The sequence below is a fragment of the Fusobacterium sp. genome, from assembly GCF_019012925.1.
Lineage (GTDB): Bacteria > Fusobacteriota > Fusobacteriia > Fusobacteriales > Fusobacteriaceae > Fusobacterium_A.
This window is the reverse complement of record NZ_JAGIRL010000053.1, coordinates 1-56,189: the sequence shown is the minus strand read 5'-3', so window position 1 is coordinate 56,189 and position 56,189 is coordinate 1. Positions and strand designations below refer to the sequence as shown.

Genomic DNA, 56,189 nt, shown 5'->3' with positions numbered 1-56,189 from the left:
GATCCCGCTTATCTCCACCATGCCTAGATAGCTCAGTTGGCTAGAGCATACGGTTCATACCCGTACGGTCGATGGTTCGAATCCATTTCTAGGCACCAGCTGTTTATTACACTCTTTCGGATGAAGGAGTGTTTTTTTATTCTCACTCCCTTCCCTTCAAATTTTGAATCATAATAGCTATAAATATCAAAAGACACCCTATTCCTACTTGTTTTGTCATTTTTTCATTTAAGTAATATATAGCAAATATAGATCCAAAAGCAGATTGTAAAGTTAAAATCAATGCTGTTCTCGTTGAAGATATATATTTTTGAACTATATTCTGTATAGCAAAAGGAATCACTGTACTCACTATAACTAAATAACCCAAAGTCCATTTTATATCTGGCAGAATAGATAGATTATATCCCTCTGTCACCCCAGTTAAAACTATAAAGAGAATAGCAGTTACTATGAATTGAAGAATTGTTAATGCTATAGGATCTGAGTCACCACTATATTTCTCTATCGCTACCATATGAGTTGCAAAAAAGAAAGAGCAACACACAGCTACTAAATCCCAAATGTTAAAGTCCACACCTTTTTCAATTGTTAAAAAACCCAGTCCAACAGTAGCTATTACTGCACTGCCTATTGTATATCTATCCAATTTTTTCTTATTTATTATCCAAGATAGAAAGGGAACAATAAGTACATATGAAGCAATTATAAAGGAAAACTTTGAAGCTGTTGTAAATCTTATACTAATTATCATAAAATAAAAAGCTAAAAACATAAAAATTCCTATTATTATCCCTCTTTTAAGATCTACTTTTTTCATATTTTTTATTTTTCCAAAATATAACAAACTCAAAAGTATAGCTGAAAAACTGAATCTAAACATCATTAAGGAGTACGGTTTTACTACTCCCAAAGTATCTTTTATCACTGCAAATGTTGTTCCCCACACCAATGCTACTACCACTAAAATTATTGAAGCTACCATTCCATTTCTTTTATTTTTTCCCATTTTTCTACCCCTAACAATATTTTATTTTAACCTCTCTCTATTATACTCTTCCAACTTAGTTTTATCAATCTTCTTCAAAAAAATAAAAAAGGAAAATCCTAAGCATATATCTTAAAATTTTCCTTTTTCTAAATTATGCTAATGAGTAAAAACAGTCTAAATACTCTTTTATTAGCTCTTTCTTTTCATCTCTAGGAACATAGATTGCAAAGATCTCTTTTTCATCCTCTCCATAGAATTTTATAGAACAACTTTTTCTACCAAACATAATATCTTCCACTAAGAATATCTCTTTTATCTTATCAACACTTAAATGTCCACCTATTGATGAATCATTGTCATGAAAATTTAGGAATCCATGAGCATAGAACCCTTTTGGAAATTTATCCTTTATCTCTAAAACAAAGTTAGGAGTTACTACTAGTAAGAAAACCTTATCCCAACCTCTTAAAATTTCAAATAACTCTTCTCTCTTTTCTACTGGATACTTTCTAACACTTGGTGAGTTTCTATAAATATCAACTAGAGATACATTTAACTCCTGTGCTATCTTTCCTAATGAAATTTTCTCATCCTTTGCTAATAACTCTGCTATTTTCTCTCTCATTATCTTTCTCCTTTTATTTATGATTATCTATGAGTTTTTTTATCTCCAGTAATCTGTGTTGCCACTCCATTTTTTAGTAGATATGCCTGTCCAAATCCCTTTACATATCTTCCATCAACTACATTTAATTTTACTAGATGGAAGTCCTCCATTTTTCTTACTATTTTAAATGTCTCTCCAACACTTTTTTCAAATAGATCCATTATCTCTTCAAATCTCTCATCTCTTGGTAAGAATTCTGCTGTTACATTGAATCTTGCTCTCTTACGTGCAATTACTGAAAGAGCTTCTTTCTCCTCTTGTAAAAACATAATCTCAAATTTTTGCTCATTCTCTGTTAAATTTGTATAGTGATCTCCTATTTCACTAATATATATATAGTGTTCTCCATCTATCTTTAGATGTGGTGCATATGTAACATCCACCTCTCCATCTTTTGATACTGTTCCTAATATTACAGATTTAAAGCTATTTACAAACTCTTCTGTTTCTTTTATTATCTCTGTTGAATCAAATTTTATTTCTCTCATCATATTTTTCACTTCTCCATTTATTTGTATTACTAAATTATTGACATTGAAATTATATTATACTTTACTAAAAAAGTCAAGTTTTATTTTAAAAAAAGAGAAAACCTTACTCCCTTTCTCAAGGTAATGGTTTTCTCCTTCAATCTCAATTATTCTCCTATTTTTTTAGGTTTTATCCATTCAGAACTTTTTCCCATATTGTAGTTCTTTATAAATTCCTCTTTAAACTCTGTAAATCTATCCTCTAAAATCGCTTTTCTTGCATCTTTCATTAATTTTAATAGGAAATATAGGTTATGGTATGTTGCAAGTCTCTGCCCTAAAATCTCCTCTGCTTTAAATAGGTGTCTTATGTATCCTCTCTTGTAGTTTCTACATACATAACAGTCACAATCCTCATCTAAAGGTCTATCATCTTCAGAGTACATAGCATTTTTTATTACCAATCTTCCATATTTTGTAAATACTGTACCATGTCTTCCTATTCTAGTTGGCTGTACACAATCCATCATATCTATTCCTGACTCTACAGCCTCTAACATATCAAGTGGCTCTCCTACTCCCATCAAGTATCTAGGCTTATCCTCTGGACACTTCTCTACAATGTAATCCAATATTCTATACATATCCTCTCTTGGTTCTCCTACAGCTAAACCACCAATAGCATATCCTGAAAAATGTTCATCCATTTCACTTAATTCATTTAAGCTCTTATCTCTTAAATCCTCATATATTCCCCCTTGAACAATTGCAAATAGCCCTTGCTCATCTGGTCTTCTATGAGCTTCTATACATCTTTTTGCCCATCTTGTAGTTCTTTCAATAGAGGGTATTATATACTCTCTTGAAGATAGTCCTGGTGGGCACTCATCAAATAGCATAACTATATCTGATCCTAAGTTATTTTGAATATTTATTGATTTTTCAGGAGTAAGAAAGTGTTTAGATCCATCTAGATGTGAACTAAATTTTACTCCCTCTTCTGTTATTTTTCTCAAAGCACCTAAACTAAATACTTGGAATCCTCCACTGTCAGTTAATATTGGTTTATTCCAATTCATAAATTTATGTAATCCTCCAAATTTAGCTACAAGCTCATCACTTGGTCTCAAATACAAATGATAAGTATTTCCAAGAATTATCTGTGATCCTATTGCTTCTAGCTCCTCTGGTGTCATAGCTTTTACTGTCGCTTGTGTTCCAACAGGCATAAATACAGGTGTCTCTATTTCACCATGAGGTGTAGTTATCTTCCCTGCTCTAGCCTTTCCTACTTTTTTTTGTAACTCATAAGTTACAGGTAATTTTTTTGTCATATTTTCTCCTATCTACTTCTACATTCTATCAACTGAGATTACATCTTTTATCTTTAAAAGATTACTCAATAAATATTTATACTCACTCTTATTTGATATCTCTATTGTTATTTGGAAATTCATATACTTTTCTCCATTTTTATGGATCTCATTACTATTTATTGTAACTAAATGTATCTTATGATTTGCTATTAGAGTTATTATATTCATTAAAATATTAGTTTTATCATAAACTAATACATTGAATGTAAACTTATACTTATTATCTTTTTGCTCTACTATTCTACTATCCCATTGAACATCTATCTCTCTTGTTGGATCTTGAGCAACCATATTTTGAAAGTTTTTACAATCTCTTCTATGTACAGTTATACCTGTCAATTTTGTAACATAACCACCGATCTCATCTCCGGGAAGCGGGGTACAACATCTAGCAAATCTTATTAAAGTATTATTAACTCCATCTATTACTATTCCATAATCATTTTTACTTGATGAAGTTTTCTCTTTTTTCTTCTCCATCAACTCATCAATATCTATATTCTCTATCTGTCTATCTTTTTCTAATTTCTTTCTCAACTTATCAATAATAATATCAATTTTACTTCTTCTCTCACCTACGTGATAATAGAATTCATCTAATGAATATATATTATTTTTTTCCATATGTTTTTTGATTATTGGATCTTCTTCCATCTCTTTTAATGATATACCTAATTTTCCTAACTCTCTCTCTAAATTTTCTCTACCATTTTTTATCGTTTGATCCCTTACCAAATCTTTTAACACTTTTTTTATCTTACTCTTAGCTCCATGGGTAACTACTATATCCAACCAATCTTTGCTTGGTCCTTTTGAGTTTTTAGAGGTTATAATCTCTACTCTATCTCCATTTTGTAGTTTATAATCCAATGTTACTATCTTACCATTTACCTTAGCTCCCACACATTTACAACCTATCTGAGTATGAACTGCAAATGCAAAATCTAATGGTGTAGCTCCATGAGGTAGTTCTGTTATATCCCCTTTTGGTGAAAATACAAAAACTGTCTCATTCATTATATCTTTAGTTACACTATCTATAAACTCCTGAGCTGTTTCAGCCTCATTTTGCAACTCTAAGATATTTCTTAGCCAACCATACACCTGATCACTCTTAGTAACCTTTGTATGCTCTTTATAGCTCCAGTGAGCTGCTATACCCTCTTCTGCTACCTTATCCATCTCTTCTGTTCTAATCTGTATCTCTATAAATTTTCCTTGTGGTCCAACTATTGTTGTGTGTATAGATTGATAGTTATTAGATTTTGGAACTGCTATATAATCTTTAAAACGTCCTGGAACAGGCTTAAAATGACTGTGTATAACCCCCAACGTGTTATAACATTCCCCCTCTGTATCCACTATTATTCTTACTCCCATCAAGTCATATATATCATCAAACTCTTTGTGCTTCTCATACATTTTTTTATATATACTATAAAAATGTTTAAATCTTCCCTTTACACTCCCTTTTATTCCAGTCTCATGTAATAAGGTTACTATTTTCTCAATAAACTCCTGTATATACTCTTCTCTCTCTTTTTTCTTAGAGTCGATTAATGACTTTATATTCATATATTCAGTTGGTTTCAAATATCTCAGAGCTAGGTCCTCTAATTCCCATTTTATCTTCGCTATTCCAAGTCTATGAGCTAGTGGAGCATATATATCCAAAGTTTCTTGAGATATAGATATCTGTTTCTCTGGCTTCATATACTTCATAGTTCTCATATTGTGTAATCTATCAGCTAATTTTATTATTATAACTCTCAGATTTTGAGCCATAGCCAAAATCATCTTTCTTATATTCTCATCTTGCTTCTTTGTACCATTGGGAAGAGTTTTTAATTTAGTTACTCCATCTACTAAAGTGGCTACTGTATCACCAAAATTATATTTGATATCTGCCAATGTTATTAGAGTATCTTCAACTATATCATGCAATATTCCTGCTACTATTGTATCTGTATCCATCTTCATATCAATTAAAATCTTAGTAACTTCAACAGGGTGCATTATATAATCTTCTCCAGATTTTCTATACTGTCCCTCATGGCTCTCCTCAGCAAAGAAAAAAGCAAGCTTTATCTTTTCTACATCTACTTTTAAATCGTTCTTCTCTATCTCTTTCAGAATCTCTTCCCAATAATTCATAAGCGTCCTCTTTTCATATAAAATTTATAAAAAAATCTAAAATAACCCCAAAATAATTAAGAGTTATTTTAGACCTTTTACCTATTATCTCATCATAATATTAATATTTCATTAATGTTAAAACAGGATAATCTTTTAATTTCTCTCTTCCTTTAAGTTCTTCCAACTCAATTAGAAAAGCAAGTCCTGCAACAACTCCTCCTAACTCCTCTACCAATTTAACAGCAGCTTCCATAGTTCCTCCTGTAGCTAATAAATCATCTACGATCAGTACTCTTTGTCCCTTTTGTATTGCATCTTTATGCATGCATAAAGTATTTGAACCATATTCTAAATCATATGAATACTCAATAACCTCTCTTGGTAATTTCTTAGGTTTTCTTACTGGTACAAATCCAATTCCCATAGCGTATGATACTGGACAACCAAATATAAACCCTCTAGCTTCTGGTCCAACTATTAAATCTACTTTTTGTTCCTTAGCAAATTTTACAATCTCATCAGTAGCAAATTTAAATGCTTCTCCATTGTTCATAAGAGGTGTTATATCTCTAAATATTATTCCTTCCTTTGGAAAATTCTCTACTTTTGCAACATATTCTTTTAAATTCATTCGCTTCACTCCAATTCTTTTAATTTAATTTACCCTCTAAATTCTTATAGTTCTCTTGAAATATATCTTTATTTCCAAGTAACTTAAGGGTATCTTTCGATTTTTTCTTATCTCCCATTTTCAAATATATCATAGATAACTGTGTTAAAACTTCGTCATCATTTCCATTTTTTACCAAGTACTCCAACAGTATCTTCTCACTCTCTTTTGGCATCTTAAAGTTTTCATTCAATACTCTAGAGTACCCAAGTATAAACTCTTTATCTTTATTTAAATATGGATAAATATTTTTTAGAAAATAAAATAACTCTCTTTTCTCATCTGCTTTTTTTAAAACATCAATATAGACGAGGGCAACTTCAGTATCATAACTCTCTAAAGAGAGATCTTTTAAGAGATTATAACTTTTTCTATAATCCCCCTCTCTGTATGCTATTAACCCTTTTATTTTTTTATAATAATCATCTCTTGGATTATAGCTAGAACCCATCATATTGATACTTTTAGCATATTTTCCATCTTCAAAATATAAAGTTACTAAATTTTTTATCAATCCTTCATCTTTAGGTTGTAATTTAAGGGCTTTTAACCAATACTCTTCAGCTTTCTGATAGTTTCCAAACTTATAATAAGTATATCCCATCTCTTTTAGAAGAATAGCATTGTTAGGATTGATCTTATAAGATTTTTGATACTCTTCCATTCCCTTCTGGTACTTTCCCTGTTGAGAGTAATTTACTCCTTTCAACAAAGAGTATTCAGCTTCTTTACTCTTTTTCAAACTACTACAACTGATAAAAGCTACTGATATTAACAATAAAAATAAAATATTAGTCAAGTTTCTCTTCAATTTCTGTGATCTCCTTTTTAGGAGGAAGTATCACCCCTCCTGATATTATTAATTTTACTGCATCATCTATCTTAATATCCAATATTTTTACATCTTTTTGTGGAACTATTATAAACATTCCAGAAGTAGGATTTGGTGATGTAGGTATAAAAATATTATATAGTTTCTCTTCACTTTGAACAGCTTCGCTTACTATGTAATTATCCTCTGAAGTTAAAAAACCTATGCTGTATATACCCTTTCTAGGATACTCTATCATTACAACTTTTTCATATGTTTTTTCTCTATCTGACATAGTAATATCAATAATTTGGCTAATTGTTGTATATACCTGTTTTATTAGTGGTATTTTTATAAATACCTCTTTTAAACTCTCTATTATTTTAGCAAAAAACATAATTTTTAATATAAATCCAACTAAACATGTACCTAAAATCATAGTGATCAATGATATTAAATACACTAACATTTGGAAATAATAATCCATATTTCTATCTTCTACAACTCTTTGAAGTAGCCCCTTTATAATTATTGTTACAAAGGAGTGCCCCAAAAGATTCATCATTATTCCAACTATCCAGTTAAAAATATATACAGTTAAAATAATTGGTAATAAAGCTATTAACCCTGCATAAAAATATGATTTTATTTTTTTAATCATCAGTTTTTTCTCCTGCATTTACCTCTATTAAAACTTTAGCTACTCTCATCTTCTCAACTTCCAAGACTTTTAGCTTCACACCTGAAATAGTGATCTCATCATTTACAACAGCTACTCTTCCCAATTCTGTTATGATTAAACCACCTAAGCTCTCATAGTCCTCTGATTCAGGTAATTTTATATTCAACTCTTTGTCCAGAGTCTCAATATCCAACATTCCATCAACTTCATAAGTATTCTCATCTATTTTGTGAATAAATTCGTCCTCTTCGTGGTCAAATTCATCACGAATCTCTCCAGTGATCTCCTCTATTAAGTCCTCTATTGTTACCAATCCAACTATTCCACCATACTCATCTAGAATAAGTGCTATATGGACCTTCATCTTTCTAAAATCTTGTAATATCTCTGTTATTGATTTTGTTTCAGGAACAAAATAACCAGGTCTTACAAAATTCTTAATAGGGACATTTGTCTCACCTTTTTTTACTATACTCAATACATCTTTTACATAGAAAACACCGATTATATTATCAATTGTCTCCTCATAAACTGGTATTCTAGAAAATCCATTCTCAATTATCTCATCCCATACTTCATCTAGAGTTTCATCCCCTTCAAAAGCTAACATTGAAGTTCTAGGAGTCATTACCTCTTTAGCAGTTGTTTCACTAAAACCTACTATGGAATGGATCATCTCCTTTTCCTCTTCCTCGATTATTCCTTCAGCTTCTCCTACATTCACAAGAGATTTTATATCTTCAGCTGTTACCATAATAGCTTGATCTTTTAAATCTATTCCCAACAATCTTGCTAGGAATTTTGAAATAAACATCAAAATCTTTATTATAGGTTTTAAAACTAAAGCTAATAAGTATATGATCCTTATAACTACACCTGCTATTTGAACTGAGTAATTCTTTGCTATAATCTTAGGAGTTATCTCTCCAAAAATTAATAGTATTACTGTCATTCCCACTGTTGCTATAGCAACTGAGGAACTAGATGTCCCTCCCATTATATTTATAGTTACAACAGTAGCTATTGAAGATGCTAGTATATTAACCACGTTATTTCCAACGAGAAGCCCTGTAAGCATCTCATTTGGATTTTTTAACCACTTTTTTAAAAGTTCAATTTTTTTTCCCTCTTTACTCTCTTCAAATTTCTCTAAATTAGTACTCCTGAAAGATGTAAGTGCCGTTTCTGATGCTGAAAAAAATCCAGACAATAGGATCAATACAATTAACAGTACTATATTTTGGTATGTGTCCAACTTTTTTTTACACTCTCCTTATTTACATTAAATTTAATAACTACTCTATTACGAATAATTTATCTCCTTTTTTTACTATCTGCCCATCTTCTACTAAAATTTTAACAACTTTACATTTTTTAGATGCTTTTACCTCATTCATCAATTTCATAGCTTCTATGATACAAAGTGTTTCTCCACTTGCCACTGTATCCCCCTCTTCAATAAAAGCTGGATTACCAGGAGCTGATGATCTATAAAAAGTCCCCACCATTGGTGCTGTGATAAACTCTTTCTCTTGAGTATCTACTACCTCTTCCTCTTCTGCTTCCTCTACCACAGCTGTATTTTGTTGAACTATTGCTGTCTGTACTGGACGAGTTTCAACTTGTACTAGTTTCTCTTTTTTCAAAACTAATTTTACCCCTTCACTCTCCAAAGCAATCTCATTCAAATTGTACTTATCTATATTATCAGCCAACTCTTTTATCGTTTTAACATCTATCTTCATCTTTTCCTCCAAAACTTTCTAGTTACTTCCTATTATTCTTAGATCTTTTACACCATCTACTTCAGATATCTTTTCCAACATACCCTCTATCTTTCTCAGTGTATTTTCAGTAGTCTGTATTGATATTGTTGATTTAGCTATTCCATCCACTGCTATATTTTGCACAATTGTCAATACATTCATATCTTCATCTGCTATGATATTTAGTATACTTGCTAGTATTCCTGGTTTATCTACTAAAGACATATGTATACTGAATACCTTCTCTTTTCCACTCTCAAAGAAAGGTTTTATATAATCTTTATACTTATAATAAGTACTTCTACTAATTCCAACCTTCTTTATTGCTTCATACTTTGATATCTTTGTATTTTGCACTAAATCATTTACCTTTATTACACTTTGAATAGAGTTTGGAAGTATTCTTTTATCTACAATATAATACTCTCTCTTTTCGTTTTTCTCCATCTTTTCTCCTTTTTTTTTTTTATATATGGTTAATTTTTTTAAAAACTCTTAAAGTATTCTGGAATAACATAGCAACTGTCATTGGTCCTACTCCTCCAGGTACAGGTGTTATATGTGAACATTTCTCACTAGCACTTACAAAATCTACATCTCCACATAGACCTTCCTCTGTTCTATTTATTCCAACATCAATTACAACAGCCCCATCTTTTAACATATCACCAGTTAAAAACTTTGCTTTTCCTATTGCTATTATAACAATATCAGCTTGTTTTGTCTTCTCTTGAAGATCTTTAGTTTTACTATTGCAGATAGTTACAGTAGCTCCTCTATTTATTAATAGACTAGCCATTGGTTTTCCTACTATGTTACTTCTTCCTATCATCACTACATCTTTTCCCTCCAAAGAGATTGAGTAGTTATCTAGGATCTCCATTATCCCTGCTGGAGTACAAGAGATTATAGCATCTTCATCATTTAGCATTAGAAGTCCTAAATTTTCAGGTTTGAATCCATCTACATCCTTTTCTAAAGCAATCTTATCTATAATCTTTTTCTCATCTATATGTTTAGGTAGAGGAAGTTGTACTAAGATACCATTTACCCTCTCATCTTTATTTAGATTTTCTATTACCTCTAATAACTCAGCTTCACTGATATCATCAGATAAAAAATGAGCAAAGCTTTCAAATCCTAGCTCTTTACAACCCTTTATCTTTGAGTTTACATATATTTTTGAAGCTGGATTATCTCCTACCAATACTATTGCTAAACCTGGAACTCTATTTGTAGCTTCCTTCAACTTGATTACATCTTCTCTAATTTTGTCCTTTATTTTTGTAGCTAACTCTTTTCCATCTAACTTTATCATTCTTCTACCTTTCTATTTCAAAATGTTGCCTATTTTTAGCATTCCACCATTTATAATATCGGCTCCACTTAATAACTTCTTATTCTCTGGTTTTACCTGTGTTAAAATAACACTTCCATTTCCAACTTTTACTACAAATCCCTTTCCTTTTTTGATGTCTACAACCTCTCCACACACTCCATTTTCATATGTTTCAAAGTTCTCCTTCACCTCATAAATTTTAAAGATTTTCTCTTCACAAGTTGTAAATGCTGTTGGGAAAGGATTCATTCCTCTTACAAAATTGAATATCTCTCTTTCACTTCTAGACCAATCTATTCTACAATCCTCTTTTGAGAAAGGTCTTACAAAAGTTGCCTCTGAATGATTTTGCACTGTTCTTGGTGCTTCCTCTTTCTCTATCAATTTAACTGCCTCAAGTAGTCCTTTAGCTCCAAGATCTTTCAATCTATCATGTAGAGTTAAGAAAGTATCTTCATCTGTTATCTCAGTTTTTACTGTAAGTATAACATCACCTGCATCTAGCTCCTCAGCTATATACATGATACTCACTCCACTCTCTTTCTCCCCATGTATAATTGCTGCATTAATTGGAGCAGCTCCTCTGTATTTAGGTAATAATGAAGAGTGTACATTTATAACTCCATATTTTGGCATATCAATTATCTCTTTTGGTAATATTTTACCATAAGCCACAACTACAATTAAATCTGGATTTAACTCTCTTATCAAGTCCTGAGTCTCTTTACTCTTTAATGTTGTTGGTTGAAATACAGGGATATTGTGCTCTAATGCATACTCTTTAACTGGAGTAAACTTGATCTTTTTCCCTCTCATATTTGGCTTATCTACTTTTGTAAATGCTCCTACTATATCATACTCAGAATTTAGTATCTCAAAAGATGGGACTGCAAATTCTGGTGTTCCCATAAATAATATTCTCATCTATTTTTCCTTTCTATCCTTACTTATCTTCTCTACTAATTCAATGAAAGACTCTATATCTTTAAACTCTTTATATACTGAAACAAATCTAACATAGGCTACTTCATCTATTTTTAATAGCTTTTCCATAACCAGCTCTCCTAGTTCACTGCTAGTTATCTCATTTTTTAAAGAGTTTTGAATAGATTTCTCTATCTCCAACACAAATGTTTCAATCTCTTCTCTACTTATATTTCTCTTAATCGTAGCTCTTGTCAAGCCTTTTAATAGTTTTTCTCTATCAAATTTCTCTCTTCTTTTATCTTTTTTTACGATATATATGGGGATCTCCTCTATTTTCTCATAAGTTGTAAATCTTTTTTCACAATTTATGCATTCACGACGTCTTTTTATTGAGAATCCCTCCATAAATGCACGACTATCTATTACTTTAGTATCCTCTGATCCACAAAATGGACATCTCATATCTCATCAACTCTCTTTTTTGTCAATATAATCTATTACCTCACTTGCTGTTTTACAATTAAGAAGTCCCTCTCTAAAACTCTCTTCTCTTATTAGACGTGAAATCCTTGCCAATACTTTTAAATAGATTTGACTATCTTTATTTGGTGATGCAAAAACAAAGAAAATATTTACTTTTTCATTATCCATTGATTTAAAATCAATCTTATCTCTACTCATTCCAAAGGCGATTGTCAATTTCTCTGCTACCTCAGTTTTAGCATGGGGAATAGCTACTCCCTTTCCTATTCCTGTACTTCCTAATTTTTCTCTCTCCACAAGAGCTTTGTATACAGTATTCCCTTTTGTTAATATGTTTGGTGAATTTTCAATTAATTTTGAAAGTTCTAATAATACTTCATCTTTAGTTTTAGCTTTTAGATTCAGAGAAATCAAATTTTCTGACATATAATCAGTTATTTTTATTATATTAGTCATTCTCTATCCCTCCATAATATAATTTTTTAATTTAATATCTATTCCTAAATGAAAATTTAAGTATCTTTCAAAAAGAAAAACAACCTTTTTAATATCTTCTAAAGTTTCTATCTCTTCATCTATATCTTTTGCTCTGTTATTTATAAATTTTTCTACCAAGCTCTTTTCACTCTTAGAAACTTTATATATATACTTCTCATTTTCAGTTATAAACTTTGATCTTTCAAAAGAAAAATTATAACCCTCTCCACTACTTATATTGAGTCCCTCATCTCTGATTATATAATGGAGAAAATATCCTATTAAAATATAATTTTTCTTCTCATTTTCATTATTATTTAAAAACTCCAAACTTCTCAAAAATATTTTATATAATGACTTTTTTCTATTGTTTTCAACTAAGATAGCATTGAGCAAAGCAACAAAATATAAGGATATCTCAAGCCTATTTAAATTACTTTTGATATTACTGTAGGATTCTATTCCGTTGAAAGATGAAACTGTATAGTTTTCTCCCTTTTTATAAAAGGTAAAATTGGAAAGAGAGAGAAGATCTATTGAATTCAACTCTCTTTTTTTACTCTTTCTAATTCCTTTCAGTAGAAAAACTATTTTCCCAAAATTTTCTGTAAAAACTGTCACATATCTATCAGCTTCACCAAAATCTCTTTTATTTATTACTAGCCCTCTATCTGTTATGAATTTTATCATATGTCAGTTAGCTCCTTAATATCCACTTTAGGATTGATAACATAACTTTTTACTTTAAGGTTTACTATATTTATATCCTTATCATAAACTCTGTAAACTGTTGGCAACAGATAGTTTTTAAACTCTTTTAACTTGTCAATTTCCACTCTAGTACCATTTTTCAGTGGTATCTCTTTTATCTTTTTAGCATAGTATTTCTCTCTAAACTCTCTGTCACTCTTTTCCTTTTCAAAGATAAAATTGATTACTTCCAATACTTCACTATCATTTTCCGTTAATTTTTCCTCAACTCTTTGATCAAAAAGTGGAAGATACACTATTTTTTGATCCTTATTATAGATATATACCTCACCTCTATTTAATTCTGGAGCTATTACATCTTTTCTTATAAAATCTGGAAATATATATGTTAATTTATAATCACTACTTTTAGATTCACCATTTAAATTTACAACTTCATTAACCTCTGTTATTAAACTTTTTATCTCACTTATATCTTTTCCATAAGTTATGAAATTAAAAGCTATACATAGGATTATTACTAACTTTTTCATTTTTTATTCCCCTTTGCTTCTACTGGAATCAAAATCAAAACTTCAGCTAAATTTATAACATCTACTTCACTTTCAAGTTTTATGCTCTTTAAGATCTCTGTTCCACTCTCTATGACCTCACTAATCTTTCCTAAATATATCCCCTTAGGATAGATCTCGCTGATACCAGAAGTATATACCTTCTCTCCAACCTCTATATTCTCTTGAAATGTATTAGCTTCAAAGTATAGAGTTCCATCTCCCTCATTGCTTCCTCTCACTATTCCTAGAGCACCTGATTCAGTGAGAGAGCTAACTGTATAGTTTTCTCCTGTTATCATATCAACAATTGAATAATCATCATAGACTTTACCTATCTTTCCTATTAAATTCTCTCCAGCTAAAACTATGTAATTTTTCTTAATTCCATCTTTTTTTCCTAAGTTTATATAGAATCTTTCATATAGGTTACTTGGATTTCTAAAGTTTACCTTTGCTACTTTTATATTTAACTTCTTCTCCTCTTTCATCTTAAGAATCTCTCTCAATCTCTCATTCTCTTGATCAAGTTCCTTGTTGTAAGCTACCACTATATCATACTTTACCTGTTCATTTTTTAAGTTCCTATTCTCCTCTAATATAGATTTATAACTTACTACTGCCTCTGAAGTTTCTTTAAAAAAGTTTCCAATCTGATACACTCTTCTCTGAATAGGAAAAACAATGTGACTTACAATATCCACACCAAAATTAACAGCTTTACTAAAGAGAACAAATATCAAAATAAGAATAAATAAGATAATTCCCATTCTTTTTTTTATTGACCATTTTTTATCTCTTTTTTTTCTTAACATTTTATGCCATTTCCTTTAATATCTCTACTACTAAATTAGCAGTTTTTACCATATCCTCTATCTCAATATACTCCTCTTTTGTATGAACTTTTGTCATTCCAATTCCTATAGTTAGAGCCTTGTATCCTTTTTCATTATAGATATTTGAGTCACTTCCTCCACCAGTAGGCTTAGTTACACACTCAACCTCTACTTGAGCACAAGCTTTTTTAAATATATTCAATATCTCCTCTGAATCCTCTAATTTATATCCTGAGTATCCCTTTGTCACTCCGTTCTCAAACTCAGCTCCAAACTCCTTACACATCTCTTTAAATACTCTATCTGTTTCAGCTAATAAGTTATCTAATTTCTCTCCTGAAAAACTTCTAGCCTCATACTGTAATGTTACCTCTGGCATAACTATATTAACAGCTTCTCCGCCTCTTACAACACCTATATTTGAAGTTGTTTCAGAATCTATTCTACCTAATTTTATCTTTGTTATAGCATGAGCTGCTACTGTTAAAGCATTTATTCCATTTTCTGGTGCTATTCCTGCATGAGCTGGTTTCCCAATTATCTTCATTTTTCCTTTTGCAGAGAATGGTGTCTGTATAATTCCAATACCAGGTTTTCCACTAGAATCTAAGACAAATGTATAATCTGGACTATATTTTTCTATATCAAAATTCTTAGCTCCTAATAATCCTATCTCCTCAGCTATTGAAAATACTACTACTATCTCAGGATGATCAAGATTATTCTCCTTTATAGTTTTGATAGCCTCTATTATATTAGATATTCCCGCTTTGTCATCTCCACCTAATATTGTTGTTCCATCACTCTTAATAATTCCATTTTCAATTATTGGATTTACCTTATCACAAGGTAATACTGTATCCATATGTGCACTCAACAGTATTCTCTTTTTACCTGGATTTCTTAAAACTCCAATAATATTTCCAGCATTTCCTCCCTCTTTTTCTCCAGCACCATCTTCAATTACTTCCATTCCTAAATCTTGTAACTGTTTTTTTACATAGTCAGCCATCTCTCTCTCTTTTAATGAAGGAGAAGATATTCTTGCCATCTCTATAAAATTATTAATCATTCTTTCTCTATTTATCACAATGAAGCCTCCTAACTAAAATTTACACTCTTCTATTAATTATAATATATTTATAGTGGTTTTGTAAAGTACTACTGGTATAAAAAAATAGACAATCTCATTATTTTTATCTTTAAAAGTTAGACAGTAAAAAAAAGAGTAATCAAATGAAAATTCATTTAATTACTCCCAAAATATCTAATTTACTAGATTACCAAGTTTACTAAACAAAGTACACCTATAAATATTAGTGGTAGATTTAATTTCTTAAAATCACCAGTTACTAAGTGAATAAGAATATAACTTAAAAATCCTAAACTTAATCCTATACTGATACTATAAGTTAATGGCATCATAACTATTATAATAAAGCAAGGGAATAGAGTTTTTAGATCTTTAAAATCTAAATCTACTATCTGTTTAAACATATACACTCCAACTATGATAAGTGCTGAAGCTGTTGCATATCCAGGTACTACAGCTACTACTGGAGAGAAAAATAGAGCAAGTAGGAATAAAATTCCTGTCACAAGAGAAGCAAGTCCTGTTTTAGCTCCTACTGCCACTCCTGCTGCTGACTCCACGAATGTTGTTACTGTACTTGTTCCTAATACAGATCCAATTATTGTTGAAAATACATCTGTATATAACATTCTTCCAAATCCCTTAATTTTTCCATCTTTATCTACAATTCCAGCCTGTCTAGAACAAGAGATTAAAGTTCCTAAAGTATCGAATAAGTCAACAAACATAAATGAGAATATTGGTCCAATTAAAGATAGTTTAAAAGCACCTACTATATCTAATTTTCCAGCTATTGGAGCTATACTTGGTGGAAGAGATACAATGCTCTCTGGTACTGCAATATCACCAGTGATAAATCCTAATACTGTAGATGTAACTATTCCTATTAACATTCCACCTTTTACCTGTTTTATCTCAAGAACAACAGCCACAAGCAATCCTACAATTCCTATTACAGTAGTTGTTTTCATTGTTCCCAATCCAACTATAGTAGCTGGATTAGCTGCTACTAAACCAAGATTTATAAGTCCAATAAATGTTATAAATAGACCTATTCCTCCACCTACTGCTATTTTTAATGGAACAGGTATTGCATATGCAATCTTCTCTCTAATTCCACCTAAAGATAAAGCAAAGAAAAACACTCCTGACATAAATACTATTCCAAGAGCTGTCTGCCAAGGTACTCCCTTACCTAAAACCAATGTAAATGTAAAGAAAGCATTAAGTCCCATTCCTGGAGCTAAAGCAAATGGAGCATTTGCCCATACACCTGATATTATAGTTGCCAATGCAGATGTCAAACAAGTTACTGTTATTAAAGCTCCCTTGTCCATTCCAGTCATACCTAATATAGAAGGGTTTACAAAGATTATGTAAGACATTGCTAAGAATGTTGTTAGCCCTCCTATTACCTCTTGCTTAACTGTACTTCCTCTCTCAGAGATTTTGTACAATCTTTCCAAAGTTTCTGTGTTTTGCATTTCTTCCTCCTATATATTATTTTATTTAGATAACCTAGCTCTATACTCCTTAGGTAAAGGTAGTTTTATCTCTATATCATACTTATCTATCTTTAGATAGTATGAGAATAGATACATCTTTTTCTCTTTTCCCTTTCCATACCTTGTGTCACCTAGTATATAGTGTCCCATAGCTGATAGTTGAACTCTCAATTGATGAGTTCTTCCACTTCCTAATCTTCCCTCTAAAAGAGTACAGTTATCTCCATAATCCAATACTTTAAAGTAACTTATACTCTCCTTAGCTCCATCCTCTTTTTTATCCAGTTCAATAACTCTATCATCTATCTTTTTCAAATAACTCTTTATAATAAAATCTCTCTTTTTTACTATCCCATCTACCAAAATATAGTATTTTTTATCTACTCTTCTCTCCCTTATCTCTTCGGCTAACTCTCTTGTTACAACCAAGCTCTTAGCACCGATTACAAGTCCTGAAGTAGCTTTATCTATTCTATTTACAAAATTAAAATTTGGATTTTTTAAATACTCTTTTATTATCTCAGATACCCCATAGTCATGCCCACTTCCTTTATGCATAACTACATTGCTATCCTTATTGTAAATAAGTACTCTCTCATCCTCATACACAATAGACTCTTTTATCTTATCAATATCTGAGTTTTTTAGATTCATACTTTTTAATTTACTCTCTTTTTCTTCAACCTTGACCTCAAAAAATAATTTTACCACATCATTTTCCTGTAGTCTATAATTTTCTTTAGACTTTTTTCCATTAACCTTTATCTTCCCTACTCTTATAGCTTTGAAAATCTCAGTTAATGCCATATCAGGTAGTTTTTTTCTCAAAAATTTATCCAATCTTACATCTGAATACTCTTTGTCAATTATATATTCCATATCTCTCCTAATCTCTATTTATCCTAATACTTTGAACTATTCCAAGCATTATAAAACTTATAAGAAGTGATGTTCCACCATAACTCATCAACAGTAGAGGTTTTCCTGTTACTGGCATTATTCCCATTGTCATTCCTACATTTATAACAAAGTGAAAGAAGAAAATACTTCCAATTCCGTAACACACCAATTTACCAAAACTATCCTTGGTAGTATCCGCTATATATAGAATCTGCATAATTAAGATTACATACAAAACAAATAGGACTACTCCTCCTAAAAAACCTCTCTCTTCTAAAAATACAGAAACTATGAAATCTGTATGAGCCTCTGGTAAAAATCTCAACTTACTTTGAGTACTATTTAAAAAACCTTTTCCATATAATTCTCCAGACCCTATTGCAATCATTGATTGAGTTACATTCCAACCACTTCCTAACAGATCACTCTCTGGATTTAAAAATGTCAAAACCCTCTGTCTTTGATAATCTTTTAATAGAAAGAAATATGAGAACGGAACAAAAATTCCTCCACTCACTGCTAAAAAAATAATAGTTTTCCACTCTAAATTATACATAAACATTATAACTCCACAAGTCATAACTATTATAAGTGTCGTTCCTAAATCAGGTTGCTTCAATATCAATAACAGTATGGGAGCAATATGTAATCCCGCTATTATAATACCTCTAAATCCGATAAATTTCTCTCTGAAATTAGTAGTTAAAAAAGCCGATAAGGTTATTACAATTAAAACCTTACCTACCTCTCCAGGCTGAATACTTATAGGTCCTAAGCTTATCCAGCGTTGTGCTCCCAACCTACTAACTCCAAATATAAGTACAGAAGCTAGTAAGATTATATTCAATACATATAAAAGCTTATAGTATTTAAAGTATTTTCTATAATCAATAAAGGAAACTACAAAATAAGCAACAACACCTATTACTCCCCAGATAGTCTCTTTGATATAAAAACTCTCACCTTTAGAAATAGTAGCACTATATATAGTTGAAACACTTATTGCTACTATAATCAATGCATTTACTAAAAGATAATTATTCATTTTTTTTAATTTTTTTAAAAAAAGTTTTATCTCTCTACTGCTTTTCATCGACTACCTCTTACTTTCCTGTATGCCCAAATCCTCCAGCACCTCGTTCTGTTTCATCAAGTACATCTACTATTTCAAACTCCATCTGTGCCACTTTATTTAAAACTAACTGTCCTATTCTCTCTTGAGGTTGAATTACATACTCATCTTTACTTAAATTGATCAATATAACTCCAATATCTCCTCTATAGTCACTATCAATTGTTCCTATTGCATTTGCCATACTTATACCATGTTTTAAAGCTAGTCCACTTCTTGGTCTAACTTGAACTTCATACCCCTCTGGTATAGCCATTTTTATTCCTGTTGGAATCAATACTCTCTCCAACGATCCCAATGTAATTGGCTCTTTTATATTTGCTCTTACATCCATTCCAGCTGATCCCGAAGTCTCATACTTAGGTAATTGTACTCCCTCTTCAATCAATACCTTAACTGCTACTTTTTCCATTCTTTTCTCCTATACATTTCCTAAAATTGTCCAAGAGTAATATCTCTCATCAAATATTATCTCTGCTGTCTTTTTAATATCTTCCAAAGTTATCTTTTCAATAGACTCTATTATCTTATCTATCTCTATTACCTCACCATAAAGAAGATATGAGTTTGCCATTCTATTCATTTTACCCTTACTTCCCTCAAGGCTAAAAGTCAACATACTCAAAAACTGATTCTTAGATTTTTGTAACTCATATGGAGTTATTCCATTCTCTCTTATATCTTCAAATTCAGCTCTTATTATATCTATTACATCTCTATAACTCTCATTAGTTGTCCCTGCATACACAGTGAAAACTCCACCCTCTAAAAAGGCACTTGAATAAGTATAAACAGAATAAGCTAATCCTCTCTCCTCTCTTATTTTTTGGAAAAGTCTAGAACTCATATTTCCACCCAATACACTTGAAATTATTGCTGCTGGGTATTTTGCCTCATCTACCAAGCTAACTCCTTTGGTATTAAAGCATAGATGAACTTGGTTAGTATCTCTAACTATTTTATTTTCACCCTTATTTATTGTAAAGTTATTATCCAATTCTCTTTCAGTTTCTAAATTCTCAATTTTTCCAAATCCTGATTCAAGTTGTTTGAATATCTCTTCACAGTCCATCTTTCCTGCAACTGATATTACTAAGTTTGAGGCTCTATACTGCTCTTTAAAATATTTTAAAAATTTCTCTCTATCTATTCCTTTCAAACTCTCTATTGTTCCTAATACACTATTTGATTGTACACCTGTTAAGGCAAATTTTATGTTCTCATCATGTATTATCTCTTCTGGAATATCCTCATACATTCTTATCTCTTCTATAATTACATTTCTCTCTTTTTCAAGATTTTCCTCTGTAAAAGTAGAGTTTAAAAACATATCAGAAAGTATTTCAATTCCTTTATTTATCTTATTTGAAAGCATCTGAATATAGTAACAAGTCATATCTCTACTTGTATAGGCATTTATCATTCCACCCTCATTATCTATCTCTTCAGATATCTCCTTTGCACTTCTATTTGTTGTACCCTTAAACATCATATGTTCAATATAATGAGAAACTCCACTCTCATCTAAATACTCATCTCTTGATCCAGTTTTTACAAATACCCCTAAGCTTATAGTGTTTATGCTCTCGATATTCTCCATCAAAACTGGAATACCATTACTTAACTTTTTTACTTGTATACTCATAACACACTCCATACTTTTAATATTCAGCTTTATTCAGTAGATATATACCTACTCCTAAAAATATTATATTGGGGATCCATCCACCAATAAAAGGATTTAAAAATCCATTTGCACTGAGAGCTTCAAAAGAGGCTTGTACCACATAGTATCCATAACCCAATAGTACACAGACACCCAAGCTAACTGCAGAAGTTCCACGAACATATCTTCCTCCTAACGCAAGTCCCAAGAATGAGATTACAAAACTTGCAAAAGGAAATGAGTATCTGTTCCCTAACTCTACTAATAACTCTCTTGTGTCTCCTCCTATACTCTTCATCTCTCTTATTGTCTTTTTTAACTCTTTTATACTTAAAGTTCTTGGTTCTACACTTAAAGTTATAAAATGTTCAGGATTATCATTGTATTTATCATCTCTAAAATACTTAACAACTTTTGATTTTTTCCCTTCATCTCCATAGTAAATAGTAGCATCTTTCAATGTCCATACACTCTTACTAAAATTATATCTTCCCTCATGTGCAGTTACTATTCTTTCAATCTTATTAAACTCTTTATTCAGATCCACTATCTCAATATTTTCAGCAAAACCTGTCACTCTATTAACTTTTTGCATAAGATAGATATAGTTTGAATTCTCCCCTCTCAAAAAAGCGTTCCTCTTCTCAACCGGAGCTACTCTCTCCTCTACCTCTCCTCTTCTCAAATCTCTATTTATTTTTAAAGAAGTGGGATATAGAGTATCGTTTACATAGAATACCACTCCTGATATAATTGCAGATATAACTATTGGAAACAATATTATTCTCTTAAATTTTATTCCAGAAGTTTTCAAAGAGATAATCTCCAAATTTGAGGCCATTGTACTTATAGTCATCATACTACCCAGCAAAACTGCCAGTGGAGCTACATCTATAAATATTCTTGGGAGCAGAGTCACTATATAATAACCTGCATCACTTACACTAAATCTTCCATCACTTAAATATTTTACTACTCTAAATAGTTGGCTAACTATGAATATTCCCATAAATGCCATCAAACTCAAGAAAAAGGCTTTAATAAAATTTTTGCTAATGTATCTATCCAATATCTTCATTATATCACCTCTGCCTTTTTCTTATACATTAAGAATGTTACCAAAAATAGGATAAGATTAGGAGTCCACACTCCTACAAAAGCTGGAATTATTCCCTTACCTGCCATTACCATTCCTATATTTAAACAAGTGATATATGAGAAAATAACTATCAGACTCAAAGCAAAATTTGCACCTTTTCCACTTCTATGGTGACCAATAGCTAAAAACACTCCCAATAATGATAGCATTATTGTTGAAAATGGTACTGCTAATTTCTTATTTATCTCAACACTGTATGGAATTTTTTCCTCTGAATTTTTCCCACGCATCTCTTTTAACAGTGAAAATACTCCCATAGCCTCAATATTATCTACCTTTATCTCCATCTCACTAAAATATGCTGCTAATGGAACTTTTTTCTCATCAAATTTACCTCTTAATGTCTCCTTACCCTTGTCATTAAAATTGTAAAAAGTTGAATTTTTTAATACCATTGCTGAATCTTTCCAATAAGCTTGTTCTCCCACTATAATAGTTGGAAAAGCTTTATCCTCAGCCTTTTGAAATATCAAAACTCCCTTAGCTTGTTTATCTTTTCCCTCTATTCTATCTATATATAGATTATACTCATCTACCTCATCTATAAAGGTTCTCTCTTTAAGTTGAAAAACTGGGTTTTCATAGGCTATTTTTGTAGTAAGATATTGTAATTTTGCCACAGATCTAGGAATAATACTCTCCTGTAAGAAGAATATGAAGATAGTTACACCTACAGAGGCAATAAATATCGGTTTTACAATCTTTTTCAAAGATAAACCAATAGCACTCATAGCTGTTGCCTCACTTGTTCTTGTAAATTTTGAAAAAGTAAGCATTATCCCCAAAAACATTCCCATAGGTATAGTTTGAGCTAATATTGGTGGTAAATAAAAAGATAATATTCTCAAGACATCCAAAATAGAGATTCCTTTTACTATTATGTTCTCCATCATTGCAACAATTATATCTATCAAAAATATAAAAGTAAATAGAGATATTCCAAAAATTACAGGTATTTTAATCTCATTTAAAATGTACCTATCTATTATTTTCATACTTTTCTCCTATAATATTTTATTTATGTATCTATCTATTAGTTTATCATTTTTTAAATTATCAAGTTTCTTTTTAAATACTTTTGGAATATGATTCTCTATAAGGGGTGACATCTTTAAAAATACCTCAACTGATTTACTATTTTTTCCATAAGATTTTATTTCAGGAAAAAGATCAGTTGAAAAATTAAAAATAAATATTATAACAAATCCTAGTATAACACCTTTTACAGCTCCTATTATACCACCTAAGATTCTAATTATAAATCCTCTAGAAATTCCCTCCATAATCTTTCTTAAAATATGAATAAATATTCCTACTACTATGTATACAGCCCAAAACATAATTATGTATATTAAGAAATAGTTTCTTTCATTGGCTGGTAACTTTAAAAAATCTATCAATATTGGAGTTAAATACTTTGCTAGTACAAAATTTATAATCAAGCCAAAAGCTGATAAAAATTCAACAAACAAACCATTTTTTAATCCATCTAATATTGCTAAAACTAAAACTACTAATATTACAATATCTAAATACATAGCGACTCTCCTTAGTTGTTAATTATTCTTACCCATAAAGCCTTTAAATATAAAGTTTCAGGTACATGTAATATCCACGGATGATCTTCAGGTTGATAATTTATCCCTATCACTTGTAAAAGTTTTCCATTTTTTGAAGCAGCCATTCTTGTTACCTCTAAAAGATCTTGCAAAGATATGTGGTAAGCACAAGTTATGACTCCCAATATACCTCCATCTTCCAATAGTTTGAAACTATCGTCACATAGATCAAAGAAGAAGTCTCTACCTCTATGAATATCCGCTTTTCTTTTTATAAGTGAAGGTGGATCTAAAGTTATTACATCATATTTCTCTCCTCTACCTACAAGAGTTTTTAATAAAAGAAAAGCATCTCCCTCCATAGTTGTAAAATTCCCTTGAAATTCATTTAAATTATAGTTCTCTTTACACAACTCCAAAGCATGTGGTTCCTTATCTATTGCCACTACTTTTTTACAATTCTCTTTTAAAGCAGCCATTGAAAATCCACCACTACTTGAGAAAACATCTAAAAATCTAGTCTCTTTATTTAAATATTTTCTAATGAATTTTCTAGAATCTCTCTGGTCTAAGAAAAATCCTGTTTTTTGTCCATCAATTATATCTATTCCATACTTAAGACCATTATCTTCCATAATAACTCTTTCTGGAATCTCTCCAAATATAATTCCTGTTTTTTGCTCTACTCCCTCATGTGTTCTATTTTCTACATCACTTCTCTCATAGATCCCTTTTGGTTTCATCACTTTTTTTATTGCATTTATTATCTCTTGTCTAAATTTTTCAACACCAGAGTTTCTAAATTGAACTGCCACGTATTTATCAAATTTATCTATTATCAGACCTGGTATTCCATCTCCTTCAGAGAAAAAAGCTCTTACACAGTTTGTCTCACCATACAGATGCTCCCTCTTTTTATAAGCAGTTCTTATCTTATTCAATATAAAATCTTTATCTATCTTTTCATCTTTTGTTGTCAATACTCTCACATATGCAGATGTTGAATCTGTTACATAACCTCTTCCTACAAAAGTCATATCTTCAGTGCATACATCAACTATATCTCCGTTTTCTATCTTTCCAATACTACTTTTTACCTCATCTTTAAACACATTTGGATAAAAATTTTGTATCTTCTTCTCTTTTCCCTTTTCTAAAATTATCTTCGCCATTGTCTCTCCTTATCTAGTTATTAAATATGGTTTACCATTCTCTTTATACACTCTATATACTCTTCTTCCTATTCCAGTCAATATATCCCAAGAGCATTTATGTTCCACATTTATCTCTTCGATTATATCATCTCTTACTACTATTACCTCTGTCCCCAATTTCACTTTATCTTTTATATTTTCAGGTATTTTTACCATACTCATATCCATACATATCTCTCCAATTAATGGACACTTTTCTCCCTCTATAATTACATAGCTCTTATTTGAGAACTCTTTTTTTATTCCATCTGCATACCCCATTCCAATAGTTGCAAATGTCTCTCCCTTATTCAATGTGTATTTTCTACCATAAGATATGAATGAATCCTCTTCAACTGTTCTCAATGATAGAATCTTAGTTTTGACAGTAAATACTCTCTTCAAATCTAAAACTCTATAATTAGCTATCATTCCATACATACTTATTCCATCTCTTACAAGGTTTCCAGCATATTGCTCATTGAATCTCAATATTCCACCACTATTCAAAATATGTAGATATTTAACTCTATCTTCATATCTCTTAAACACACCAAATTTCTCAATTTGAGCTCTCGTATAGCTATCGGCGTCCCCATTAAATCCATCAGCATCAGAAAGATGTGAATAGATACCCATTATATTTAAGTTATTTTTTAAACAGTACTCGACAACTTCAATACCTTCATCTACTAAAAAACCTAATCTTCCCATTCCTGTATCAATTTTTATATGGATACCAACATTTAGATTATGTTTTTTTATAAACTCTATCTGTTCCCAGTTTCCAACAGTTATCTGGATATCATTTTCAGTAGCAACTAAAATCTCATCTTCCAAAACCACTCCTAAAATTAAGATCTCATCCTTTATTCCAGCTTCTCTTAATTCTAGAGCTTCCTCCAAACAAGCTACTGCAAATATTTTAACTCCATTTTTAGATAGATATTTTACAACTTCCTTTGCTCCAAATCCATAACTATTAGCTTTGACTACTGCCATTATCTCTTTAGGGTAGACCCTCTCCCTTATCTTGTTTATATTAAAAAGTAAATTGTCCATCTCTATTTCTAACCATGCTCTCATTTGTTCCCTCTCTTCTGCAATACTCTCACTAATAATAAACAGAGTTTTCCAATGGTATAAAACCATTGGAAAACTTTAAAATTACCTTGTACCATTTTATTATAACTCAAATTTTAAAATTAAACTAATATTTTTTCCTCGGTCTCTTTTTTATCTTCAGCTTGAAGTTTTTTCTCTATTCCACCATTTCCTCTATCTTTTCTATTTTTATCTAATAGATATACTATTGGAGTAGCTATAAACACTGAACTGTATGTTCCAGCTAAAATTCCAATCAATAGAGTAACTATAAATGTTCTTAAAGAATCCCCTCCAAATACTAATATTGCAATAATTGCAAATAAAGTTGTAACTGAAGTATTTATAGATCTTACCATTACCTGATTTATACTTTTATCTAGTATCTCTTCAAAAGTAAGTTTTTTCTTAGTTTTACGTTTTATATTCTCTCTTATTCTATCAAATACTACTATAGTATCGTTGATTGAATACCCTAAAATAGTTAGAACTGCTGCTATAAATGGTGTATCTACCTCATAACCTAGTAGAGATATCACTCCAATAGCTATAATTAAGTCGTGAATCAAAGCAATTATTGCTCCCAATGAGAATACGAACTCAAATCTAACTGTAATATAAGCCACTATCAATACTGATCCTATTAATAGTGAATATATTGCTGAAGTTTTTAGTTCCTTCCCTATACTAGCTCCAACTTTTTCCACTTTATCAATATTGTACTTTCCAATTGTACCTAAACTTTCTAATAAAGTCTCTTTCTGATCTTCAGATAGTTCCTGTGTTCTTATTATTACTGTATTCCCTTCTGAAACCTGTACTTTTCTACTATTTCCTGCTAGTTGTGGAACACTTTTAGCCACCTTATCTAAAACACTATTTACCTCATTTAATGAAACTGTTTTATCATATTTTATCTGAGTTAAACTTCCTCCAGAGAAATCTATTCCATAGTTTAATCCCTTTGTAAAAATAACTCCTAGGGAAAGTACTACAAGTACTACAGATAATCCTAGAAATTTCTTAGTATTTTTTACAATTCCTATTTGCATATGTCTCTCCCCTCCACTCCAAATAATTCAGGCTTTTTCAAATTAAATACATTTACAAAAGTCAATAAAAGAATTTTTGTTATTGTTATTGCAGTAAACATAGATGCAAGTGTACCTATTGTCAATGTTACAGCAAATCCTTTTACTGGTCCTGTTCCAAATGTAAATAAAATCGTTGTAATTATAAGTGTTGTTAGGTTTGAGTCAAATATTGCTACAAATCCCTTGCTAAATCCTGTATTTATACCATTTATTACAGTATTTCCTAATCTTAACTCCTCTTTTATTCTTTCAAAGATAATTACATTGGCGTCAACTGCCATTCCCGCTGAAAGAATAAGTCCTGCTATACCAGGTAGTGTCAATGTAGCATCTATGAAATTTAATGCTCCAAAAGTTGTTAAACCAAAAATTACTAGTGCTATATCTGCTACAATTCCAGGCAATCTATAGAATACTATCATAAATATTCCAATCAATCCCATTGCAAACATTGCAGCTTTTTTACTCTGTGCTATGGATTCATCTCCTAGAGAAGCTCCTACTGTTCTTGTCTCTACTATCTCTGCTTTTACTGGAAGTGCACCTGCATTCAATAGTGTTGCTGTAGCTTTTGCCTCTTCTACTGTATAGTTTCCTGTAATTACTCCACTTCCACTTGGAATTTCAGAGTTAATCATAGGTGCTGTTTGTATTGTTCCATCAAGTGTTATTGCCAATTGTTTTCCAATATTATTTCTTGTTATCTCAGCAAATTTTATAGCTCCATCTTGATTCATCTCAAATTGTATCTGTGGTCTTCCTAAGTTATCATAAGAAACATCAGCCTTTTTTAGTGCTCCACCAGTTAATAGAGTCTCTCCTAACGTTCCATCTGGATTCATTATTCTAAACTCCAATAGAGCTGTTTTTCCTATCATTTTTATAGCATCTTCTGTATTGCTAATTCCTGGTAACTCAACTATTACCTTTGTATCTCCAGCTTTTTGAACCACTGATTCAGCTACTCCCAAACCATTGATTCTTCTGTCCAATACCTCTATCAGTCTATCCATTGCCTCTGAGTCTATAGTGACTCCCTCTTCTGGTACTGCCTCTAAGACAACGTATACTCCACCTTTTAAGTCTAGTCCTAATTTTGTTGGCTTAGCAAAGCTTAACCAGATAGCTCCACAGACTACCATTATTACAAGAAGTAATCTCATCATTAATTTTGAACTCATCTTCTCCTCCAAATTCTATTTTTTTCTATCTAGGAAACTTTGAAGTATGATTGCTGCTGCCACTTTATCAACTACTTTTCTTTTTTCTAAGGCTCCTTTTTTATTAGTCTCATTTAAAAGTCTGTCTGCTGAAACAGTAGTTAGCCTCTCATCAACTTCAAATATCTCCAATCCATCAATATTCTTATTGAGTTTTTCTATGAATTCCCTTACTTTTTCAGCTTGTCTCTTCTCTGTACCGTCCAAGCTTTTTGGTATACCTACTACAAGTGATTTTGTATTCTCCTGTACTAGTATCTCCTCTATCCTTTTTACTGCCTTTACTTTTCTTCTGTCAATAACTTCAAGGGGAGTGGCTAATATCCCCATTATATCAGATTTAGCCACACCTATTCTCACATCACCAACATCTAAGGCAACATATTTTTTATACATTTTTACCCCTTATAATAAAGTTTTTAGAGTTTCTCTTACTTTTGCCACTGCCTCATCTATTTTACTAGCATCTTTTCCACCAGCTTGAGCAAAATCAGGTCTTCCTCCACCATTTCCACCAGCTATTTGAGCTGCTTCTTTAACTAGGTTTCCAGCTTTTGCTTTTCCAATTAAATCTTTAGTTACTCCTACAGCAAAAACTGCTTTATCTTCACCAGAAGCTAGTACAACTACACAACTTCCTAATTTCTCTTTTAATGAATCTACCATCTGTCTTAACTCTTCAGCTGTTTTATCTTTAAAAGTTTTAATTACAACTTTTACTCCATTGATCTCTTCAGCAGCATCATTTAATGATCCAGCTTCAAAATTAGTTATTTTTGCTTTTAATGTTTCAATCTCTTTTGTATTTTCTCTTAAAGTTTCAGCCATTTTTTCAACTCTCTCAGCTACGTTTGCTTCGTCAGCCTTTACAGTTTTAGCTATCTCTTTTAATGTTTTCTCTAATTTTTTAACTAGTTCATAAGCTCCAAGTCCTGTAACTGCCTCTATTCTTCTTACTCCTGCAGCTATTCCACTCTCAGATTCTATTTTGAATAATCCTATCTTAGCTATGTTGTCTATATGAGTTCCACCACAAAGTTCTATTGAGAAGTCCTCTACTTTTACTACTCTTACAACATTTCCATACTTGTCACCAAATAGAGCCATTGCTCCCTCTTTTTTAGCTTCATCCATACTCATATCTTTAATAGTTACTGCTAAAGATTCAGCTATTTTTTCATTTACAAGGTTTTCAACTTTCTCTAACTCTTCAGCTGTCATTGCTTCATAATGGTTGAAGTCAAATCTTAATCTTTCACTATTTACAAATGATCCAGCTTGTTGTACGTGAGTTCCTAATACCTCTCTTAATGCTTTGTGTAATAGGTGAGTTGCAGTATGGTTTTTAGCAGTTGATACTCTGCTTAATTTATCTACTTCTAATAGATACTCCTCTCCCTCTTTTGCTTCACCTTTTACTATCTCAACAGTATGTGTAAATATTCCTTTTTGTTTTTGAACATCTACAACTTTTCCTTCAAATCCATTTCCTGATATTGTTCCATTGTCTGAAGCTTGTCCTCCTGACTCTCCATAGAAAGGTGTTACATCAAAGATCATTTGAGTTTTTCCATCTTTTGAAACTCTTATGCTTAATAATTTAGCTGTTTCTCTCAATGTTTCATATCCTACGAATTTAGTTGCTCCATACTTGTCATAAAACTCCTCTATAAAGCTATCTTGTCCTTTTTCCATAATAACTTCTCTAGCTGATCTTGCTTTTTCTTTTTGCTCTTCCATCTTAGCTTCAAACTCTTCTCTTGAAACTTCTACAGCATTCTCTTCACAGATCTCTTCAGTTAATTCATAAGGGAATCCATAAGTATCATATAGTTTGAAAGTTATATCTCCAGAAAGTTTTTTTCCACCCTCTGCTTTAAGTTTCTCTATCTCTTGGCTTACTAATTGTATTCCTTGATCAAGAGTACGAGAGAATTTCTCCTCTTCGATTTTTACAACTTTTTTAATATGCTCTAAGTTCTCTTTTAAATCTGGATAAGCTTCTGACATCATCTCTACAACTTTATCTACCATTTTATATAGGAATAACTCTGATTGTCCTAATAATCTTCCGTGTCTTACAGCTCTTCTTAGGATTCTTCTCAATACATAACCTCTTCCTTCGTTTGAAGGTATTACTCCATCATTTATTAAGAAAGTAACAGCTCTTGAGTGATCAGTTATAACTTTTAATGAGAAGTTAGTCTCTTTATCCTCTCCATATTTTCTACCTGTTAATCTTCCAGCCTCTTCAACTAATGGGAATAATAAATCTGTTTCAAAGTTATTTGATTTTCCTTGAACCATAGCAGTTACTCTCTCTAATCCTGCACCTGTATCTATATTTTTCTTAGGTAGTGGCTCAAGACTTCCATCTTCCATTCTATTCCATTCAGTAAATACTAAGTTCCAAATCTCTATGAAACGGTTATCTGTTCCCTCATCACCAAGTTTAGAGTTCTCATCTCCACCATAAGCTGGTCCTAAATCTACGTGTATCTCTGAACAAGGTCCACAAGATCCTGTTGGTCCTGCTGCCCACCAGTTTTCATCTTCTCCTAATCTAACTATTCTCTCTTTAGGGAAGTTACATTTCTCTATCCAAATCTCTTCTGCCTCATCATCAGTTGTAAATACAGATACCCATAATTTATCTTTATCTAGTCCTAATACTTCTGTTACAAACTCCCAAGACCATACTATAGCCTCCTCTTTGAAGTAATCTCCAAATGAGAAGTTTCCTAACATCTCAAAAAATGTATGGTGTCTTGCTGTTCTTCCAACGTTTTCTAGGTCATTTGTTCTTATTGATTTTTGGTAAGTTGTTACTCTTGGATACGGAGCTTCCTTTTGTCCTAAAAAGTATGGTTTGAAAGGCACCATTCCAGCCACTGTTAATAAAAGTGTTGGATCATCCGGTATTAAAGACGCACTTTCAAAATGTTTGTGTTGTTTTTTCTTAAAGAATTCAATAAACTCTTTTCTAATTTGATTTCCTGTTAACATAGTTCCTCCGTTTTTTATTCTATTTTTATTTATTTTTAATCTAATTTAAATTTTTCACCTAAGTAGATCTTTCTCGCTGTTTCATTATTTGCTATCTCTTGAGGTGTTCCACTTATAATAACTTTTCCTTGTGCCATAATATAGGCCTTCTCAGTTATTCTCAATGTCTCTCTTACACTGTGGTCAGTTATTAATATCCCCAACCCTCTCTCTTTTAAATATCTTATTATCTGTTGAATATCCTCAACTGCAATAGGATCAACTCCTGCAAATGGTTCATCAAGTAGAATAAAGTTAGGATTATTTGCTATTGTTCTGGCTATCTCTACCCTTCTTCTCTCTCCACCAGACAGTGAAAATCCCAAAGATTTTCTTACATGAGTTAATTTAAACTCCTCCATAAGCTTATCAATCATCTCAAGTTGTTCCTTCTTGCTGACAGATTTCATCTCCAATACTGCTGCAATATTCTCCTCTACAGTTAGATTTCTAAATATTGAAGGCTCTTGTGCTAGGTACCCAACTCCCATATTAGCTCTCTTATACATAGGATAATCTGTTACATCTATATTATCACAAAAAACCTTACCACTATCAGGTTTTACTATCCCAGTTATCATATAGAAAGTTGTTGTTTTTCCGGCTCCATTAGGACCTAATAGTCCCACTATTTCACCTTTTTTTACTTCTAAACTTACATTATCTACAACTTTTCTCTTCTTGTAACTTTTACATAGATTTTGAGCTGATAAATTTATCATACTTCTCTCCTTATTTTTTATAGTCTACATATACATTTCCAGAGGCTTTAATCTTCTTAGTATTCATATTATATATTCCTCTATCTGCTTGAACTATTGACTCATTATTCTCTATCTCTACATTTCCAATAAGTTCCAATGTTCCTTCGACTTTCTTTATTATTCCTCTATCTGCAGTAATATTAGTCAATCCATACTCAGAATTATTATTATCTATGTGAACATTTCCAATTAGAGTGGCTATATTTTTATCTGTATCTACCTCTGCAACTGAAGATGTAATCACTGTCTTTCCATTTTGCTCATCTGTTAAGATCAACTTTGTATTCTCTTTAGAAAATACCAGCTTTCTTCCTGTATCTATCTCAATATAATCAGATTCCAATCTCTTATCCTCTTGTACAAATACAGCATTATCTCTTATCTCACTTCTCAGTATCTCATATTTACCATCATTTTTGAAGTATACTCTTGCAAAATCACCCTTAAATGTTGTAATCACACCCTTATCTACTATATGACCATTTACATTTCCAGTGAAATCTATTATCATCTCATTTAAATTTCCATCTATCTTATCAGAGATAAATCTATCTCCATTTACAGTTGTAATATCAGATTTATTACCTTTTAAAATACCTGTTTTTTTATTAAAAGTACCATTATCTCCTCTAAAAGTAAAGTCTTTATAATCTATTGTATACTTAGCTAAAGATCTTACAATCTCCTCTTTTGGGTAAACCTCTACCTTTTCTCCTTTAAAAGTAGAATCTATATCTTTCATTACAACATTTCCTTCAAATAGGGCTTTCTCTTCCTTTGAAAAATATGTCATTTTCTTACTTGTAAGTGTACTAGCATCACTCTTTCCATTAAAATTATCCCCTATAAATTTAGAGGTTTTAGTACTATATACACCTTTACTCATATCTCCAAAAGTTTTTCCATCTTTAGTTCTAAACTTTATTTTTTGTGGGATATAAACATTCTCATCTTTTATATTATATTTAGCTTTTTCAGAGTCAATTATTACATCTTCACTCTCAATGTGTAAGTTTCCATCAATCTCTAAATACTCTTTATCTTTAAAAGTAAAGTTATCTCCACTGATCTTTACTCCCTCTTTTGGATTTTCAATATTTATATTACTTCCCAACTTTCCAAATCCAGTTTTAGTATTATAATTCAGATCTCTACCCTTAGCTATATAATCATTTCCTTGAAGAGTTACATCTCCTTCACTTAAAAACTCCCCTGTTTCTTGATTGTATTTAGCATCATTTCCAACAAAAGTTATATCATTTTCTAAAGACTTAATTTTGTATCTCCCTTTTATTGTAGCATTTTTATCTATCCCTGTATAGTCAATACTATCTCCACTCAATAGATATTTCTTATCTTCCATAAGAGCATTGCCAATTACTAAGCTATCACGAGTTTCAGTATTATAGGCGATCCTATCTCCTTGTAGTTTTTGATTCTTACTCTTATCCAATAAATAACCTTTTACAATTTTTATATCTTTTGTCATATCATTAAAATATAACCCTGATCCAGCACTCTCATACTTAGGTCCAGAAAAACTGTATTTTCCATCAGTTGTTAACTCTTTACTCTCTGTATTATAATTAAATACTTTTGTTATTAACTCCCCATCATTAGATGTATATCTCACATCTTTTTTTCCTGAAAGAGTCATCACCTTAGTATTGTCATCATATACTAACTTATCACCACTGATTTTTTCTCCCTTAGTTGAATATCCATTGATATTTCCATTGAGAGTCAAAATCTTACTCTTTACATTATAAGTTCCATTATCTCCTTCGAAAGAGTACACTCCATTGCTTCCTTTTATCTTTCCTACAATATTTAGTATATCACTATCTCCTGCTTTATCTAATTTTTCAGCATAAACCTTAAATCCATCTACCTCTATCACTAGATTTTTAGAAATTTTTAAAGCTTCTGTATCATCCTTTAGATAAAGAGAGTCTGCAGAAAGTTTTACATCTTTATAAGTTACTGTATATGGTTCCCAAGCTTCTAATATCTTATCCTCTAAAGTATATCTCAAAGTTTTAAAATTACCATCTACCAGTCCTGTGTTTTCTCCTCTTCCCTCTAATCTTATATTATCAGAAAGTATAACTATTTTGGAAAGATCATCATAGTCTCCCTTATCTCCTATAATTGCTACATCTTTATTCTCTAATGTCACATCTTTAGTCAAGTTGATATAGCTCATTTTAGAGTTAGTTATAAAGTTCTGTCCTGATATTTTTATACCTTTTTGTTCATTGATTGCTGTAACTCCTGTATTTGATGTTACCTCATCTTTCAACTTATTGTAATCTATATTTTCAGCTTTAAAACTCCAACCATTAGTTGCAACTCCAAGTATATTACTCTTTAAAGCTAGGTTTCTAACCTTGTCTATAAATGCATTATCTCCACTGATAAGCATATCATTAACTTTGGCTTTCGCCTTTTCAAATCCAGTTTCATTTGCTTTTATATAATCTTTTTGTTTCTCAGCTTCCACTTCGTAGTCATCATTTTTATAAATTACATTGGTTGTCTCTATAACCTGTTCGTTCTCTCCCAAGTTTTTCTCTTCTCCAAAGTAATTAAAATAACCTAAAATGACTACAGTAACAATACCTACTATATACCCTATCTTTTTCTTTTCCATAATTTAACTCCCATTCAATATTTTTTTCAACTCATTAAGTTTTAATAACGCTTCTAATGGTGTTAACTTTTCAGGTTCTATCTCATCTAAAACCCTCATTACTATTTTTTGCTCTTTAGTTAGTTCTTTTCCTTTTAACTCCTCTTTTTTATCAACAACCTCTTTCTTTTCTGAAGTTATTCCAAAAAGAAGTAACTGCTCTCCACCCAGCTTTTTCTCTACAATCTCTTTTCTCTCTTCCAATCTTTTCAAAATACTTTTAGATCTATCCAAGATCGTCTTAGGTAGTCCAGCTAATCTTGCCACTTCAATTCCATAAGACTTATCTGCTCCACCTTTTACTATCTCTCTTAAAAAGATTATATCCTTTTCATCTTCCTTAACCTCTATTCTGAAATTTTCAGCTTTTTCAAGCTTATCTTCCAACTGTGTCAATTCGTGATAGTGAGTTGCAAATATTGTTTTAGCTCCTATTTTATCGTGAATATACTCTGTTATGGCAGTGGCTATTGAAATCCCGTCAAAAGTTGAGGTTCCTCTCCCTATCTCATCTAAAATGATAAAAGATCTCTTTGTAGCACTATTCACTATATTTGCTACCTCACTCATCTCCAACATAAAGGTAGATTGACCTGAAAGTAGATCATCACTTGCTCCAACTCTTGTGAATATCTTATCCACCAAACCTATTTTTGCATAGTTAGCTGGAACATATGAGCCTATATGAGCCATTATTATTATCAGGGCCACCTGCTTCATATAGGTAGATTTTCCCGACATATTTGGTCCTGTCAAAATTATTATCTCTTTTTTATCGTCAAATACTATATTATTTTTTACAAATTCTCCAGCTGGAATCAATTTTTCTACTATTGGATGTCTTCCAGCTATAATCTCTATATCCTCTCCATCATTAATCTCAGGCTGAATATATGAGTTTTTTACAGCTATATATGCAAAATCTGTTATTACATCTAAATATGAGATCTTGTAAGCTAGATCCTGTAATATCTCACGATATTTTTTTATCTCGCTAGTCAACTCTTTAAAAAGGTAGTATTCCAAGCTCTCTATTCTCTCTTTAGCATTTAAAACTTTTTCCTCATACTCTTTTAAATCTGGAACAATGTATCTTTCAGCATTAGCTAAAGTCTGCTTTCTGATATAGTCCTCTGGAACCAGTGATGAATTGGCTTTTGTTACTTCGATAAAATATCCAAATACCTTATTATACTTTATCTTAAGTCCCTTTATTCCAGTTCTCTCTCTCTCCCTATTCTCTATTTCGAGAATATAGTCTTTTCCATCTCTTGAGATGCCATGTAACTCATCTAGATCACTGTTATAACCTGATCTTATCACTCCTCCCTCTCTTATTGAAAAAGGTGGTTCATCTACAATGGCTTTCTCTATCAAATTATATATCTCTATTAAGCTTTTTACCTCAATATTGAAGATCGAATTTCCCTTTAAAGTTTTAAATATCTCCAAAGAATTTTTAATAGAAGTTTTTAAAGCTATCAAATCTCTTCCATTCTCAGTCTCTAAAATAAGCTTTCCAATTATTCTTTCAATATCATATATATCTTTTAAACTCTCTCTTACCTCTTCTCTAACTAATACACTCTCTATAAAAAAGGCTGTATCTCTCTGTCTCTCTCTTATCTTTTCAATATCCAACAACGGATTTTTTAAAAATTTCTTTAAAAGTCTACTTCCCATAGAGGTCATACACTGATCCATTACCCAAAGCAGAGTTCCAGCACTATTTTTTTCTCTCTGATTATCTATTATATCCAAGTTTCTTTGAGTTGTAATGTTTAGTTCCATCACATTTTGACTATTCACATATACAACCTCTGTAACTGGAAGCTCCTTACCTTTTTGTAAGTCTGATACATATTCCAATACCATAGTTGCTACAGATATAGCCCCTTTTCTATTTTTCAATCCATAGCTTTCCAAAGAGATCACTTTAAAATACTCCTTTAGATACTCTTCAGGCTTTTTACGTTCCACAGTTTTTGTAAACTTTATCTCATTTAAAGAGTTTTGTTTTTTAAACTCATCTATATAAATATCATATGATCTCTCATCTAATACTATCTCCTTTGGAGCTATCTTATTGATCTCTCCCAACAGTTTAAAAAATATATCTTCTCCTACTATCTCAGTAGTTTTAAACTCCCCAGTAGTTATATCAAGATAAGCTAAAGCTCCACACTCTTCAGTAATTTTTATCCCCATTAGATAGTTATTACTCTTCTCATCTAAAAAATCTGTATCTATTATCGTTCCAGGAGTTATTACTCTAGTTACCTCTCTTTTTACAATTCCTTTTGCTGACTTTGGATCTTCAACTTGATCACATATTGCTACTTTGTAGCCTTTATTTACCAACTTAGCTATATATGAAGCCACTGAATGATATGGTATCCCAGCTAATGGAACATCATATCCCTTCTCTCTATTTCTACTTGTAAGAGTGAGTCCTAATTCTTTTGAAGCTGTAACAGCATCATCAAAAAACATCTCATAAAAATCTCCTAATCTAAAAAACAATATACTGTCTGTGTATTGAGATTTTATCTCTTTATACTGACTCATAAGTGGCGTTTCTGCCATTATTCTTCAACTCCCTCTTCTTCTAATCCTCTTTTGATTACGTATAATAATTCCAATATCTCCTCATACTTATCTGTATGATTTATCTTATCTCTAATAGCATTTGAATTCCTAATTCCTTTTAGATACCAACATAGGTGCTTTCTTAACTCAAATATAAATGGTCTCTCTGGATGCTCTATCTGAGTTCTTCTAGTATGTTCAATTGCCATATCTATTCTATCCATTGATGTCACAGGATTTAATATTTTTCCATGCTCTAGGTACTCTCTAATATCTCTTATTAACCAAGGATTTCCAAATATACCTCTAGCTAACATAACTCCATCTACACCTGAATAATCTATTCTCTCCTTGGCATCTTCAGCAGTAAAAATATCTCCATTTCCTATTACAGGAATAGATACGCTCTCCTTTACTGATTTGATTATGCTCCAATCTGCTTTTCCTGTATACATCTGTTCTCTAGTTCTTCCATGTACAGTGATGTGTTTACATCCTACCTCTTCTGCTATTTTTGCTATTTGAACAGGATTTTTAAACTCTTTGTATCCCGCTCTTATCTTAATTGATAACCCCGTATCATCATTTAAAGCACTTCTTAACTCTGATAACATAGCTCTTATATGTTCTGGTTTCTCCATCAAAGCTGATCCATAACCATTGTTTGTTATCTTTTTCATTGGACATCCTGAATTGATGTCTATGTGCTTAACACCTAATTTTTCTACAAATTTTGCACTCTCTACCATCTTAGGAATATCCTTCCCAAAGAGTTGAACCGAATCTCCCTCTCTAAGTCTCAATATAACTTTTAAAGTTTTTTCAGAGGCACACTCCATTGCATTGATACTTACCATCTCTGTAAATAACATATCTGGGTTAAACTCTTTTAATATTCCTCTATATGTATAATCTGTAACTCCTGCTATGGGAGCTATATATATTTTTTTCATAAATTTAATTCCTCCAGCTCTCAATAAAAAGATATCTCAATCTAAAAATTTTACCATATTTATAGCTTTTTTTCAATATAACAAGATAAAAAAGAGAGATTACTCTCTCTTTCATTATTTTTCTATTTTATGATATACCCTTTTCCCGTCAAACACTAGGGCTATATTGGTTATATCAGCTATCCCTTCTCTTTTCAAAAGAGTATCATATCTATTTACCTTAATCTGATTTAAAGCTTCACCTAGCTCTTTTTCTACTGTTCTATCCTTTAATCTCTTTAACTCTAAAATATATGCTGGTTTATTTTTTTCTATTGGTTTCAATATTATGTCTGGTCTTCCATCTCCACTTTCAAAATTAGGAATTGAAAAATAGGTCCCTTCTAATCCATATAAAAATCCTGCTAAAAGAGTTTGATAAGGATTTTCATATCTTTTGTCTGTGTCATAAGTACTCATTGCATTTAGCACAAGATTTTCAAGACAACTTATTATCTCATCTAAATTTTTAGTTAAAAGTGCCACTTTTAATCTACTAATAGTCCCAAGTCCATTAAAGATAATATCTACAAAGAGGTTTTTAAAAAATGTCATAATTTCATTGTTAGGTATTCTCACAAAATATGTATTCATATCTATCTTTTCTTTCACTGTTAAATATCCTGAAAACAGTAATAATTCCCATAAATCATCTGAAGACAGATTACTCCCTAAAGCTATACTTTGGCTTATATATACTACTGTTTCTTTTCTATTAAATAGATTATTTAATGTATCAAATACCATTTTTTCAGAGTTCTTAAGTAACTCTTTTATTAAAGTATTTCCAGAAGTGTTTATCCAATAAGCTTCTAATTTTTTAGTTTTTAAAAATTTTAATATACTTAAAGGATTATATACTTCAGAATCTCCAAATTTATATCCATTATACCAAGACTTTACCTCATCAAGCTTATAGCTAACTCCATAATCTTGGAGAGATTTTTCTACTTCATCTTCAAGTAATCCAAAATATTGAGAATACTCATCATTAAGAATAGTATAGTTTTCTATATTGTTCAAGTCAGAGAAAATTCCTGCCTGAGCAACTCTGACTATTCCAGTTAAAACTCCCATATGCAAATATTGATTAGTTTTTAAGACATCTCCATAAAATCCCTTAATAAAATCTTTTACCTCATCATAATATCCTTTTTCATATGCTGTTATAATAGGATAGTCATATTCGTCTATCAATAAAATAACTTGTTGATTATATTTTCTATATAGAAGCTCTGTTATAAATTTCAATGCTCTTTTTAACTCACTAAAATTTGCTTTTCTAAATTGTAAATTTTCAAACAGTTGTATCTCTTCTGGAAAACACATATTTTTTAAACCTTGATACTCCTTAATAATATTAATAATAAGAAGTTCTATCTCTTCTATAAACTCTTTAAAATTGTTTCCTCTTATATCTTTCATTGAAAAAAATATTACAGGATATTTTCCTTGTTCACTTATCATAGGAGAGTTTTCTATGTACAAATCATTAAATAGTTTTCTATTCTCTTCTCTATTTTTTATATCAAAGAAATATCTAAGAGTGGACATATTAAGAGTTTTTCCAAATCTTCTTGGTCTACAAAACAGTTTTATCTTAGCTCCATCAAAAAGAATATCCTCTATGAATTTAGTCTTATCTATATAGTAATAGTCAAAAGTTATTATTTCTTTAAAATCTTCAACTCCAAGTCCTAATTTTTTTTGTTTTAACATAAAACCCTCCTTTCTATTCCCAACTATATTATACCATGAATTTCTTATTAACAAAATTATAACTTTTTGTTAATAGAAAATAGACTGCTACAATTAGTAACAGCCTATCTTTTATTATTTTAATTTTTTCAACATCCAGTCCTTACCTTCTACTAATCTTGTAACTAACATAGCTGCAACTGTATCTCCTGTAGCATTTATCATTGTAGCAGGTGGATCTACAAGGTATCCAATAGTTGCAATTATTGGAAATGCTCCTGTTGGGAAACCATACATTGTAACTATCAACATCTCTCCGATCAATCCTCCACCTGGTACTCCAGACATTACAACTCCACCTAAAATAGATAGAATCAGAGCACTTATATACACACCTACCCCTTCAAATGGAACATTATATATTCCAAAAAGAAATGATATCTTAAGTATTGAACTAAATACTGTTCCATCCATATGAGCAGTAGCACCTATTGGTAAAACTATCTCTCTAATATCCTTAGGAACTCCTATTCTTTCAGCAGCTTCTAAGTTTACTGGAAGAGTTGCTATACTACTCTGTGTAGCTATTGATGTTATTGCTGGTGAAATCAGATTTTTTATAGATTTCATCCCCAATTTTCCCCCAGCTATATATCCATATATTGGGAACATTATGAAGAAATAAGCTATACACAATGGATAGTAAACTATCATAGCCCTAGTATATGATCCAATCAACTCTTTTCCATACTCTCCAACTAAAGCGGCAAAGTAAGCTCCTAGCCCTATAGGTGCATAGTACATAAGTAGACTTATCATCTTCAAAAATACATCTGCTAAGGCTTCTAATCCCTTAGCCAATGGTCTCCCCTTTTCTCCTATCATATTTATACACAATCCAAAAACAATTGAAAATATTATCAATGGCAACATATTCTTTCTTGAAATCAGTTCTGGAAAATCTGTTACTGTTATAGCTTTTACTATTTGATCACCTGTTTGAAATGGCTTTAGTGCCTCAGCTGAAGGTAAACTCAAATGTACTCCCTGTGCTGGTGGGAAGATATTTACAACTATTAATATTATAACTGCAGCTACAGCACCTGTTGAAACAAATACCAATAAAAGATTTTTCAATATACTCTTCAATCTTTTCATATCATTCATACTTGATATTGAACTACTTATTGTCACAAAAACTAAGGGTACAACTATCATAAACATACCATTTACAAATAGATCTCCCAAAGGTTTTAATACCTTAGCTTTTTCACCAAAATTTATACCTATTATACTCCCTAAAATAATTGCCCCTATCAATATTACAGAAAATCTATATGATTCCCATACCCCTTTTTTATCCATTTCACACTCTCCTCTATTTTTTTCACTACTATTTTACTAAAAAAATCTTAATTTGAGAATCATTCAATTTTTTTTATTCATTGTTCATAGTTTTTATAAATATCTCTTAAAATATCTAAGATTTATTACTTTTTTATATTCATCTTTAAAGAATAATCCTATCTTTTATTTTAAAAACTCTCCATTACAGATTGTTTCAGCCTCTCCTCTCATTAATATATTGTAATCCTCATCTAATTCTATGAATATCACTCCACCCTCTGCTAACATCTTAACCTTTTTGCTCTTTATCTTGCCTAGCTTATATGCAATAGCAGCTGATGCACAACTTCCTGTTCCACAACCAAGTGTTCTAGAAGCTCCTCTCTCCCAAGTTTTTATCTCAATTGTCCCATCATCTATTACTTTTATAAAATTTACATTTGTCTTTCTTGGAAAAATATCTGTACTATACTCTATAGCTCTTCCCAATCTATCCACATCATAATTTTTATAATCATCAACAACTATAACTGTATGAGGAACTCCCATTAAAACAGATGAGATTCTTATCTCTTGTCCTTCAACAATAATTTTCTCCTCTAAAATACTATCTTTTTTAATAGTACAAGGGAGTGCTTCACTTCTAAAATCAACCCTTCCCATATTCACAGATATGTATTTAAGCTCATCTTCTTTAAATGTCAAAACAATATTTTTTATTCCAGCATCTGTTTCTACTGAAAATCTCTCTTTTGTTACAATCTTATTATCATATATAAATTTTGAAAAACATCTTATTCCATTCCCACACATCTCTCCTCTTGAACCATCTGAATTATAGTAATTCATCTTTATATCTGCTATTTCACTCTCTTCACAAGTCATCAATCCATCTGCTCCTACTCCAAAATGTCTGTCACACATCTTTTTAGCTAACATCTCCAGATCTAATCCTTTTTTCTCCATTCCATTTATCAATATAAAATCATTTCCTGCTGCTTGTAATTTTGAAAATTTCATCTAGTTTCTCCCTTTTATTACAGATTTTTCTCTATTCTAACTCACTGTTAAATTTTTTTCTATTCTTCAATCTATTTATTTTTTTATTCACAAAAATATAATAAGAACACTGATTTTTATTATCTTTCAATCATTATACAGTTCATCTTATTTGAATTACAGTTGAATAAAGAGATCATTTTTTACCATATCTTCATAACTCTCTCTTCTAATTGCCAATGAACTTTTTCCATCTTTTACAAAAACAACAGCTGGTCTTCTCATTTTATTATAATTACTTGCCATAGAATATCCATAAGCTCCAGTTGTTGATACCAATAAAAGATCTCCCACTTCACCTTTTTCCAATACACCATTTTTTATAATTAAATCTCCAGATTCACAACACTTACCAGCTACTGTTACCACCTCTTTTTCAACCATATTTAATTTATTTGCCACCACTCCATCATATTTTGCTTGATACAGAGCTGGTCTTATATTATCAGTCATTCCTCCATCTATAAACATATATTTTATCCCACCATAAGTTTTTTTATAACCACCAATTTTATATAGAGTGCTTCCTGCATTTCCAACTATACTTCTTCCAGGTTCTATACTCACTCTCTTCACACTCAAACTATGCTCTTCTAATTTATTCTCCAACTCTTTAATCATAGTTTTCATAAAAGCATTTATATCTATAGCCACATCACCATCAGTATAATATACTCCAAATCCTCCCCCTAAATTTATCTCTGGTATCTCTATATTTAGATTTTGAGATATTTTTTTAGTCTCCATAACCATCGTATTTATAGCTTCTAAAAAAGCCTTAGTATCAAAAATTTGTGACCCTATATGACAATGAAATCCTATAAAATCCAAATTCCTATCTATAACTATTTTCTTTATTATATTTGTTAAACTCTCATCAAAGATTGATTCTCCAAATTTTGAAGTATGCTTAGAAGTCCTTATATACTCATGAGTATGAGCATCTATTCCTATATTTAATCTCAACATAATTTTTATCTTTTTATCTCTCTTTTCACAAAGCTTAGATAGTTTCTCTATCTCCAACTCATTATCTATTATTATACTTCCAACTCCATAATCTAAGCACATCTCCAACTCTTCCAACGTCTTATTGTTACCATGCATATGAACTTTTTCCATAGCTAATCCACTAGCTTTTATTGTATAAAGTTCACCAGCAGATACAGCATCTATATCTAAATCATATTTTTCCACTAGCTGACACATAGCCTTAGCTAAAAAAGCTTTAGAGGCATATACTACCTGTGTATCAAATTTACTACTTTTAAAACTCTCCTTATAACTCTTCATATTTTCTTCTATCAGTTGCTGGTCCATTATATATAGAGGTGTTCCATACTCTTTTTCCAATTTATCAACTCTTATTCCTCCAATTGATAAAACTCCAGATTCATTTTTCATTGTACCAAAAAATTTCATTTCTCCCCTCCCATAAAATTTTAAGTTTAGCCTTTTATAATATTTTATACTCTACATATAACAAAAAATCAATAAAAGTTAAAAAAAGAGCCATTGCATTAAAAAAATTGCAACAGCTCCTTTAAATTACTATTTTCTTGTAACTGTATATCTCATCATAAATTTCTTTAAAAATGGGTAAGTCAGTACTGCAGTTATAAAATCTGCAAAAGGTAGTGCCAACCAGATCCCGTTAATTCCTAAAACTCTTGGTAATATCATCAAAGCTATAAATACAAAAAGAAAGCTTCTTGACATACAAATTATATTTGAGATAGAGGGACTTTCAACTGCTTGTAGATAAGCTATATTTACAAAGTTGAATCCTAAAAATGAAAGTGCTATTGAATACAGAATAAATCCTTTTGCTGATTCAATTATAAGTGGTACATCACTTGTGAAAACACTTACAACATTTTTAGAGTATATAAATATCAAAGCTAATGAAACTACTGATGTTATAAAACATACCTTGTGAGCAAAAACAAACATTTTTCTCACTCTCTTAAACTTCTTAACTCCAAAGTTATAACTCACTATTGGTTGTATACCCTGTGATAATCCAGTAAATAACATTCTAAAGAACATAAAACTATAAGATATAATTCCATAGGCTGCTGTTCCAAAAACACCAGCTTTCTCCATAAAGGCTATATTCAACAGAACTGTAATCACCGCCACAGCAAACTCCAATATAAATGAAGGAAAACCTATTGATAGCAATCTTTTTATCAATCTAAAATCTAATATCTTCCAATTCATCTTAAATCTAAAAGTTGAACCTATGAAGTGTCTACATAGATAGAGTGCTGATATTATCTGACTTATCGCAGTAGCTACTGCTCCTCCAACAATACCTAAATGAAACTGAAAAATAAATATATAATCTAGTACAATATTCAGAGCAGCTCCAATAAACATAGAGATCATAGCTCTTCTAGGTGCATTATCATTTCTTACCACTGCATTGAGTGACATTGACAACATCAAGAAAAATGTTGAAATGGTACAAGGATACATATATCCCTTTATCATTGGCATCAACTGATCATTAGCTCCCAATGTTTTCATCAGTGGTTCAGTAAATACAAATATTGCAATTGCAACTATTGCATACACTATGATATTCAACAAAATAATATGAGAAAAACATTTATTCTGATACTCAATATCATTCTTTTTAAACGCTATAAGAGTTGCTCCACCTATTCCAAACATCAAACTCAATGCCACAGTAAAATTTATTACAGGATAACCTATATTTACTGCTGCTACCCCATCACTTCCTACTCCTCTTGTGATAAATATACCATCAGCTATATTGTATAGAGATACAACTAGCATACTTAAAGTTGACGGTATTGCAAAAGTAAAAAATAATTTAGATATACTCTCTTTTCCAAGATTCAAATTTTTGCTCACTTTTCACCTTCCCAAAATTAATTAACTTATACTGATAACAAAACTATGAAAACACCAACTTAATCATTGAAATAATATATTATTTCAATATTATTTTTATATCTTAAATCGTCTTATAATAACATTTTTTTCTATTCAAGTCAATGATATTCCTAAGTATTTTTCACTTAATTTTTAATAAAAAATAAGACCTCTATCCCCTACTCTCAAACCCTTATTTTATAGGGCGTCAAGCTAGGTACAGAGATCTTTTTTTATTATCACTATTTTATATCTATCACAGGAAATCTATTAGGTAATTTTATCCCCGCTTTTTTTAAAACTTTTTCACTTTGAATTTTTACTCTTTCAAGAAGTTCCTTTTCATCTAAAAACAGTATCTCTCTCTCCTTCATCAACCATTTTCCATTACACATAGTTGAGTCTACATTTTCACTACTCATAGCATATATTATATTAGCTATTGGATCTACCATTGGTAATGAATGAATAGTATTTGGATTTAGCAGAATTAAGTCAGCTTTCTTTCCTATTTCTAAGCTTCCTATCTCTTTTTCTTGAAGTGCACATTTTGCTCCATTAATAGTTGCCATTTCTAAAACCTCTTCAGCAGAAACACTCTTTGGATCTAAAGTTCTTCCCTTATGTAATAGAGATGTTAAGTAGATATCTCTCATCATATCCATTCTATTATTAGAAGGAGCACCATCTGTTCCTATCCCTACTACTACTCCTTTTTCCATCATCTCTGGTATTCTTGCAAAACCAAGAACAACCTTCATAGCTGCAGCTGGATTATGAGAAGCTTTTACATCATACAATCTAAATAGATCTATCTCTCTTTCAGTAAGCCATACAACGTGAGCAGCTACTAAATTCGGTCCTAGAGCTCCCAATCTATACAGATGTTCAACTGTTGTCTCCCCTCTTGTAGCTCTTGTATAATCCATCTCATCTTTTACCTCTAATATATGCATATGTATTCCTGTATTATACTTATCTGCTAATTTTTTTGTTCCAACAATCAATTCATCTGAATTGTTAAAAATCGTTCTAAGCCCAAACCATATTTTTATTCTTCCATCTGCTGTATTATTTAATTTTTTAAATAACTCTTCCTGCTCTTTTAACTCTTCACTTGCTGTTTTTTGCCAAGGTTTTGGTAATCCCTCTCCCTCATCCATAGTAGATTTGCATAGACAAGCTCTCAAACCACATTTTTCAACTGCCTCAGCCATTGCCTCAACATATTGACCACCAGCTTCTAAAAATGTAGTAGTTCCTGATTTTATCATCTCTACACAACAAGCCATTGAAGAAATCAATGAATCTTCATAATCAAAACTACTCTCATATGGCCAAACTCTCTCTCTCAACCAAGTTAATAGAACAACATCATCTGCTATTCCTCTTCCTAACTGTTGTGAAAGGTGTACATGAGTATTTACAAATCCTGGAAGAACTATTTTTCCTTGAGCATCATATATCTCTACATCATCTCCCAAAGCTTTTTCATCAATCTTTCCTATCTCTTTTATTATATCATTTTCTATAAGGATTGAACCTCCGTTAAATACTTCTCTTTTTTCATTCATTGATACAATATAACCATTCTTTATTAAAATCTTTCCCATCTTATTCACCTATCTCCATATTAAATTTACTAATGATAAAGCTCCAATTATCCAAAGTACAGTATTAATTTTATTCCATTCCTTAGCTACAGCATGCATTATGATGTAACTTACAAATCCAAAACTCAATCCTATACTGATACTATAAGTAAGTGGCATAAATATAATTGTTACAAAAGCTGGTACTGCAATCTTTATATCATGTAAATCTAGCTCCCTTACACTTTTAAACATAAATACTCCAACCATAACTAATGAAGGAGCTGCTGCAAACATAGGTACAACTCCTACTAATGGTGTGATAAGTAAAGCTACTAAAAATAACACTCCTGTTACTAAAGAAGCCAATCCTGTCTTTGCTCCCGCTGCTATTCCAGCTGCCGACTCTCCAAAAGTTGTAACTGTACTTGTACCTAAACAAGCTCCAATTATAGTTGAAGATACGTCAGCAAACATCATTTTTCCTAGTCCTTTATATTTTCCATTCTCATCAACTAATCCAATCTCTCTAAAACAAGCGATCAAAAATCCCAAAGAATCAAATAGATCAATAAACATAAAAGAGAATATAGAACCAAATAGTGATATTTTAAAAGCTCCAAATATATTTAATTTGAAAGCTATCGGCTCAATACTTGGTGGCATAGCTACTATAGCTTTTGGCAATTCAACCAATCCAAATATCATTCCTAAAATTGTTACAATCACTATACTTATTAGTATTCCACCCTTTATTCTCTTCAATTCAAAAATTGCCATAAGCACCAATCCTAAAATTGATAGAGTCACAGGTAGATCGAATTTTCCTAAAGCTACTAATGTTGCTGGATCTGCTACTATAATTCCCATATTCTTCAATCCTATAAATGCTATAAATAAACCTATTCCAGCAGTTGAAGCAATAGTTATAGGAGTTGGAATAGCTGAGGCCAACTTCTCTCTCAGACCAGAAGCAGCAAGTATAAAAAATACCACTCCAGATATAAATACTACTCCTAGAGCATCTTGCCAAGGTACTCCCTTTCCCATTACCAGTGTGAATGTAAAAAATGCATTCAATCCCATTCCAGGTGCCATAGCAATAGGTACATTCCCTATAAATGCTGAAAGGAAAGTTCCTATTGCTGTTGCTAAACAAGTTACAGTTATTAATGCTCCCTTATCCATTCCAGCCAAAGATAAAATAGCTGGATTGACAAATATTATATAAGCCATAGCTAAGAATGTTGTCATTCCCCCTATAACTTCTGTTTTTAAATTACTATTTCTCTCTTCTATCTTAAATACTCTTTCTAACAAAGTGTTAGCCATAATCTCCTCCAAAATTTTTATACCTTAGTTTCCTAATTTATGTAACTCTTTTTCTAAAATATCAAGAAGTCTATCAAACTCTAAAGCCACCGCTGAAAAACTCTCCTCTTTTTCTAAATCCACACCAGCTTTTTTCAACTGTGTCATTGGATGATCATTTCCTCCTGATTTAAGAAGTGTTAAGTAATCCTCTTTAGCTTTTTCTCTTGTACTCTCATCATACTTTTTATTAGTTATTCTATCATATAGATTTGCTGATGATGCAAAACTTGTAGCATACTGATATACATAATAAGGAGAGTTAAAGAAATGTGGGATTCTTGCCCATATTATTTTTTGCAACTCATCAATTGTCACTGTATCTCCAAAGTACTCTTTAAATAGGTTTTCCATTATTCCACTTAAAACATCTGGAGTAATAGCTTTTCCCTCTTCCACTAATCTATGTGCCTGTGCCTCATAGTTAGCAAATAAAGTTTGAATATAGAAAGTTCCAACTATATTTCCTAATGCTTGCTCTATTAAAGCGATCTTCTCTATTGGATCTTCTGATTTTTCTATCATATAATCCAATAACAATCTTTCGTTGAAAGTAGAAGCAACCTCTGCTACAAATATTGTATAGTTGTGAAGTGCATAAGGTTGGTTTTCATTTGAAAGCATAGTATGAAGTGTGTGTCCTAATTCATGAGCTAATGTAAATACATCATCTAAAGTAGATTGATAGTTTAATAGCATATATGGATGAACATCATAAACACCTATTGAGTAAGCTCCACTTCTCTTATTTTCAGTTTCAAAAACATCTATCCAACCTTCACTTATGGCTTTATTCATCTTTTTAGAATAATCTTCTCCCAATAGAGCTACTGAGCTATATACCATCTCTTTTGCCAAATCGTAGTCAAACTTTTTGTCATAATCAACAATGTTTATACTATTGTCATAATAGTGATACTCTTTTAATTTTAAAGCTCTCTTTCTTAAGTTTACATATCTTTGTAGAGGTGCATTGTTCTTTATAGCTGACTTTAGTAAAGTATTAAATACATCTACTGGAACATTTTTAGGCTCTAATGCTTTTTCTAAAGATGAACCATAGTTTCTTCCCTTAGATGAAGCTACATCTCTTTGAAGTAAGGCTCTATAAATAGCTCCATATGTATTTTTATTGTTTTCAAAAGCACTATATAGTGCTTCAAAAGCTTTTTTTCTATCCTCTTGATTTCTATTTGTTCCTAAAACTTTTGAGTATATACCATTTGTCACTGGTCCTTCATAACCATCTGAAAGTTTAACCTCATTCCATTTCATATCTGAAATAGAAAGCTCTGCATATATATCATGAGGAGCTCCCATATATTGTCCATAATATGACAACAATCTCTCCTTACTCTCATCTAATACATGCCCTTGTAATCTATAGATCTCCATAAGTCCAAATTTACGATCTTTTAATTCTATATTTTCAGCTATCCACTTCTCCATTGTTTCTTTAGGAATCTCCAATATCTCTGGAGTAATCCAAGCTGCATTTACAGCATATCCTGTATATAGAGCTTGAATCTCTTGTAATTTTACTGAAGATGTTTCATCTTTAGAGTTTAGATCTTTTAACATATAAGCATAAACATATAGTTTATCCAGTACTCTCTCTATCTTCTCCTCAAGTTCAGCCAACTCAATAAAATCCTTACAACTATTTTTTATCTTTCCTTTATAATTTGGAATTTTATCCATCAATGATCTTAAAGTCTCTAATTCCTGATCCCAATCATTCCAATCAGAGTAAAAATCTGTCATATTCCATTTATATCTATCTGCTATCTCATCTCTTTTTACCATAGTGTCCTCCTTATGTATCTCTTAATCTAGTGTCTTTAATTTTATCTCTCTATCTCTTGGAAGAACTTTATTTAATAATACTCCTGAAAATGCAGCTAGTGCCAATCCAGATACTGATACAGTCTCCCATATTACAATATTATCTACAGCTATTCCAAGTACAAATATTATTGAAGCAATTATTAGATTTCTTGAGTTAGAAAAATCTAATCTTGCCTCTACCACTGTTCTCACTCCAACTGATGCTATCATTCCAAAAAGAATTACTGATACACCACCCATTACTGGTAGTGGGATTGTTTGAAGTAGTATTCCAAATTTACCTATAAATCCTAGAGCAATAGCATAACAAGCTGCTATTCTAAGAATTGCTGGATCATATACCTTAGTTACTGCCAATACTCCAGTATTCTCACCATAAGTTGTATTAGCTGGTCCTCCTAGACATCCAGCTACTATTGTTGCAAGTCCATCACCTAAAAGTGTTCTATGTATTCCTGGATTTTTAAAGAAATCCTTTCCTACAACAGCACCATTAGTAGTTATATCCCCTATATGTTCAATAAACACAACTAAAGCTATCGGAGCTATTGCTATTATTCCAGTTAATGACATAACTGGCATTGTGAATAGATCTTTTGTAGCCTCTGGTGAAAGTCCTATCCATTTTGCTTGAGAAACCACTCCAAAATCAACCATTCCTAAAAAAGTTGCAACTATATAACCTACTATTACGGCTACTAGAATAGGAATTAATCTCAAGAATGATTTTTTCATCATAGTTATTGATACCATAGTTAAAATTACACAAACAGCTACTATTAAGCTTTTTGTATCAAACTTTCCATTTGTATAACCAGCCATTGACAATGCAGTTGGACTCATTCTAAGCCCTATTAACATTATTATCGGTCCTGTTACAATTGGTGGGAAAAATGATTTTATTCTCTCTACTCCAAATGTTTTTACTAAATATGACATCAATACATATATAAGTCCCGCTGCAATTACTCCACCTTTTATAGAACCTATACCCTCATTTTTTAAAACTAAAGTTAACGCCCCTATAAAGGCAAAAGATGACCCTAAAAAAACAGGTACTATTCCCTTTGTACAAAGGTGAAATATTAACGTTCCCGCTCCTGCTGAAATCAGTGCTATCGACGGATTTAACCCTGTTAAAAAAGGAACTAATACAGTTGCTCCAAACATTGCAAGTACATGCTGTATTCCAAGTATAAACCTTGTATTTCCTACTATTTTTTCATTTTTTTCTTCTAATTGCATTTTAATAAATCTCCTCCAACTCTCTCTCTATTTTTTTAACTTCGCTAAAAACTTCTCTTCATTTATAATGAATCTACTATGCTCTCCCTCTCCTACAAGAGTCTCTCCATGTAATACTTTCACTGAAAAATCCAATCTTTTTCCATCAACCTTCTCTAAAGTAGCAGTACAAACTACCTCATCACCTACAAGATTAGCCTTCATATGCTTTATATTTACAGATATACCAACTGTTGTCTCTCCTTCACCTAACTCTTTTTGTGCAAGATTAAATGCTGTATTCTCCATAAAAGCTATCAACATTGGTGTTGAAAAAACTTCTAAAGCTCCAGAAGCCACTTTAGCTGCTGTCTCGCTTTCGTTTACTACCTTTTGTTGTGTTAGAGTCATTCCTTCTTTCAACATAATTTTCCTCCTATATTAAAATTTATTTAAAACTATTTAACTAATATACCTAATAACTTTCCCTTTTCAAATGAGATCTCACATCTATCTTCCTCTATGATATTACTCATACATATGCTATCCCCTCTATGAAGAGTATACTTGTCTAATGGGTATTTAACTCCTTTTAGTGTCAAGCCCTCCACCTTTTCAGAGAAAGGAACAAAAGATATAGTTTTTCCCTTTTGAAATAGAATAACCTTATCCCTTTCTATCTCAAAAATCTCCTCTTGCTCTGTTATAAAACTCAAATTTTTAAATTTAAATATCAAGTTTAAATTTGTTAGCTCATGGTCCTTTCGTCCACCCAATCCACCTATAATAACTATTTTATCATACTCTTTCTCTGTTACATATTGTAACACAAGTTCTCCATCAGTAAAATCTTTTTCCTTTGGAAATCTTTTTATTCCAACTCCTACCTCTTCATATTTTTGTAGTATCTCTTCTGATACAGAGTCCAAATCCCCCCAAATCTCTCTAGGAAAAATACCTAACTTCTCTAGAAGGTTAGCTCCTCCATCGGCACAATAAATATCTCCCTCTTCTCTTTCTAAGAGTGTTAAATAAAACTCTTTACTTCCCAAAAGCTCTCCATTAAAAAATATGTATGCTCTTCTCATCTTCTCCCTCTAGTCATCATCAAATTCAGTATTTACAACTATAAAAATTGGTAAATGATCTGAGATTTTTTCCCTCATAAGTTTATATTTTTTCTTTGTAAAATCCAATGCTCCACTCTTTCCATCAAACTCTTGAGTATAAATTTTTGATAAAAACATATTATCATAGGAGTTTGCCAGTTTTTCTTTACCTATTGTAGTCTTTATTTTTGGAGAAACTGTATAAATTATTTCATCATTATGCTTAACTATGTTCTCAAAAGCTTCATCTTGAGCACTTAGATTAAAATCTCCAGCTATGATAATATCGTTCTCGCTCTCATCTAAATTTTGAAAATAGTCATAGACTTTATCTATTTTAAAGGCTTCCGCTCTTCTTTGTGACTCCTTTTTTCCAAAAATTGTATGAACCATAATCATAGTAAAATCGAAATTATCTATTTTGAAGTCTGCTCCATATGGTGGTCTTTCAAACTCATCTTTCTCATCTGGATAAAATCCTCTCTCCTGTAAAAAATTTACCCTCTCTTTTTTCCATACATATGCATAATACTCTTTATAACTATGCCTTCCAACTGAATAAGGAGATATATGGTATTCCCATTTTTCACCACTCTCTTTTTCCAACTCTTTTACTAATTTTTCTAATCCCTCAACACTCATAACTTCAACAAGTCCAACTATATCAAAGTTCTTGAGCACATTACTCAATAGCTTGTAATCTTTTTGACTTTTTCCTAATCTCAAAGTATTAAAAGAAGCTATATATGCCTCTTGAGCAAAAAGAGAAAAGGATAATAACAAATATAAAATAACTCTTTTTATCCCCACTATTTTTACCTCCTCTCTAGTTTTATTCAATATTATATCATTTTTTAGAAAAATTACTAAGTAAGAATTTGACTTTTTTTATTTTTTCAACTATAATTTTTCTAATATAGAATTAAATTATTTAAGGGAGGTATTGTGTATGATTGCAGCTTTTTTTGATATTGACGGAACTATTTTTAGAAACTCTCTTTTAACTGAACATTTTAAAAAATTGATTAAATATGATTTGTTAGATTTTAGAGAATATGATAGAAGAGTTAAAGAGGCGTTCAAACTTTGGGATGAGAGGGTTGGAAACTACGATAGTTATCTTGAAGATCTTACAGGTACATATGTTGATGCTATAAAAGGTCTTCCAATAAAATATAACGATTTTGTAGCTGATAAAGTGGTAGAATTGAAAGGAAACAAGGTATATACCTATACTAGAGAGATGATCAAGTGGCACAAATCACAGGGACACCTTGTAATCTTCATCTCTGGTAGTCCTGATTTTTTAGTTTCTAGAATGGCTAAAAAATGGAATGCAGATGATTTTTGTGGTTCTACTTATCACACTTGTGAAAATGGAACTTTTACTGGAGAAATCTCTCCAATGTGGGATTCAAAAAATAAATTAAAATCTATTCATATGTTTTGTGAAAAATATAACATCGACTTAGATAAAAGTTTTGCCTATGGAGATACACATGGAGATATAACTATGTTGGAACTAGTTGGTCATCCTAAGGCTATCAATCCTAGTTTAGAGTTATTAACTAATATCAAAAACACACCTAGTTTAAAGGATAAAACAGAGATCATAATTGAAAGAAAAGATGTCATATACTCTGTTAATTCTGAGGTTAAAGTTTTAAATAACAACTTATAATAGAAAAATAGTGATCTTAGCTCTTGAACTTTGATCACTATTTTTTAATATTTTAAATTAGATATTTTCCTATTTGGAATATTAAAGTTGAAGCTACATATGGAACAACTAGCATAATTCCAACTACTTTCCATAAATATTTCCAACCAAACTCCTGCTTAATAGCTCCTAATGTTGTTACACAAGGAACAACTAAAAGAATAAATGCCATAAATGAGTAAGCTCTTACTGGTGCTAATTTATCATCAGGCCAAAGATTAAATGTAGCTTTTATTATTCCTCTTCCCTCTTCTTCTATCTCCTCTGGTGTTGGCATCTTAAATCTTGCCATATCTAAACTCACTATTCCTACTACTGATTTTTTTACTGCTACTCCCAACTCTTTTACTTGGAAAACTAAATCTTGAACAATTGTTGTCTCCTCTACCTCTTCAGTGACAACTTCCTCATCACTCTCCAATGGTAATGCTTGTGATAAAAATCCTACTACTACCTCTTTAGCTACCATACTTGGAATGATTGCTGCTACTGTTTCCCATCTATCTCCAAATCCTGTAGGTTTCATTACTGGAGCAAAAGTATGTCCAAATTTAGCTATATATGATGTATTTGAATCTCCATTATTTGGGAAATATGTCAAAGTCCATAAAATCATCATAATTCCTAAAATTATACTTCCAGCTCTCTTTATATATGCTGAAACTCTTGTCCAAGTAGATGTTAATACAGTTTTTAAACTAGGTACTCTATATGGTGGTAATTCTATTAATAGTGCTTTATTTTCTGATTTAAATCCTTTTACATTTTTTAGGAATAATCCAACTAAAACTGCTACAAAAATTCCTAAGAAATATAGAGAAGCCACTATTATTCCAGCCTTCTGTCCAAAAAATGCTGCTGTAAATAAACCATAAACTGGTAATCTAGCCGAACATGACATGAAAGGTGTCATTGCTGCAGTAAGCTTCTTTGAGCTCTCATCTTCCATTGTTCTTGTAGCATAAATAGCTGGTACTGTACAACCAAATCCTATTATCATTGGTACAAAAGATTTTCCATTCAATCCCATCTTTCTCATCAATTTGTCCATTAAGAAAGCAACCCTTGACATATATCCGCTCTCTTCTAAAATTGATAAAAAGAAGTATAGAAAAGCCATCATTGGAGTAAATACTAAAATTCCTCCTACTCCCCCCAAGATTCCATCTATAATCAATGAATGTAGCCAATCAGGCGTTCCTTCTACTAGTATTTCTAAGTATTTTCCAATAAAATTAGAACAAAATCTTCCTACCCACTTAACAAATGGAGCACTTCCACTGAATACGAAATCCATTCCACCAAACATAATTAAGAAAAATAGTGGTAGTCCTAAAATTTTATTTAATATTATTTTATCCACTTTATCAGTAAAATCTAGTCTTGATTTTATTGATGTTGTAAATGTTTTTGCTAAAACTCCATTAACTGCTCCATATCTCTGCTCAGCTAATATAGTCTCACTGTCATTGTCATACTTATCTTCTAATTTTAATATTCTCTCTTCGAATTTTCCAGTTACATCTATATTGAATTTTGTTTTTAGCTTTTCGATTAAGTGACTATCTCTCTCTACTAGCTTTATAGCTATATACTCTGCTGAATATACTTTTAAAGCTTCTGAGTAGCTCTTATCTTCTTTTATCTCTTTTACAATCTCTTTTACTAGAGCAGTTGTTCCCTCATCAAATGGTAGTGAAAACTCTATATCTTTCTT

Annotated in this window: 51 protein-coding genes and 1 tRNA gene; 2 read left to right on the top strand and 50 right to left on the bottom strand. The window is 31.2% G+C overall.

Features of this window, described 5'->3' with window-relative positions; genetic code table 11:
• The first annotated feature begins 21 nt into the window (after positions 1-21).
• Positions 22-98: transfer RNA gene (locus QZ286_RS09950), tRNA-Met, on the top strand.
• A gap of 44 nt (positions 99-142) precedes the next feature.
• Here the strand turns inward: QZ286_RS09950 and QZ286_RS09945 are convergent.
• The 49 genes from QZ286_RS09945 to QZ286_RS09705 all read right to left on the bottom strand — a co-directional run bounded on the left by QZ286_RS09945 (position 143) and on the right by QZ286_RS09705 (position 53,565).
• The gene (locus tag QZ286_RS09945) at positions 143-1,009 is read right to left on the bottom strand and encodes a DMT family transporter (RefSeq protein WP_291256810.1); all 867 of its coding nucleotides are present in this window, start codon (positions 1,007-1,009) and stop codon (positions 143-145) included.
• A 133-nt stretch (positions 1,010-1,142) separates the two neighbouring features.
• Complete coding sequence (hutX, locus tag QZ286_RS09940; protein ID WP_291256809.1) at positions 1,143-1,616, bottom strand: heme utilization cystosolic carrier protein HutX; 474 nt, start codon at positions 1,614-1,616, stop codon at positions 1,143-1,145.
• Between the two features lie 23 nt (positions 1,617-1,639).
• Entirely contained in the window at positions 1,640-2,149 is a 510-nt protein-coding gene (locus tag QZ286_RS09935) for a pyridoxamine 5'-phosphate oxidase family protein (RefSeq protein ID WP_291256808.1), read from the bottom strand.
• 146 nt (positions 2,150-2,295) lie between these two features.
• Positions 2,296-3,462: a tRNA guanosine(34) transglycosylase Tgt gene (tgt, locus tag QZ286_RS09930; protein WP_291256807.1), complete on the bottom strand. Its 1,167-nt coding sequence runs from the start codon at positions 3,460-3,462 to the stop codon at positions 2,296-2,298.
• A gap of 18 nt (positions 3,463-3,480) precedes the next feature.
• Positions 3,481-5,658 (bottom strand): bifunctional (p)ppGpp synthetase/guanosine-3',5'-bis(diphosphate) 3'-pyrophosphohydrolase, encoded by a 2,178-nt coding sequence (locus QZ286_RS09925; RefSeq protein WP_291256806.1) that lies wholly within the window; start codon positions 5,656-5,658, stop codon positions 3,481-3,483.
• Between the two features lie 100 nt (positions 5,659-5,758).
• Positions 5,759-6,271, bottom strand: coding sequence for an adenine phosphoribosyltransferase (locus tag QZ286_RS09920; protein ID WP_291256805.1), 513 nt, complete (start codon positions 6,269-6,271; stop codon positions 5,759-5,761).
• A 19-nt stretch (positions 6,272-6,290) separates the two neighbouring features.
• Positions 6,291-7,121, bottom strand: coding sequence for a tetratricopeptide repeat protein (locus tag QZ286_RS09915; protein ID WP_291256804.1), 831 nt, complete (start codon positions 7,119-7,121; stop codon positions 6,291-6,293).
• The gene (locus tag QZ286_RS09910; protein WP_291256803.1) at positions 7,102-7,782 is read right to left on the bottom strand and encodes a DUF502 domain-containing protein; all 681 of its coding nucleotides are present in this window, start codon (positions 7,780-7,782) and stop codon (positions 7,102-7,104) included. The genes QZ286_RS09915 and QZ286_RS09910 overlap by 20 nt, the downstream gene beginning before the upstream one ends.
• Entirely contained in the window at positions 7,775-9,058 is a 1,284-nt protein-coding gene (locus QZ286_RS09905; protein ID WP_291256802.1) for a hemolysin family protein, read from the bottom strand. The genes QZ286_RS09910 and QZ286_RS09905 overlap by 8 nt, the downstream gene beginning before the upstream one ends.
• Before the next feature lie 40 nt (positions 9,059-9,098).
• A complete protein-coding gene (gene accB, locus QZ286_RS09900) occupies positions 9,099-9,548 on the bottom strand; it encodes an acetyl-CoA carboxylase biotin carboxyl carrier protein (protein WP_291256801.1) in 450 nt (149 codons plus the stop codon).
• Positions 9,549-9,566: 18 nt separating this feature from the next.
• Complete coding sequence (locus QZ286_RS09895) at positions 9,567-10,016, bottom strand: ACT domain-containing protein (protein ID WP_291256800.1); 450 nt, start codon at positions 10,014-10,016, stop codon at positions 9,567-9,569.
• A 19-nt stretch (positions 10,017-10,035) separates the two neighbouring features.
• Positions 10,036-10,884, bottom strand: coding sequence for a bifunctional methylenetetrahydrofolate dehydrogenase/methenyltetrahydrofolate cyclohydrolase FolD (folD, locus tag QZ286_RS09890; protein ID WP_291256813.1), 849 nt, complete (start codon positions 10,882-10,884; stop codon positions 10,036-10,038).
• 15 nt (positions 10,885-10,899) lie between these two features.
• Positions 10,900-11,832: a methionyl-tRNA formyltransferase gene (fmt, locus tag QZ286_RS09885; RefSeq protein WP_291256799.1), complete on the bottom strand. Its 933-nt coding sequence runs from the start codon at positions 11,830-11,832 to the stop codon at positions 10,900-10,902.
• Positions 11,833-12,297, bottom strand: coding sequence for a transcriptional regulator NrdR (gene nrdR / locus QZ286_RS09880; protein WP_291256798.1), 465 nt, complete (start codon positions 12,295-12,297; stop codon positions 11,833-11,835).
• Positions 12,298-12,303: 6 nt separating this feature from the next.
• The gene (locus tag QZ286_RS09875) at positions 12,304-12,774 is read right to left on the bottom strand and encodes a PTS sugar transporter subunit IIA (RefSeq protein ID WP_291256797.1); all 471 of its coding nucleotides are present in this window, start codon (positions 12,772-12,774) and stop codon (positions 12,304-12,306) included.
• Between the two features lie 3 nt (positions 12,775-12,777).
• The gene (recO, locus tag QZ286_RS09870) at positions 12,778-13,485 is read right to left on the bottom strand and encodes a DNA repair protein RecO (RefSeq protein ID WP_291256796.1); all 708 of its coding nucleotides are present in this window, start codon (positions 13,483-13,485) and stop codon (positions 12,778-12,780) included.
• Entirely contained in the window at positions 13,482-14,039 is a 558-nt protein-coding gene (locus QZ286_RS09865) for a hypothetical protein (RefSeq protein WP_291256795.1), read from the bottom strand. Before QZ286_RS09865 ends, recO begins: the two co-directional genes overlap by 4 nt.
• Positions 14,036-14,872, bottom strand: a complete 837-nt coding sequence (gene mreC / locus QZ286_RS09860; RefSeq protein ID WP_291256794.1) for a rod shape-determining protein MreC — start codon at positions 14,870-14,872, stop codon at positions 14,036-14,038. The genes QZ286_RS09865 and mreC overlap by 4 nt, the downstream gene beginning before the upstream one ends.
• Before the next feature lies 1 nt (position 14,873).
• A complete protein-coding gene (locus tag QZ286_RS09855; RefSeq protein WP_291256793.1) occupies positions 14,874-15,983 on the bottom strand; it encodes a M20/M25/M40 family metallo-hydrolase in 1,110 nt (369 codons plus the stop codon).
• A 185-nt stretch (positions 15,984-16,168) separates the two neighbouring features.
• On the bottom strand, positions 16,169-17,470 hold the full coding sequence (locus QZ286_RS09850) for an NCS2 family permease (protein WP_291256792.1): 1,302 nt from the start codon (positions 17,468-17,470) through the stop codon (positions 16,169-16,171).
• 21 nt (positions 17,471-17,491) lie between these two features.
• On the bottom strand, positions 17,492-18,370 hold the full coding sequence (locus tag QZ286_RS09845) for an RluA family pseudouridine synthase (RefSeq protein WP_291256791.1): 879 nt from the start codon (positions 18,368-18,370) through the stop codon (positions 17,492-17,494).
• A 7-nt stretch (positions 18,371-18,377) separates the two neighbouring features.
• On the bottom strand, positions 18,378-19,484 hold the full coding sequence (gene rodA, locus QZ286_RS09840) for a rod shape-determining protein RodA (RefSeq protein WP_291256790.1): 1,107 nt from the start codon (positions 19,482-19,484) through the stop codon (positions 18,378-18,380).
• 10 nt (positions 19,485-19,494) lie between these two features.
• Positions 19,495-19,935: a dUTP diphosphatase gene (gene dut, locus QZ286_RS09835; RefSeq protein WP_291256789.1), complete on the bottom strand. Its 441-nt coding sequence runs from the start codon at positions 19,933-19,935 to the stop codon at positions 19,495-19,497.
• Between the two features lie 9 nt (positions 19,936-19,944).
• Positions 19,945-21,168: a pitrilysin family protein gene (locus QZ286_RS09830; protein ID WP_291256788.1), complete on the bottom strand. Its 1,224-nt coding sequence runs from the start codon at positions 21,166-21,168 to the stop codon at positions 19,945-19,947.
• A gap of 16 nt (positions 21,169-21,184) precedes the next feature.
• Positions 21,185-22,267, bottom strand: a complete 1,083-nt coding sequence (locus QZ286_RS09825; protein ID WP_291256787.1) for an LptF/LptG family permease — start codon at positions 22,265-22,267, stop codon at positions 21,185-21,187.
• A complete protein-coding gene (locus tag QZ286_RS09820; RefSeq protein WP_291256786.1) occupies positions 22,267-23,343 on the bottom strand; it encodes an LptF/LptG family permease in 1,077 nt (358 codons plus the stop codon). The genes QZ286_RS09825 and QZ286_RS09820 overlap by 1 nt, the downstream gene beginning before the upstream one ends.
• Positions 23,344-23,352: 9 nt before the next feature.
• A complete protein-coding gene (locus tag QZ286_RS09815) occupies positions 23,353-23,886 on the bottom strand; it encodes a CvpA family protein (RefSeq protein WP_291256785.1) in 534 nt (177 codons plus the stop codon).
• Between the two features lie 11 nt (positions 23,887-23,897).
• Entirely contained in the window at positions 23,898-25,079 is a 1,182-nt protein-coding gene (locus tag QZ286_RS09810; RefSeq protein WP_291256784.1) for a class I SAM-dependent rRNA methyltransferase, read from the bottom strand.
• Positions 25,080-25,088: 9 nt separating this feature from the next.
• Positions 25,089-26,186: an alanine racemase gene (alr, locus tag QZ286_RS09805; RefSeq protein ID WP_291256783.1), complete on the bottom strand. Its 1,098-nt coding sequence runs from the start codon at positions 26,184-26,186 to the stop codon at positions 25,089-25,091.
• 119 nt (positions 26,187-26,305) lie between these two features.
• Positions 26,306-27,256 carry a protein translocase subunit SecF gene (gene secF / locus QZ286_RS09800; RefSeq protein WP_291256782.1) on the bottom strand — a complete coding sequence of 317 codons (951 nt, stop codon included), beginning with the start codon at positions 27,254-27,256 and terminating at the stop codon, positions 26,306-26,308.
• Positions 27,247-28,479 (bottom strand): protein translocase subunit SecD, encoded by a 1,233-nt coding sequence (gene secD / locus QZ286_RS09795; RefSeq protein WP_291256781.1) that lies wholly within the window; start codon positions 28,477-28,479, stop codon positions 27,247-27,249. The genes secF and secD overlap by 10 nt, the downstream gene beginning before the upstream one ends.
• A gap of 15 nt (positions 28,480-28,494) precedes the next feature.
• On the bottom strand, positions 28,495-28,914 hold the full coding sequence (ruvX, locus tag QZ286_RS09790) for a Holliday junction resolvase RuvX (RefSeq protein WP_291256780.1): 420 nt from the start codon (positions 28,912-28,914) through the stop codon (positions 28,495-28,497).
• Between the two features lie 9 nt (positions 28,915-28,923).
• Positions 28,924-31,524, bottom strand: coding sequence for an alanine--tRNA ligase (gene alaS / locus QZ286_RS09785; RefSeq protein ID WP_291256779.1), 2,601 nt, complete (start codon positions 31,522-31,524; stop codon positions 28,924-28,926).
• A 35-nt stretch (positions 31,525-31,559) separates the two neighbouring features.
• Positions 31,560-32,285 (bottom strand): LPS export ABC transporter ATP-binding protein, encoded by a 726-nt coding sequence (lptB, locus tag QZ286_RS09780; protein WP_291256778.1) that lies wholly within the window; start codon positions 32,283-32,285, stop codon positions 31,560-31,562.
• A gap of 10 nt (positions 32,286-32,295) precedes the next feature.
• On the bottom strand, positions 32,296-34,980 hold the full coding sequence (locus QZ286_RS09775; RefSeq protein WP_291256777.1) for an LptA/OstA family protein: 2,685 nt from the start codon (positions 34,978-34,980) through the stop codon (positions 32,296-32,298).
• 3 nt (positions 34,981-34,983) lie between these two features.
• Positions 34,984-37,608 carry a DNA mismatch repair protein MutS gene (gene mutS, locus QZ286_RS09770; RefSeq protein ID WP_291256812.1) on the bottom strand — a complete coding sequence of 875 codons (2,625 nt, stop codon included), beginning with the start codon at positions 37,606-37,608 and terminating at the stop codon, positions 34,984-34,986.
• Positions 37,605-38,561, bottom strand: a complete 957-nt coding sequence (gene dusB, locus QZ286_RS09765) for a tRNA dihydrouridine synthase DusB (RefSeq protein WP_291256776.1) — start codon at positions 38,559-38,561, stop codon at positions 37,605-37,607. Before dusB ends, mutS begins: the two co-directional genes overlap by 4 nt.
• Positions 38,562-38,675: 114 nt before the next feature.
• Positions 38,676-40,319 carry an AAA family ATPase gene (locus QZ286_RS09760; RefSeq protein ID WP_291256775.1) on the bottom strand — a complete coding sequence of 548 codons (1,644 nt, stop codon included), beginning with the start codon at positions 40,317-40,319 and terminating at the stop codon, positions 38,676-38,678.
• 114 nt (positions 40,320-40,433) lie between these two features.
• Positions 40,434-41,663, bottom strand: a complete 1,230-nt coding sequence (locus QZ286_RS09755; RefSeq protein ID WP_291256774.1) for a dicarboxylate/amino acid:cation symporter — start codon at positions 41,661-41,663, stop codon at positions 40,434-40,436.
• Positions 41,664-41,828: 165 nt separating this feature from the next.
• Complete coding sequence (gene dapF, locus QZ286_RS09750; protein WP_291256773.1) at positions 41,829-42,665, bottom strand: diaminopimelate epimerase; 837 nt, start codon at positions 42,663-42,665, stop codon at positions 41,829-41,831.
• Between the two features lie 156 nt (positions 42,666-42,821).
• Positions 42,822-44,126, bottom strand: a complete 1,305-nt coding sequence (gene lysA / locus QZ286_RS09745) for a diaminopimelate decarboxylase (protein WP_291256772.1) — start codon at positions 44,124-44,126, stop codon at positions 42,822-42,824.
• Between the two features lie 129 nt (positions 44,127-44,255).
• Positions 44,256-45,587 carry an MATE family efflux transporter gene (locus QZ286_RS09740; protein WP_291256771.1) on the bottom strand — a complete coding sequence of 444 codons (1,332 nt, stop codon included), beginning with the start codon at positions 45,585-45,587 and terminating at the stop codon, positions 44,256-44,258.
• Positions 45,588-45,850: 263 nt separating this feature from the next.
• Complete coding sequence (locus tag QZ286_RS09735) at positions 45,851-47,221, bottom strand: amidohydrolase (RefSeq protein ID WP_291256770.1); 1,371 nt, start codon at positions 47,219-47,221, stop codon at positions 45,851-45,853.
• A gap of 9 nt (positions 47,222-47,230) precedes the next feature.
• Positions 47,231-48,532: an NCS2 family permease gene (locus tag QZ286_RS09730; protein WP_291256769.1), complete on the bottom strand. Its 1,302-nt coding sequence runs from the start codon at positions 48,530-48,532 to the stop codon at positions 47,231-47,233.
• Between the two features lie 24 nt (positions 48,533-48,556).
• Positions 48,557-50,377, bottom strand: a complete 1,821-nt coding sequence (pepF, locus tag QZ286_RS09725) for an oligoendopeptidase F (protein ID WP_291256768.1) — start codon at positions 50,375-50,377, stop codon at positions 48,557-48,559.
• Positions 50,378-50,398: 21 nt separating this feature from the next.
• Positions 50,399-51,664: a uracil-xanthine permease family protein gene (locus QZ286_RS09720; protein ID WP_291256767.1), complete on the bottom strand. Its 1,266-nt coding sequence runs from the start codon at positions 51,662-51,664 to the stop codon at positions 50,399-50,401.
• Between the two features lie 27 nt (positions 51,665-51,691).
• The gene (locus QZ286_RS09715) at positions 51,692-52,069 is read right to left on the bottom strand and encodes a thioesterase family protein (RefSeq protein WP_291256766.1); all 378 of its coding nucleotides are present in this window, start codon (positions 52,067-52,069) and stop codon (positions 51,692-51,694) included.
• 32 nt (positions 52,070-52,101) lie between these two features.
• Positions 52,102-52,731 (bottom strand): thiamine diphosphokinase, encoded by a 630-nt coding sequence (locus QZ286_RS09710; RefSeq protein ID WP_291256765.1) that lies wholly within the window; start codon positions 52,729-52,731, stop codon positions 52,102-52,104.
• 9 nt (positions 52,732-52,740) lie between these two features.
• Positions 52,741-53,565, bottom strand: a complete 825-nt coding sequence (locus QZ286_RS09705) for an endonuclease/exonuclease/phosphatase family protein (protein ID WP_291256811.1) — start codon at positions 53,563-53,565, stop codon at positions 52,741-52,743.
• A 136-nt stretch (positions 53,566-53,701) separates the two neighbouring features.
• Here QZ286_RS09705 and QZ286_RS09700 point away from each other — a divergent pair, with 136 nt between their 5' ends.
• The gene (locus tag QZ286_RS09700; protein ID WP_291256764.1) at positions 53,702-54,433 is read left to right on the top strand and encodes an HAD family phosphatase; all 732 of its coding nucleotides are present in this window, start codon (positions 53,702-53,704) and stop codon (positions 54,431-54,433) included.
• Between the two features lie 52 nt (positions 54,434-54,485).
• Here QZ286_RS09700 and feoB read toward each other — a convergent pair.
• A partial coding sequence (gene feoB / locus QZ286_RS09695; RefSeq protein WP_291256763.1) for a ferrous iron transport protein B occupies positions 54,486-56,189 on the bottom strand: 1,704 nt, incomplete at its 5' end.

Coding starts and splice junctions, on each gene's coding strand:
- QZ286_RS09945 (WP_291256810.1), bottom strand. CDS start 1,009: ATGGGAAAAAATAAAAGAAATGGAATGGTAGCTTCAATAATTTTAGTG.
- hutX (WP_291256809.1), bottom strand. CDS start 1,616: ATGAGAGAGAAAATAGCAGAGTTATTAGCAAAGGATGAGAAAATTTCA.
- QZ286_RS09935 (WP_291256808.1), bottom strand. CDS start 2,149: ATGATGAGAGAAATAAAATTTGATTCAACAGAGATAATAAAAGAAACA.
- tgt (WP_291256807.1), bottom strand. CDS start 3,462: ATGACAAAAAAATTACCTGTAACTTATGAGTTACAAAAAAAAGTAGGA.
- QZ286_RS09925 (WP_291256806.1), bottom strand. CDS start 5,658: ATGAATTATTGGGAAGAGATTCTGAAAGAGATAGAGAAGAACGATTTA.
- QZ286_RS09920 (WP_291256805.1), bottom strand. CDS start 6,271: ATGAATTTAAAAGAATATGTTGCAAAAGTAGAGAATTTTCCAAAGGAA.
- QZ286_RS09910 (WP_291256803.1), bottom strand. CDS start 7,782: ATGATTAAAAAAATAAAATCATATTTTTATGCAGGGTTAATAGCTTTA.
- accB (WP_291256801.1), bottom strand. CDS start 9,548: ATGAAGATAGATGTTAAAACGATAAAAGAGTTGGCTGATAATATAGAT.
- QZ286_RS09895 (WP_291256800.1), bottom strand. CDS start 10,016: ATGGAGAAAAACGAAAAGAGAGAGTATTATATTGTAGATAAAAGAATA.
- fmt (WP_291256799.1), bottom strand. CDS start 11,832: ATGAGAATATTATTTATGGGAACACCAGAATTTGCAGTCCCATCTTTT.
- nrdR (WP_291256798.1), bottom strand. CDS start 12,297: ATGAGATGTCCATTTTGTGGATCAGAGGATACTAAAGTAATAGATAGT.
- QZ286_RS09875 (WP_291256797.1), bottom strand. CDS start 12,774: ATGACTAATATAATAAAAATAACTGATTATATGTCAGAAAATTTGATT.
- recO (WP_291256796.1), bottom strand. CDS start 13,485: ATGATAAAATTCATAACAGATAGAGGGCTAGTAATAAATAAAAGAGAT.
- QZ286_RS09865 (WP_291256795.1), bottom strand. CDS start 14,039: ATGAAAAAGTTAGTAATAATCCTATGTATAGCTTTTAATTTCATAACT.
- mreC (WP_291256794.1), bottom strand. CDS start 14,872: ATGTTAAGAAAAAAAAGAGATAAAAAATGGTCAATAAAAAAAAGAATG.
- QZ286_RS09850 (WP_291256792.1), bottom strand. CDS start 17,470: ATGCAAAACACAGAAACTTTGGAAAGATTGTACAAAATCTCTGAGAGA.
- QZ286_RS09845 (WP_291256791.1), bottom strand. CDS start 18,370: ATGGAATATATAATTGACAAAGAGTATTCAGATGTAAGATTGGATAAA.
- rodA (WP_291256790.1), bottom strand. CDS start 19,484: ATGAAAAGCAGTAGAGAGATAAAACTTTTTTTAAAAAAATTAAAAAAA.
- dut (WP_291256789.1), bottom strand. CDS start 19,935: ATGGAAAAAGTAGCAGTTAAGGTATTGATTGAAGAGGGAGTACAATTA.
- QZ286_RS09830 (WP_291256788.1), bottom strand. CDS start 21,168: ATGAGTATACAAGTAAAAAAGTTAAGTAATGGTATTCCAGTTTTGATG.
- QZ286_RS09825 (WP_291256787.1), bottom strand. CDS start 22,267: ATGAAGATATTGGATAGATACATTAGCAAAAATTTTATTAAAGCCTTT.
- QZ286_RS09820 (WP_291256786.1), bottom strand. CDS start 23,343: ATGAAAATAATAGATAGGTACATTTTAAATGAGATTAAAATACCTGTA.
- QZ286_RS09815 (WP_291256785.1), bottom strand. CDS start 23,886: ATGTATTTAGATATTGTAATATTAGTAGTTTTAGTTTTAGCAATATTA.
- QZ286_RS09810 (WP_291256784.1), bottom strand. CDS start 25,079: ATGGCGAAGATAATTTTAGAAAAGGGAAAAGAGAAGAAGATACAAAAT.
- alr (WP_291256783.1), bottom strand. CDS start 26,186: ATGAGAGCATGGTTAGAAATAGAGATGGACAATTTACTTTTTAATATA.
- secF (WP_291256782.1), bottom strand. CDS start 27,256: ATGCAAATAGGAATTGTAAAAAATACTAAGAAATTTCTAGGATTATCT.
- secD (WP_291256781.1), bottom strand. CDS start 28,479: ATGAGTTCAAAATTAATGATGAGATTACTTCTTGTAATAATGGTAGTC.
- ruvX (WP_291256780.1), bottom strand. CDS start 28,914: ATGTATAAAAAATATGTTGCCTTAGATGTTGGTGATGTGAGAATAGGT.
- alaS (WP_291256779.1), bottom strand. CDS start 31,524: ATGTTAACAGGAAATCAAATTAGAAAAGAGTTTATTGAATTCTTTAAG.
- lptB (WP_291256778.1), bottom strand. CDS start 32,285: ATGATAAATTTATCAGCTCAAAATCTATGTAAAAGTTACAAGAAGAGA.
- QZ286_RS09775 (WP_291256777.1), bottom strand. CDS start 34,980: ATGGAAAAGAAAAAGATAGGGTATATAGTAGGTATTGTTACTGTAGTC.
- dusB (WP_291256776.1), bottom strand. CDS start 38,561: ATGAAAAAAATATATATAGCTCCCATAGCAGGAGTTACAGATTATACA.
- QZ286_RS09760 (WP_291256775.1), bottom strand. CDS start 40,319: ATGTTAAAACAAAAAAAATTAGGACTTGGAGTTGAAGATTTTAAAGAA.
- QZ286_RS09755 (WP_291256774.1), bottom strand. CDS start 41,663: ATGGATAAAAAAGGGGTATGGGAATCATATAGATTTTCTGTAATATTG.
- dapF (WP_291256773.1), bottom strand. CDS start 42,665: ATGAAATTTTCAAAATTACAAGCAGCAGGAAATGATTTTATATTGATA.
- lysA (WP_291256772.1), bottom strand. CDS start 44,126: ATGAAATTTTTTGGTACAATGAAAAATGAATCTGGAGTTTTATCAATT.
- QZ286_RS09735 (WP_291256770.1), bottom strand. CDS start 47,221: ATGGGAAAGATTTTAATAAAGAATGGTTATATTGTATCAATGAATGAA.
- QZ286_RS09730 (WP_291256769.1), bottom strand. CDS start 48,532: ATGGCTAACACTTTGTTAGAAAGAGTATTTAAGATAGAAGAGAGAAAT.
- pepF (WP_291256768.1), bottom strand. CDS start 50,377: ATGGTAAAAAGAGATGAGATAGCAGATAGATATAAATGGAATATGACA.
- QZ286_RS09720 (WP_291256767.1), bottom strand. CDS start 51,664: ATGCAATTAGAAGAAAAAAATGAAAAAATAGTAGGAAATACAAGGTTT.
- QZ286_RS09715 (WP_291256766.1), bottom strand. CDS start 52,069: ATGTTGAAAGAAGGAATGACTCTAACACAACAAAAGGTAGTAAACGAA.
- QZ286_RS09710 (WP_291256765.1), bottom strand. CDS start 52,731: ATGAGAAGAGCATACATATTTTTTAATGGAGAGCTTTTGGGAAGTAAA.
- QZ286_RS09700 (WP_291256764.1), top strand. CDS start 53,702: ATGATTGCAGCTTTTTTTGATATTGACGGAACTATTTTTAGAAACTCT.